The organism is Cellulomonas gilvus ATCC 13127 (assembly GCF_000218545.1).
In the GTDB taxonomy this organism is placed as follows: domain Bacteria; phylum Actinomycetota; class Actinomycetes; order Actinomycetales; family Cellulomonadaceae; genus Cellulomonas; species Cellulomonas gilvus.
Window position 1 is genome coordinate 1,195,343 of record NC_015671.1, and the last position, 57,671, is coordinate 1,253,013.

Sequence of the window (57,671 nt, forward strand, 5' to 3'; positions counted from 1 at the left end):
GAGACCAGGCTCGACGCGGACCACCCGCTCGCGCTGATCGGCCACGCGGGCGCGGTACCCGGTGCACCCGCGGCGGCGGTCGCCCCGCCGGGATCCGGTACCGGTTCGTCGGGGAGCGTCCCGGCGGACGGGCCCGCCGCCCGGGCCGAGGCGCTCGCGGCCGCCTCGACACGTGACCTGGCGCGTGCGGTCGCGCGGCGCGCGACGCGGGCACCACGCCGCGCGGCACGTCGTGTGCGGCGCAGGCTGCGGCGGGAGCCGTGACGTGCCGGACGACGAGACGCCCGAACGGACGGACCTCCAGGAAGCAGGTGCCATGACGACCACGGACCACGAGCTCGCGGCGCAGCTCGCCGTGAGCGCGGGACGCGTGCTCCTCGCGCTGCGCGAGCAGATCGCGGACGTGCCCCCGGCCGAGCTCAAGGACCGCGGCGACGCGGCTGCGCACGAGCATCTCCTCGCCGAGCTCGCACGCCTGCGGCCCGCCGACGCCGTGCTGTCCGAGGAGGGCGCGGACGACCCGGTCCGGCTCTCGAGCGACCGCGTCTGGATCGTCGACCCGCTCGACGGGACCCGGGAGTTCTCGGAGCGGGACCCCGACGGTGCGTGGCGGACGGACTGGGCCGTGCACGTGGCCCTGTGGGAGCGCGGCGCGGGCCTCACGGCGGGCGCGGTGGCCCTGCCCGGGCGCGACGAGGTGTTCTCGACCGGCGAGCCGAGCCGCCGGCCCGTGTCCGGGCCCGGGCCGCTCCGCCTCGCGGTGAGCCGCAGCCGCCCGCCCACGCTCATCGCGCAGCTCGCGGCGCTCGCGGACGTCGAGCTCGTGCCCATGGGCTCGGCGGGCGTGAAGGCGATGTCCGTGCTCACCGGCCAGTGCGACGCGTACGTGCACGGCGGCGGCCAGTACGAGTGGGACTCGGCGGCGCCCGTGGCCGTCGCGACCGCCGCCGGACTGTTCTGCTCGCGGCTGGACGGCTCCGACCTGGAGTACAACCGCGAGAACCCGTGGCTGCCCGATCTCGTCGTGTGCGAGACGCACCGGTCGGCCGACCTGCTCGACCTCATCGCCCGCGCCACCGGTACCGGTGACGCGGGCCCCGCACCGGCGAAGGAGAACGCTGCGCCGTGACCACCACCCGCTCCACCTACCAGCTGAGCAACCTCAAGGCGCTCGAGGCGGAGAGCATCTACGTCTTCCGCGAGGTCGCCGCCGAGATGCGCAAGCCGTGCCTGTTGTTCTCGGGCGGCAAGGACTCGATCGTCATGCTGCACCTGGCGATGAAGGCGTTCGCGCCCGCGCGCATCCCGTTCCCGGTGATGCACGTGGACACGGGGCTGAACTTCCCCGAGGTGCTGCAGTTCCGCGACGAGGCCGCGCAGGCCCTGGGCGTGCGGCTGATCGTCGCGTCGGTCCAGGAGGCCATCGACCGGGGCCTGGTCCGCGAGGAGAAGAACGGCTCGCGCAACCGCATCCAGACGCCGGTGCTCCTCGAGGCCGCCGAGGCCCACGGCTTCGACGCGCTGTTCGGCGGCGCGCGTCGCGACGAGGAGAAGGCGCGCGCCAAGGAGCGCGTGTTCTCCTTCCGCGACGAGTTCGGCCAGTGGGACCCGAAGAACCAGCGCCCCGAGCTGTGGAGCCTGTACAACGGCCGCGTCCACCAGGGCGAGTCCATCCGGGTGTTCCCGCTGTCCAACTGGACCGAGCTGGACATCTGGTCCTACATCGGTGCCGAGGACATCGCGATCCCGGACCTGTACCTGGCCGCCGAGCGTGACGTCGTCGAGCGCGACGGCATGCTCTACGCGGTGAACGAGTTCATCGAGCCGCGCCCGGGGGAGACCGTCTCCACCCGGATGGTGCGCTACCGCACGATGGGCGACGCCAACCTCACCGCCGCGGTCGAGTCGGACGCCACGACCGTCGAGGACATCATCACCGAGATCGCCGCCGCCCGGCTGACCGAGCGCGGGGCCACCCGCGGGGACGACCGGGTCAGCGAGGCCGCGATGGAGGACCGCAAGCGCGAGGGGTACTTCTAGACATGAGTGATCTGCTGAGGTTCGCGACCGCCGGTTCGGTCGACGACGGCAAGTCCACGCTGATCGGCCGCCTGCTGTACGACAGCAAGTCGCTGTTCAGCGACCAGGTCGAGGCCGTGGAGCGGGTGAGCGCCGACCGTGGCGACGACTACACCGACCTGGCGCTGCTCACCGACGGCCTGCGGGCCGAGCGCGAGCAGGGCATCACGATCGACGTGGCGTACCGCTACTTCCAGACCCCGCGGCGCAAGTTCATCATCGCCGACACCCCGGGGCACATCCAGTACACCCGGAACATGGTGACGGGTGCCTCGACCGCGGACGTCGCGCTCATCCTCGTCGACGCGCGCAAGGGCATGACCGAGCAGAGCCGCCGCCACGCGTTCCTGGCGACGCTGCTGGGCGTCCCGCACCTGGTGGTCTGCGTCAACAAGATGGACCTGGTCGACTGGTCGGAGGACGCGTTCGAGTCCATCCGCGCCGACTTCACGGACTTCGCGGCGCGCCTGCGCACGCATGACATCTCGTTCATCCCGGTCTCGGCGCTGCTCGGGGACAACGTGGTGGACCGCAGCACCCACATGCCGTGGTTCGACGGGTCGACGCTGCTCGGCCACCTCGAGCGGCTGCACCTGGCGGGTGACCGCAACCTGATCGACGCGCGCTTCCCGGTGCAGTACGTGATCCGTCCGCAGTCGGAGTCCTCGCGCGACTACCGCGGGTACGCGGGCCGCGTCGCGAGCGGCGTCATGCGTGCGGGCGACCCCGTGGTCGTGCTGCCGTCGGGCTTCGAGTCGACGATCGCGTCGATCGAGGAGGCCGGCGAGCCGGTCGACGTCGCCTACCCGCCCATGTCCGTGGTGGTGCGGCTGGCCGACGAGATCGACATCAGCCGGGGCGACATGATCTGCCGCCCGGCGAACATGCCGACCGCCACGCAGGACCTGGACGTGCAGGTGTGCTGGATGGACGAGACCGCGCCGCTGCGCAAGGGCGTCGTCTACGGGCTCAAGCACACCACGCGCACCACGCGGGCGAAGGTCACCGAGGTCGAGTACCGGATCGACATCAACACGCTGCACCGGGACCAGTCGACGGACGTGCTCGAGCTCAACGACATCGGCCGCGTGCGCCTGCGGACCAGCACCCCGGTGTTCGTCGACCAGTACGAGCTCAACCGCGAGACGGGCTCGTTCATCCTGATCGACGAGTCGACCAACCGCACCGTCGGCGCGGGCATCGTCACCACGACGCGGCAGGACTGACCGCCGCGGTCCGCCGTCGCGCGCCCAGGCGCCGACGGCGGACCGTCGCGGTGTCAGTCGAGCCCGCCGACCTTGCCCGGCGGCAGCTTGCCGTCGCGGATCTGGCGGAAGAACGTGGGCGTCTCCTCGGGGTCGAGCAGCACCGTCGAGCCGACACCGCCCGGGCGGTAGTCGAGGTCCGCGATGGGCGGGGTGCCCGTGATGCCGTCCTTGCCGTTGGCGGCCTTGAACGCGAGCGCGAGCCGGCCGAGGTCGAGCACGCCGGCCGACTCGTCGACCGTGAGCGACCCCGTGGCCGCCGTGATCAGCGAGACCTGCTGCGACGGGTGGAGCACCAGGCTCTTCGGGTCGACCTTGCCGAGCACGGCACCGACGACCTGCCGCTGGCGCTTGGCGCGGCCGATGTCACCCTGCGGGTCGGCCTTGCGCATGCGCGCGAACTGCAGCGCGACGGTCCCGTCGGCGACGTGGCAGCCGGCCTTCCACTTGAGGTGCGAGTCACGGTCGTTCACGTCGTCGTCGTAGCACAGGCGCACACCGCCCACCGCGTCCACGACGTCCTTGACGCCCGCCATGCCGATCTGCGCGTAGTGGTCCACCGTGAGGCCGGTGAACTTCTCGACCGTCTTGACCAGCAGGGGAGCGCCACCATACGCGAACGCGGCGTTGATCTTGCCGGGCCCGTGCCCCGGGATCTCGACGTAGGTGTCGCGCGGCAGCGAGATGAGCGCCGTGGGTCCGCTCTCGGGGACGTGCAGCAGCAGGATCGTGTCGCTGCGCTCGCCCGTGGTGCCGTCGTCCTTGACCCCGCCGTCCTTGCGCGAGTCCGAGCCGGTGAGCAGGTAGGTCGTGCCGACGGTGCCCGGTGCGCCGGACAGCGCCTCGGTGCGCTGGATCTTGCCGTCGGCCCACATCACGAGCCCGATGGGCCACGCGAGCATGAGCACCAGGACGAGCGCGACCACGACGAGCGTCCAGCGCAGACGCCGCCGGGGCCGCGGTGCGGCCGGTCCGGCCACGGGCTGCCCTCCGGAGCCGGGGCCGCGACCGCCGGGTCCCGACGAGGCGGCCGCGCCGGCGGGACGACGCGCTGCGGGCCGTGCCGTGCCGGACCGTGCACCCGAGGCCGCGGACCGCGGTGCGCCGGACCGGGCGGCGGGAGCGCCCGCGGGCGGTGTCGAGCCGGGGGTGATCGACGGCGCCCGGCCGGAGCCCGCGGATCCCACGGGCCGCGCGGGGCGTGCGGGAGGCGGCGTCCGGCCGGCGGTGCGCGGCGAGCCGCCCGCGGACGCGTCGGCGTGGGGCCGCGGCGGCACGGAACGCTGCCGGCCGACGGGCACCGCGCCACTCGCGTCCGGGCGCGAGCCGCCCGCTCCGGGGCTGAAGCTGGGCGGGACGTCCGGACCGTCGTGCGGTCGTTCGGGCCGCATCGTCAGCAGGAGCCGGTGTTGTCGTCGAGCGTGAACGAGTCGCGCCCGGCCTTCTTCGTGGCCTGCGGCTTGGGTGTCTTCCCCGGGTTCTGCGTGGCCTTCGTGCCGCCCGAGGGGTTCTTCGTCGGCGCGGTGGTCTCGGCGGTGCCCGGGTCGTTCTGGGTGCCCGTGAGCATGGGGGTGTCGGACGCGAGGTTCGCCCACACGATGTCGGCCTCGGGGGTCCACTCGACGCGGTTCTTGTCGGTCGGCGCCGCGCCCCACGGGATCGTCATGAAGGCGATGTTGCCAGTGCGGATGCTCCGCGCGCTGTAGGCGAGCCCGGCGAGGTCAGAAGTCTGCATCGACGTGGTGAGCGACTTGGTGGCGGCGTTGAGCACGCCCAGCAGGTCGGTCCAGTCGGTCAGCACGTTCTTCGACAGCGTCTGGGACGCGATGGCGGCCAGCAGGCGCTGCTGGTTGCCGATGCGGCCGATGTCCGAGCCGTCGCTCGTCTGGCTGTGCCGCGATCGCGCGAACGCGAGCGCGGTCCTGCCGTCGAGCGTGTGCATGCCCGCGTCGATGTGCAGCTTGGCCTTCTCGTCGTCCATGTCCGCGGGGATGCAGATCTTCACGCCACCGATCGCGTCGACCATGTTCTGGAAGCCCGCGAAGTCGACCAGCAGGAAGTCGTCGATCCGGACCCCGGTGTTCGCCTCGACGGTCTTCCACGTGCACGCCGCGGCGGACGCGAGGTCCAGGCCCGTGTCCCAGCCGCGTGCGAAGGCCTCGTTGAACATCGCGTAGTCGCTCGCGCCCGTGGTCTGCCCGTCCGTCGTGGTGCAGGACGGGATGGCCACCATCGAGTCGCGCGGGATCGAGACGAGCTCGACGCGCGACCGGTCGGCGGAGATGTGCAGCACGATCGTCGTGTCCGAGCGCATGCCGCCCGCGACGCGCCCGCCGATGTCGCCGTTCTCGCCCTCGCGCGAGTCCGAGCCGAGCAGCAGCAGGTTGACGGGCTTGCCCGCGTCGGGGTCGGCGCCGGGCTTGACCGCGGCCCGCTCGGGGCGGTCGCCGAGCAGGTCGTCGACCTCGACGTGGTTGATGTTGCCGTTGAGCCGCTCGTACGTGGCGTACACCGCGGTGCCGCCGAACGCGAGGAGGGCGACGGTCACGAGTGCGGTGCCGCGCATGACCCGACCGCTGCGGTGCGTGCGGGCGTGACGCGCGGTCGTGGGGCGCTCGGCAGAGGCATGGCGGGCTGGCACGCGCTCGATCGTATGGAAACGGCCGTCGGGAGCGGCGGAGCCGCCGCAGGAACGCGGTGGAGAACTTGTGCAGATGCCTGCCGCGCACTGCCCGCGCGGCGTCCCAGGTCAGCGCGGTGCCGCGGCGGATCGGACGTTCCGGACGGCACGGACGCGAGGCGGGGCGGCGCGCCCGGGTGGAGTCATCGTGGTGAGTCGTGTCACTCTCTTGGTCATGTCGCTCGGAACCCACCGTCCCGCAGATGCCCTCACGACCCCCTCGGCGCGTCCGCGGCGGACGGTCCGACGCGCGCTCGCGCTCGTGCTGACCGCGGCGCTCGCGCTGCTCGTGGTCCCGCCCGCGCACGCCGCGACGACGACGTCGCTCACGCTGACGATGGACAAGACGCCGCGCTCGGGGGAGTCGATCTGGTTCTCGGGCACGTGGAAGGTCAACGGCAAGGGCACCTCGAACAAGACGATCTCGCTCGACTACCGCAGGAAGGGGTCCACGCGGTGGACGTCGGCCGGCACCACGCGCTCGCGTGCCGGCGGCGCATGGGCGCTGCGGTACAAGCCCGCCGCGAGCTACGAGTACCGCGCCCGCGCGGAGGCGTGGGGCTCCACGCCGGGAGCCCTGAGCCCCTACCGCCAGGCGAGGTTCGTCTCGAACAAGCGCTCCATCGAGAGCCGCGTCAACGTCCTCGGCTGGCGTGCGGGCACGAGCAACGGGCTGCGCACCGTGGACGTGCCGGGCACCCAGAAGGTCCGCTACGACTCACGCACGACCATGCTCCTGGTGGAGGTCACCACGTCCGAGCGGGTGCGCACGTGGACGGTCGAGGGGGAGATCCGCAAGGCGTACACCGCCAAGGGCAGCGCGACGGGTGAGCTGGGCTACCCGCTGGGCGACGCACGCTGCCGGCTGCTCGACAACGGCTGCCTGCAGCGGTTCCGCAACGGCGTGATCTACGACAACGCCTTCGAGAGCCCCGTGGTCCTGCTGGGCAAGAAGCACTCGGTGCTCGAGGTGATCGCGGTCGCGCGCTCGCAGGTCGGGTACGCGGCGCCCGCGAGCAACATCTCGCGCTACAACACCTGGGTGGGCACGACGAACGCGTGGTGCAGCATCTTCCAGTCGTGGGTGGGTGCGGCGTCCGGGCACGAGTCCACGATCCGCACCTACGGCAACTTCCCCGACTTCCACTCGTGGGCGGTGCGTTCGCTGGGCCGCAAGTCCGCGCCGACGATCGGCGCGATCGCGTTCTTCGACACGCACACGAGCGACGGCGTCTCCGCGGCGACGCACGCCGGCCTGGTCATCGGGTACTCGAGCAACGCGATCTACACGATCGAGGGCAACACCTCGAACCCGGCGACGGGCACCGGCCGTGGCGTGTACTACAAGACGCGGCCGCGCTCGATGCCGATGTACTACGTCTACCCGCAGTACTGAGGGGCACGGTGACCGACGGGTCCGCGGCGGGGCGTGACGGGCGTGCGCGCGCGCACGTCGTCGTGCTCGCCGCGGGCCTGGGCTCACGGCTGGGCACCGGCGCGCCCAAGGCCCTGACGACGCTGCGTGACGGGCGCACGATCCTGCGTCAGCAGCTCGACGTGCTGAGCCGCCACGCGGTGGTCGAGCCCGCGGTGGTCGTCGTGGGCTTCCGGGCCGACGAGGTGCGCGCGGCCGAGCCCGCCGTGCGTGCCGTGCCGAACGACCGCTACGCGAGCACCAACACGGCTCGCAGTCTCGCGATCGGGCTCGACGCGTGCCCGCCCGGCGACGTGCTCTGGCTCAACGGCGACGTCGTGTGCCACCCCGAGGTCGTCGGCCGCGTGCTGGCCGCGCGGACGACCGCGGTCGCGGTGGACACCGCGGCCGTGGGGGAGGAGGAGGTCAAGTACGACCTCGACGACGAGGGCTGGGTGCGGCACCTGAGCAAGCAGGTGACGCCCGCGCTCGGCGAGGCGGTGGGCGTGAACCTGGTGGCCGCCGCCGACCGTGCGGTGCTGCGCCGCCGCCTCGACGACGTCGCCGACGGCGACTACTTCGAGCGCGCGCTCGAGCTCGCGATCGCGCGGGACGGGCTGCGCGTGCGCCCCGTCGACGTGAGCGACCTGTTCGCGGTCGAGGTCGACTTCCCCGCGGACCTGCGGCGTGCCGACGACGCGCTCGCCGCGGCGTCGACCCCGACCCCCTGACGTCAGGCCGGCCCGTCCCCCGAGCCGAGGGCCGCCGCGCGCTCGTCGCGCTGCGCGACGAGCGCCGTGACGGCGTCGAGGAACCGGGTCAGCGATGCACCCGGAGCCATGTCGCCGTAGTGGTGCGCCACGAGGCGCGCCCGGACCGCGGCCGCCTGCGGTGCGGCGGCGTCCGCGAGGCGCCCGAGGACGAGGTGCGCGTCGGCGGCCGCCAGGAGCGGCAGCGCACCGGGCAGGCCCGCGGGGTCGACGATCGCCTCGGGTGCGGCGGGGCGCGTGAGGACCAGCGGCTTGCCGGTCGCGAGCCAGTCGTACGCGACCGCGGAGATGTCCGTCACGCACGCGTCGCACGCGGCCAGGTGCCACCCGAACGACGTGCGCGTGTCCCACAGGTGCCCGGCCCCCGGGTCACGACGGGCCGCCGATCGCACGCGTCGCCTCAGCTGCCGCAGCGCGGTGCGCGTCGCGGGGTCGGACGTGCCCGAGCGCGGGTGGGGCCGGACCACCACGCGCACCGTCGGGTCCGCGAGCAGCGCGTCGAGCAGCGCGGGTCCGTGCGAGGCGAGCGACCCGTATGCCATCGACGGGCGGTCGCCCTCCCACGTGGGGGCGTACAGCACCGTGCGTCGCGTGGTGGGCGCCAGCCCCGGCCCGGGCGGGGGCGCGTCCACCTGGGGCCGGCCGATCGGCACCGTGCGGGCCGCGACGTCGTACTCCGCGAGCGCCGCGAGCCGCACGCGGGCCGCGTCACCCGCGACGAGCACGCGGTCGTAGGCCTTGGCCTGGTTCGAGGCCATGTAGTCCTTGTCGCTCTCGCCGTGCGAGACGAACACGTGCGCGGGGTCGCGGTACCGCAGCACCGAGAAGTTGCGGACGTTCTGGTTGACGTAGAGCACCACGCGCACGGGGTGGTCGGTGAGCAGCTCCTCGACCTGGGCGACCGACCGCGCGAGGCGCACGGGCAGTCCCGACTCGGCGGCGACGGTGCGCGCGGTCGTGCCCTGCCGCACCAGCAGCACCACCGGCAGGCGGGCGTGCAGCGCCTGCAGCGGGCTGTACCACTGGCGCAGCTGGTAGAGGTTGACCGGCGCGTCGGGGAAGTGGACGGCCACGCGGAACGTCCCCGCTAGGACGGCCGGGCGCAGCGCCTGCTCGCGCTCGAACGCGCGACGCGCGACCGCACCCCGCGCGCGGCCCACCGCGAGCCGCGCGAGCGAGACGACCGCGCGCACGGCTCCCATCGGCACTGTCCCTCCCGGCTCCTGCGGCGCAGGCGCGCCGGGGGCACGCTAGCAAGGTCCGCACGTGGTGCGGACTACCCTGCCGGGACGGGTCGCAGCGCCGGGTCGGGTGGCGGCACGGTGCGGTCAGGTGGCCGTCAGGAGGCGGCTGGGAGGCGGACACGATGCGGGGTGCGGCACGGGTGCCGACGGTCGACGCGCTGCGTCCGATCGTCCAGCCGCCCGCCGTGCGGAGCCGACGTGCCGAGCACTGGACCGCGCACGTGTACCTGCGCCGCGTCTCGCCGCACCTGACCCGCCGCCTCCTGCTGTGGGGTGCGGACGCCGACACGGTCACGTGGCTCATGGTCGCGGCCGGTGTCCTGGCGGGTCCCGCGCTGCTGCTGCCCGGCCTGGCGGGCGCGCTGCTGGCCGTGGGGCTGGGCCAGCTGCAGATGCTGCTGGACTGCTGCGACGGCGAGGTCGCGCGGTACCGCGGCACCGCGAGCGCACGCGGCGTCTTCCTCGACAAGATCGGTCACTACGGTGCGGAGACGTCGATCGCGCTCGCGCTCGGCGTCCGGGCCGCGTGGCACGACGACGCGTCGTGGGCGGTCACGTGCGGTGCGCTGCTCGCGCTCGGCGTGGTCGCGAACCGTGCCGTGAACGACATGGTGCACGCGTCCCGCGCGGTCGCCGGGCTGGCCCCCGTCACGCCCGACGTCAGCCACCGGCCCGCCGCTCGCGGGTGGTCGGGGGCGTGGTCCGCGGCGCGCCTGCTGCCCGCGCACCGGCTCCTGCACTCGGTCGAGCTCACGCTGCTCGCGCTCGTCGCCGCTCTGGTGACGACCGCGGCGGGGGTCCCGGCCACCGCCTGGCTCGTCGGTGCCGCCGCGCCCGTGGTCGCGTTCGTCGTCGTGGGGCACGTCGCGGCGGTCCTGACGTCGCGCCGCCTGCGGTGACGCCGCCCCCCGGGCAGGGCAGCGCGCACGGCGGGCCGCTGCCCGCGGTCGCGGTCGTGGTGCTGACCCAGGGGCGCCGGCCCGCGAGCCTGGCCGCCGCGCTCGAGTCGGTGCTGGCGCAGCGGGGCGTGCACGTGGACGTCGTCGTGGTGGGGAACGGCTGGGAGCCGCACGGGCTGCCCCCGCGCGTGCGCACGCTCGCGCTGCCCGCCAACCGTGGCATCCCGGGCGGGCGCAACGCGGGCGTCGACCAGGTCCGTGGCGACGTGCTGTTCTTCCTCGACGACGACGCGCGCCTGCCCGCGCCGGACGTGGTCGCGCGCCTCGTCGCGCGGCTCGGCACGGGCGACGTGGGGCTGGTCCAGCCGCGCGTGCTCGACCCGGACGGCAGGCCCGCGCCACGCCGCTGGGTGCCCCGCATCCGCAAGGCCCACCCCGGGCGGCCCGGTCCGGTGTTCTCGGTCTGGGAGGGCGCGGTCGCGGTCCGCCGCGACGTGTTCGAGGCCGCCGGGCGGTGGCCGCACGCGTTCTTCTACGCGCACGAGGGCATCGAGCTCGCGTGGCGCGTCTGGGAGACCGGGCACGTCGTCTGGTACGCCGGGGACGTCGTCGTGCACCACCGCGCGCACGAGCAGGAGGCGCGGCACCCGTACCACCACCGCCTCAACGCACGGAACCGCGTGTGGCTCGCGCGGCGCAACCTGCCGGCCGTGCTGCGTCCCGTGTACGTCGGCTCGTGGACGCTCGTGCAGGTCCTGCGCACGTGGCGCCGGCCCGCGGTGCTGCGCGCGTGGTTCGCCGGCTGGTGGGAGGGCTGGCGGAGCACGCCGCCGGCGCTGCGTCCCATGCGCTGGTCCACGGTCGCGCGCATGACGCGGCACGGACGCCCCCCGGTGATCTGACGCACGGGCATTTACCATCGACCGATGTCCTCCCGCTCCGCCCTCCTGGCTCTCCTGTGCGTGAGCGTCGCCGCGCTCGCCGCGTGCACGTCCGAGCCGGGCGACCTGGCCGAACCGACGCCCTCGGGCGTCGCGCGTGCCGCAGAGCCGGCGCCGACCCGCGTGGACGCGACGCCGAGCCCGGCCCCCAGCCCCGAGCCGACCGCACCCTCCGTCGAGGACGTCCTCGCGGCGCTCGCGCCGTCGCTGGGACCCAGCGTCGCCGTGGACACCTACGTGCCGGACCCCGCGCACGCGCGCGACTCCTACCCCGTGCACTACGACCAGAAGTGCCACCAGGACATCGACGGCGACTCGCCGTGGCGCTGCACGTTCGGCGACGAGGACTCGGCCACGCAGATCCTGCTGGTCGGCGACTCGCACGCGGCGCACTGGTCCTCGGGCCTCGCGCAGGCGGCGACCGACGAGGGCTGGCAGCTGCAGGTCTCGTCGAAGACCGCGTGCCCCGTGCTCGACCAGCTGGTCTGGATCCGGGCGCGGGACGGCGCCTACGAGAGCTGCCTCGCGTGGGGCGAGGCCGTGGTCGAGCGCATCCTGGCCGACCCGCCGGACCTCGTCGTGACGTCGCTCAGCGGCGAGTACGACGTGGTGACCGACGGCGTCAAGGTGCCCGCGGGTGACGAGGCCGACGCGGCGCTCCGGTCGGCGCTCGAGCGCACGTGGGGACGCCTGCGGGATGCGGGCGTGCCGCTCGTGGTCGTCCAGGACACGCCGTGGCTCGCGCAGGAGCTCGGTGACTGCCTCGAGGACCACCTGACGGACCCGGCGGCGTGCGACAGCCCCGCCGACGAGGCGCTCGCGGCCTCGGGCCAGGCGAACATCGCCGCGGCCGCGCAGGAGACGGGCACGCCCGTGATCGACCTGACGCCGTGGCTGTGCACCGACGAGATCTGCCCCGCGGTGGTCGACGGCATGCTCGTCATGCGCGACGAGCACCACGTGACGGCCGAGTACTCGCGCAGCCTCGCACCCGTGCTGGGCGCCGCGATCGAGGCCGTCCTGGCTGCCGACCTGGGATAGCATCCGGCCGGTGATCCCCGAGCCCGCGCCCGCCGTGCCCGACCAGGGCGAGGCCGCCCTGCCGCCCGTCAGCGTGATCATGCCGGTGCGGGACGAGGAGCCGTACCTCGCGGACTCCGTGCACCGCATCCTCGACGACGGCTACGCGGGCGAGATCGAGATCGTGCTGGCCGTCGGGCCCTCGCAGGACCGCACCGCGCAGATCGCCGACGAGCTCGCCGCGCGCGACCCGCGCGTCGTCGTCGTCGAGAACCCCACCGGACGGACGCCCGCGGGCCTGAACGCCGCCATCCGCGCGTCGCGGCACGCGATCCTCGTGCGCGTCGACGGGCACGGCTTCCTGCCGCCCCGCTACATCGAGACCGCGGTCGACGCGCTCGCTCGCACGGGCGCGGCCAACGTCGGGGGCGTGATGGTGCCCGAGGGCCGCACGCCGTTCGAGCAGGCGGTCGCGCGCGCCATGAGCAGCCGCGTGGGGATCGGCGGCGCACCGTTCCACGTCGGGGGCCAGGCCGGACCCACGCAGAGCGTGTACCTGGGCGTGTTCCGGCGCGACGTGCTCGAGGAGCTCGGCGGGTTCGACGAGCACTTCACGCGCGCGCAGGACTGGGAGCTCAACCACCGCATCCGCGCCGCGGGCCACACCGTGTGGTTCGAGCCGGGCATGCGCGTGGCGTACCGGCCGCGCTCGGGCCTGCGCGCGCTGGTCACGCAGTTCCGCGGCTCGGGTCGCTGGCGGCGCGAGGTCGTGCGGACCTACCCCGAGACCGCGTCGATGCGGTACCTCGCCGCGCCCGTCGCGGTCGTCGGCCTCGCGGGCGGCACGCTCGCGGGCGTGGCAGGCCTCGTGGGCGGGCCGGCGTGGCTGCGGCTCGGGTTCGCGGCGCCGGTCGGCTACGCCGCGATCCTCGCGGCCGCCACGGTGGTCGAGGGCAAGGGCCTGGCGCCGCGCGCCCGCGCGTGGTTCCCCGGCGTCGTCGCGACCATGCACCTGGCGTGGGGTGCGGGCTTCCTCGCGGGTGTCCGCGCCGAGCACGCCGACCGCGCGCCTCGCTGACCGCGCGCCCCGCTGACCGCGTGCCTCGCTGACCGCCCCGCGCGGGCAGCCCGGGCAGCGGACTCAGGACCGCGCGGCCCAGCCCTCGAGCGTCGCGACGAAGCGGCGGCCGTCGGCGGCCCAGTCCAGCTCGGCCAGCGCCGCGGCGCGCCCGGACGTGGCCATCCGCGCGCGCAGCTCGTCGTCCTCGACCAGGCGCCGCACGGCGTCGGCCACCGCCGACGCGTCGTCGAACGGCACCAGGACGCCGGCCTGCGTGCGCTCGACGAGCTCGCGCGACGCGGGGTTGGGCGTGCTGATCACGGCGACGCCGTGCGCCATGTACTCCATGAGCTTGGTCGGACGCGAGTGCGCGTAGTTCGGCTCGGCGCGCAGCAGCGAGAGCCCGGCCAGCGCACCGTCCAGGCGGTGCAGCGCCTCGTCGTTCGGGACGAACCCGCGCCACACCAGCGCGCCGTCGCCGCGCGCGGCCTCGAGCGCGGTCCGCAGGTCGTCGTCGGCGGGTCCGATGACCTCGAGCACGACGTCGCGGGGGAGCAGCGGCGCCAGGTCGAGCAGCACGCGGGCACCGCGCGCGTACGTCACGCGACCCAGGTAGACCACGCGCAGGCGTCCCGACTCGTCGCGCTGGGTGGTCGTCGTGACGTGGTCGGGCACGACGACCGAGTTGGGCACCACGGGGTGCGGGCGCGCGAACCGCTCGGCGTAGGCGTGCTCGGCGAGCAGCAGCCGCACGTGCTTCTCGGCCCACGTCTCGAGCACCCGGACCCCGGCGCGCGCGATCCGGCGCAGCAGGCGGGGGACCCACGCACGCATGCCGACCGCAGCGGCGGTGTCCTCGTGCACGTCCCACACGACGACCGTGCGGCGCAGCGTGGCCGAGCGCATGACGGCCAGCAGGAGCTCGGGGTCGTGCAGCAGGACCACGTCGTGCGAGCCCGCGAGGCCGGCGAGCGTGCGCCGCGCGGCGAGCACCGCGCGGAGCCGGTGGCGGCCCGTGGCGCGCGCGAGGTCGACCGCCCGTACGCCGTCGGGCGCCGTGCGCCCGTACGCCGTGAACGGTGCGGCGTACGTGACCTCGTGGCCCGCGGCGAGCAGCGCCTCGATCTGACGGAACCTGATCCGGGCGTCCTGCGGGTCGTGGACGACGGTGCACACCAGGACGCGCACGCGCTACCTCTTGAGCGACTTGGCGTAGGCGGCGACGACCTCGTCCGACGGACCGTCCATGATGATCTCGCCCTGCTCGATCCACAGCGCTCGGTCGCACATCTGCGTGATCGCCTTGTTCGAGTGGCTCACCAGGAACACCGTGCCGGCGTGGTCCTTGACCTCGCGGATCTTCTCGCTGCTGCGTGCGCGGAACTCGGCGTCACCGGTCGCGAGCGCCTCGTCGATCATGAGCACGTCGGGGATCGCCGCGGTCGAGATGGCGAACCGCAGGCGCGCGGCCATGCCCGAGGAGTACGCCTTCATCGGCATGTAGACGAACTCGCCGATGCCGGCGAACTCGACGATGTCGTCGAACCGCTCGCGCACCTGCTGCGGCGTCAGGCCCAGTGCGAGCCCGCCGAGCATGATGTTCCGCTCGCCCGTGAGCGAGCTCATGAGCGCCGCGTTGACGCCCAGCAGCGAGCTGGTCCCGCCCACGTACACGGCACCCTGGCTCGGCGGGATGAGGCCCGCGATGGCGCGCAGCAGCGTGCTCTTGCCGGCGCCGTTGCGCCCGACGATCCCGATCGACTCGCCCGTGTGCGCGACGAACGACACCCCGCGCACCGCGTGCACCTCGGTGGCCCCGACGTGCTGGCCGCCGCGGTTCAGCAGGCGCCGCACGCGCCCGGGCGCCGGCCCGTCCGTGACGGCCTGCCGCTTGCCCGCACCCACGATGCGGTACCGGATGTGCAGGTCGTCGACGATGAGCGACGGTGGGCCGAGGGGCGACTCGTGCGCTTCTGACCCGGGTGCGGCGCCCTCGGGCACGTCGGTGGCGTCGGCCTCGAAGTCGATCTCCTCGAACCGGCGGGGGTCAGTCCCGGCCATAGCGTTCCTCCGCCCGCCAGAACATGATGAAGCCGACCACGCTGAACAGCACGGCCCAGCCGGCGCCCAACCACCACAGGTGGGCCTGCAGGGGTGTCTCCACGAGCACGCACGAGCGGACGATGTCGATGTACAGCGCGACGGGTTGGTAGGCCAGCACGAGCGACGCGAGCGAGTCGGTCGCGTAGTAGTCGATCGAGTAGAACACGCCCGAGAAGTAGCGCAGCAGTCGCGTGCCGACGGGGATCAGGTTGCGCACGTCGCGTGCGGTCGCCACGATGCGCGCGGTGATGAGCGCGCAGCCCGCGTTGAACAGCGTGATCATCGCGACGGCCGGGACCAGCAGGAGCCACGTCCACGTGATCGGCTCACCCGACAGCGCGATGATCAGCAGCATCACGACGATCGTCGGGATCAGGTTGATGAGCTCGGCGACCGCGATGGACAGTGGCAGCAGCGCGCGCGGGAAGTGCAGCGCGCGCACCAGCGACAGGTTGCCCGTGATCGCGCTCGCACCGGAGGAGATCGCCGTGGAGATGAAGCTGAAGATGAAGATGCCGGTGGTGAGGAACGCGACGTAGTTCTGGGTGCCGCCCCGCGTGGTCAGCAGCACGCCGAACACCAGGTAGTACGTGCCCGCGAGCAGCAGCGGGTTGAGGATCGACCAGACCTGGCCCAGGTAGTTGTCGGTGTTGCGCGTGTACGCGCGGCCCGAGGCGAGCGTCCACAGGAAGTGCCGCCGCTGCCAGATGTCCCGGACGTACGGGATCAGCGCGGGCCGGGCGCCGATGCGCTCGAGCCCGTAACGCTCGGCGAGCGCGGCGGCGTCCAGCTCGTCGTCCGGCGGCCCGGACACGGGCGCACCCGAGCCCGGGTGTCGCGACCTCACAGGCGGTGCGCGCGGGGGTCGGTCGTCGCGCCCTTGGTGTCCAGCAGCCGCTGCGCGGCGCCGACGATCGCGTCGACGTCGTACGCGCGGTGGTTCTGCACGAGGATCACCAGGTCGGCGTCGGCCACCGCGGCGTCCAGGTCCGCCTCGCGCTCGAGCACGCGGCCGTCGACGCGCCACTGCTCGACCGCGGGGTCGTGGAAGCGCACGTCGGCGCCGAGCGTCGTGAGCTGCTTGGCGAGCGGCACGGCGGGCGACTCGCGCTGGTCGGCGATGTCGGGCTTGTACGTCACACCCAGCAGCAGCACGCGCGAGCCCTTGATGGCGCGGCCCGCGTCGTTGAGCAGGTCCTGCGCGCGGCGCGCGACGTACGCGGGCATCGTCGAGTTGATCTCCTGCGCCAGCTCGACGAACCGGAACGGGTAGCCCAGCCGGCTGCGCACGCGGTAGCTCAGGTAGTTCGGGTCGATCGGGATGCAGTGCCCGCCGACGCCCGGACCGGGGTAGAACGCCTGGAAGCCGAACGGCTTGGTCTTCGCGAGGTCGATGACGTCCCACAGGTCGACGCCGAGCTCGTGGCAGAACCGCGCCATCTCGTTGACCAGCGCGATGTTGATGTGCCGGTACGTGTTCTCGAGCAGCTTGGCCATCTCGGCCTCGCGCGTGCCCTTCGCGGGCACCACCTGGTCGACGAACCGCCCGTAGAACTCGGCCGCACGCGCCGTCGAGGTCTCGTCGATGCCGCCGACGACCTTGGGCGTGTTCTTCATGCCGTACACCGCGTTGCCCGGGTCGATGCGCTCGGGGGAGAACGCCAGGAAGAAGTCGGTGCCCGCCACGAGCCCGCTCTCGGCGAGCATCGGCAGCAGGACCTCCTCGGTGGTGCCCGGGTACGTCGTGGACTCGAGGACCACGAGCGCGCCCGCCCGCATCGCGGGCGTGACGGTGCGGGTCGCGGACAGCACGGCACCCAGGTCGGGTCCGCCGTCCTCGGCCAGCGGCGTGGGCACGCAGATGACGTACGTCGCGGCGCCGACGATCTGCTCGGGGTCGGTCGTGGCGCGGAAGCCGCTCGTGAGCATCTCCGCGATGTCGTCGTCCGAGAGGTCGTCGACGTGCGAGCGACCCGCGTTCAGGCCGTCGACGACAGCGGTGCTGACATCGAAGCCGACGACGGAGAGACCTGACCGCGCGGCCTCCTGCGCGAGCGGGAGGCCCACGTAGCCGAGCCCGATGATGACGACGTCGATGGACACAGACGAGACTCCCAGGTCGGGGATGGACCGCGCGGAAGCATATCGCGCGTGAGGTGGGCATCCTCTGCGATGCGGGGCGCCCGTTACAAACCGGTGTACAGCGCGCGGTACTGCTCGGCGGCGCGGCGCCACGTGCGCTCGGCCAGGATCCAGGCCCGGCCCGCGGAGCCCGCGTCGTGCCGCGCGACCGGGTCGGTGACGAACGTCTCGAGCGCCGTCGCGAGTGCGGCGGGGTCGTCGGCCGCGGCGAGCGCACCCCACGCCGGCGTCACGAGCTCGCGCAGCGCGGGCAGGTCGCTCGCCACCACGGGTCGTGCGCTCGCGAGCGCCTCGAGCGGCTTGATCGGCGTGACCGCGGCGGTCACGGGCAGGTCCCGGCGCGGGACCGCGAACACGTCGATCGCGCGGTGCCACGCGGGCACCTGGGCGAACGGCACCCGCCCGGGCAGGTGCGCCGCGTCACCCAGGGCGCGGGCCGCACGCGCGCGCACGCCCGCCAGAGCGGGACCCGAGCCGACGACGAGCAGGCGCACGGGCAGGCCCCGGGCCCGCAGCAGCGCGACCGCATCCACCAGGACGTCGACGCCCTCGTAGTCGTTGACGGTCGTGACGGTGCCGACCACGACGTCACCGTCCGGGATGCCGAGCCGGGCGCGCACGTCCGTGGGGTCGGCGAGCGGACCGGTGAACCGGTCGTCGACCGCGTTCGCCACGACGTGCACGTGGGCCGCGGGCACGCCACGCGCGACGATCGCGTCCCGCATGCCCTGCGAGATCGTCACGACGCGGTCGGCGGCGAGCATGACCTCGGTCTCGCGCTCGCGTGCGCCGCGGTACAGGTCGGCGGCCGGGTCGCCGCCGCGGCTGCGCCACGTCTCCTCGAGGAACCCGCGCACCTCGTAGACGACCGGGAGGTCGAGGCGTGCGGCGACGCGCAGCGCGACGTCCGCGTTGACGAACTTGCTGTGCGCGTGCAGCACGTCGGGTGCCAGCGCGCGCGCGAGCGCGGTCGTCGCGGCGACGTCGTGCGCGAGCCGGTCGTCGGCGCGCCGGGGGAGCGGGCGGGCCGTCAGCAGCCGGTGGTAGCCGACGCCGTCGCGCACGACCGTGCGCGGCGCCCCCAGGCTGCCCGCCGTGACCGGGAACCCCAGACGTGTGCCCACGTGCACGTCGAGCCCGAGCGCGTGCTGGGCCGCGGCCAGGCCGTGCGTGCGGGTCGTGTAGCCGGCCTGCACCTCGGGCAGCGCGTTCGTCACCTGGTGCAGCACGCGCGCGGGTGCGCGGCCGGACGGGACGTGCGTGCGTCCGGGCAGCCGGCCGGGGGTGAGCACCGCCACCTCGCCCTGCAGGTCCGCGCGCAGACGTCGCTCCGCGGGCCCGCGCGCGTCGGCGAGCGCGGCCACCGCGCGCGTCAGGTGGCCCTCCTCGGCCGCGACGAGCGCCTCGGCGCGCCTGCGTCCCGGAGCCGTCCCGGGTACGGCGTCGAGCGCCGCGCGGGCGAGCGCCCCGCGGTGCAGCGCGACGGCCGCGATCGCGGCCGCAGACGCACGGCGCGGCGCGCGCGTGGCGGCGAGTGCGCGCAGCGTCGCGTCGGCCGCGTCGGAACGACCGTCCGCACCCAGCGCGAGCGCTCCGGCCACCGTCCGGGTGCGCCCCAGCGTGTCGGCGAGTGCGCGCCGCACCGGAGCGGGCAGCGCGCGCAGCGCGCGCGTCGCCGCGACGACCGGGTGGCGACCGAGGTGTCCGCGCGCGACGCTCGCGGCCGGCAGCGCGTCGCGGACCAGGGCGCGTGCACGGCGTCCGACGGCCCCGCCGCGCGGCGCCGTGACGCGTGGGACGTCGTCGTCGCGCCGCACGGCCGTGGCCCGGTCCGACGCGCTCGCGGGACCGCTGGAGGGGGCGCCGCCGGGGGCGCTGTCGGGTGACACGGCCCCCGAGTCTGGCATGATGCGACGTGCTCCGGGCGCGTCCGCTCCCGTGCGCGGCCCGTCCCGCGCGGGGCACGGCCGGCGCCCGTCGGGCGCCGACGCGGAGCCCGAAGCGACCCGTCCCGCCCCTCGAGGAGCTCGCCCCCGGATGTCTGACGCCGTCCTGCACATCACCGGTGCCCGTCCCAACTTCCCCAAGGCGGCACCCGTCGTCGCCGCCCTCGGGGGGCGTGGCGTCGAGCAGGTGCTCGTCCACACGGGTCAGCACTACGACGACCGCATGTCGGAGGTGTTCTTCCGCGAGCTGCGGCTGCCCCGGCCGGACATCAACCTGGGCGTCGGCTCGGGCACGCAGGCGGGTCAGACCGCGGCGATCATGGTCGCGCTCGAGGAGGTCATGCTCGAGCGCCGGCCCGCGATGGTCGTGGTGTACGGCGACGTGAACTCGACCGTCGCCGCGGCGCTCGTGGCCGCCAAGCTCATGATCCCCGTCGCGCACGTCGAGGCGGGTCTGCGCAGCTTCGACCCCTCGATGCCCGAGGAGGTCAACCGCGTCGTCACGGACCGGCTCTCGGACGTGCTGCTCGCCACCAGCCCGGACGCGATCGCGCACCTCGCGCACGAGGGCGTGCCCGCCGACCGCATCCACCTGGTCGGCAACCCGATGATCGACACGCTCCTGTCCGCGCGCGACCGGTTCACGCCCGACGCGGCGGCCACGCTCGGCCTGCCCGACGAGCCGTACGCGGTCGGCACGCTGCACCGCCCGGGCAACGTCGACGACCCCGCGGACGTCGCGGCGCTCGTGGCGGCGGTGCACGCCGTCGCCGACCAGGTGCGCGTGGTGCTCCCGCTGCACCCGCGCGGCCGCGGCCGGCTCGAGGCCGCGGGGCTGCTCGACCACCCCGGCGTCTCGGTCACAGACCCGCTGGGGTACCTCGACTTCATGGGGCTCGTGGACGGTGCGCGCCTGGTCGTGACGGACTCGGGCGGCGTGCAGGAGGAGACGACCGTGCTCGGGGTGCCGTGCCTCACGCTGCGTCCCAACACCGAGCGTCCCGTCACGATCACGCATGGCACCAACCGGCTGGTGACCCGCGAGGGCCTGGCCGACGAGGTGGCGGCCGCGCTCGCGGCCGGCCGCCCGCAGACGTGGTCCGTGCCCCCGCTGTGGGACGGGCACGCGGGCGAGCGCATCGCCGACGTCCTGGTCGCCGAGCTGCGGGCGCGCGGGTGACCGACGCCGCCCGCGGCGGTGCGCGCACCCTCGCCCCGGCCCGGCCGGCGCGACGGTGGCTCGCCGCCGCCGCGCGCGTCGCGGGTGAGCAGCGCGCGGGCCGCGACGTCGCCGTGCCCGGACCCGACGTCCGGCGCGGCGGTCCGCCGCGCCCGGAGGTCGTCGTGGTGGTCGCGTCCGACCGGCTCGCGGACCTGCTGGAGCCCGAGTGGGCGCAGCGCCGGGCGGCCGCGCAGGACGCCACGGTGCTGGGCACGCACCTGTCCGGGGCCGACGCCCTGGTGCTCGAGTGGTCCGGCGGGCCGGGCTCGGCGCACGACGTCACCGCCGACGAGGCGGCCGCCGTGCTCGCCGCGGCCCGGGCGCTGCGCGTCCCCGCGCTCGTCTGGGACACCGTCCGCGCGGCCGGTGACCGCCCGCTCGCCCCGGCGGGTGCGACCGTCGTCGGCGCCGACGACGCCGCACGCGTCGCGGCGTACGGCGCACGGGGCGACGCGACGGTCGAGCTCGGCAGCACGTTCTCCGCGCGCCGGGACGGCGCCCGCGTGCGGCTGCGCCCCGGCGCCGCGCACCGGCACGAGGGCGCGCAGGCCGAGGCGGACGCCGCGCTGGTCGCGGCGCTCGACGCTCACCATGCGGCCCGTCCGCGTCCGAGCGACGGACGCACGTGGCGCGCGACCGTGCTCACGGGTGACGCGTCGCGCGACGTCGTCACGCCCGGGCTGCTGCGCAGCGCCGCGGCCGGGAGCGTCGTCGTCACGACGAGCGCCGCGGTCGCCGGACGCGTGCCGGGCGTCCTCGCGGTCGACGGCGCGGACGACGCGCGCTGGACGCTCGCGGCGCTCGACCGGCACGCCGAGCTGCGGGACCGTCATGCGCACCGCGCCCGCCGGGCGGCGCTCGCGGGGTGGAGCGCGACGGTGCGCGCGGGCCAGCTGCTGGACGCCGCCGGTCTCGGGGCCACGACGGTGCCGTCGGTGTCGGCGGTGGTCGCGACCATGCGGCCCGACCGGCTCGACGACGTGCTCGACGCGATCGCGCGTCAGCGGCACCCCGCGGTCGAGCTCGTGCTGGTGACGCACGGCTTCGAGGTCGGTCGCGAGGACCTCGCGGCGCGCGCGGCCGCGCGGGGCCTCGAGCACGTGCGTGCGGTGGCCGCGGACGCCTCCCTGACGCTCGGGGCGTGCATGAACCTCGGTGTGGACGCGGCCGACGGCACGTACGTCGCGAAGATGGACGACGACAACTACTACGGGCAGCACTATCTCGCCGACCTGGTCGCGACGTTCGGGTGCACCGCGGCCCAGGTGGTCGGCAAGTGGGCGCACCTGACCTACCTCGAGTCGACGCGTGCCGCGCTGCTGCGGTTCCCGGCCGTCGAGCACCGCTACACGCGCCTGGTCCAGGGCGGGACGATCGTCGTCGAGCGCGAGCTCGCGCGCGCCGTGCGGTTCGAGGACCTGCCGCGCCGCGTGGACACGACGTTCCTCGACAAGGTGCGCGACCGCGGGGGACGCGTGTACGCCGCCGACCGGTTCGGGTTCGTGTCGGTCCGCACGGCGCGCACGGCCGAGCACACGTGGCGCGTCACGGACGCCGAGCTGCTCGCCAAGCCGTCGCGGCTGCTGTTCTACGGCGAGCCCTGGGAGTACGCGGATGTGTGACGCGATGGTCGAGGCAGCACGGGTGACCGAGGAGCGACGTGGCCGGAACTGACACGGTGCTGGCGCAGCACACGCCGACGCGCGGCCGCCAGGGTGCGGGCTTCCGGCCCGACATCGAGGGTCTGCGCGCGATCGCGGTCGGCCTGGTGCTCGTCTACCACGCGGGCGTCGACCAGCTCTCGGGCGGGTTCGTCGGCGTGGACATCTTCTTCGTGCTGTCGGGCTTCCTGATCACGGGCCTGCTGGTGCGCGAGCTCGAACGCTCCGGCCGGGTCTCGCTGTCCCGCTTCTACGCGCGCCGCGCCAAGCGGCTGCTGCCGGCGACCGCGCTCACCCTCATCGCCAGCGCGCTGCTGACCTGGGCCTTCATCCCCGTGACGCAGTGGCGCGCGTTCGGCGGGGACATCGTCTCGGCCGCGCTGTACGTCGTGAACTGGCGGCTGGCGGACCGGTCCGTCGACTACCTGGCCGAGGGCACGGGCGCCTCGCCCGTGCAGCACTTCTGGTCGCTCGCGGTCGAGGAGCAGTACTACATCGTCTGGCCGCTGCTGCTGGTGCTCGTGGGCCTCGTCGTGCGCCGGACGCGCCTGCGGGTCCGGCCGACCATGGCGGTCGCGCTCGCGCTCATCGTGGTGCCGTCGCTCGTGTGGTCGGTGCACCTGACCTCGACGCAGCCCGCGGTCGCGTTCTTCGTCACGACCACGCGCCTGTGGGAGCTGGGGATCGGGGCCGCGGTCGCGATCGGCGCCGCGTGGTGGGTGCGGGTGCCCGCACGTGTCGCGGCGCTGGCCGGCTGGGCCGGTCTCGCGGCGATCCTGGCGAGCGCGCTCCTGTTCTCCTCGGCCACGCCGTGGCCGGGGTCCGCCGCGCTCGTGCCGACGCTCGGCACCGCGGCGGTGATCGTCGCGGGGTTCCGCGCGGCCGGCCCGGCGCGGCTGCTGGCCCTGCGTCCGCTGGTCTGGATCGGCGGCATGTCCTACTCGCTGTACCTGTGGCACTGGCCGCTCGTGGTGGCGGCGACGTTCGCCGCGGGTGGCGAGCTGGGCGCCAAGGTCGGGCTGCTGGTCACGGCGGCGTCGGTCGTGCCCGCGTGGCTCTCGCTCCGGCTGGTCGAGAACCCCGTGCGGTTCTCGACCTGGGTCGCGGCCAAGGCGCGGCGCGCCCTGACCGTGGGCCTGGCGTGCACCCTCGTCGGCGTGCTCGCGGGCGTGGCGCTCCTGCTCGCGGTGCCGCAGGGGCCGCCGCCTCCGCCCGACACGCGCCCCGAGGACCCGCGCACGCTCGTCGGCGCCGAGGTGATCCAGGACGGCGGGCCGCAGGCGGGGGCACCGCGGGACACCGTGCGGTTCATGACGCCCGCACCGACCGACGCGGTCGACGACGTCCCCGAGGCGTACGACCGCGAGTGCCAGGTCGACTCCGACGGGTCGGAGCCGCGCGCATGCGCGTGGGGCGACCCCGACGGCACGCTCGACGTCGCCGTCGTGGGCGACTCGAAGATGCTGCAGTGGACGTCGGCGCTCGACGAGATCGGCCGGTCCGAGGGCTGGCGCGTGACCACGTGGACCAAGTCCGCGTGCGCGTTCGCCGACGTGGTCCAGACGCAGGGCGGCAAGCCGTACGAGTCGTGCGTGGCCTGGAACGACGCCGTGCTCGCCGAGCTCACGGCCGCTCCGCCCGACGTGCTCGTCACGTCCCAGCGTGCGACGAGCGCGATGCCTCCGGACGGCGGCGACTCCTCGAGCGAGGCGATGTCCGCGGGCATCGAGCGCCGGTGGCAGGAGGTCGCCGCGCTCGGGACGCGCGTGGTCGTGCTGCTCGACAACCCGGCGCCGCCGGACGAGGTGTACGAGTGCGTGGCCGAGCACCTCGAGACGCTCACGGCCTGCGCGTTCGACCGCGACGACGCGGTGCGCTCGAGCGCGGCGTCCGAGCAGCTCGCGGCGGCGACCGCGCTGGGCGACGCGGTCGGCGTCGTCGACATGACGCCATGGGTATGCCCGACCACACGCTGCGCCCCGGTGATCGGGGACGTGCTGGTCTACCGGCAGGGCTCGCACCTCACCGACACCTACGTGCGCTCGACCGTCGCGATGCTCCGCAGCGAGCTGATCGACGCGATCGGCGCGACCGCCCCCACCGAGGAGAGCTGAGTGGTCAACGCACGACTGCGCCGCGTCGCCGAGCGACTGCGTCCGAACCCCGCGAGCGGTCCCGCACCCGTGGCCACCCCGGCCGATCCCGGCCCGGCGACGCCCGCCGTCCGCCCCGCCCCCGCGTGCGCGTCCGTGCGCGCGTGGGTCGTCGCGGGGGACCGCACGGCCACCGGTCTGGCTGGCCAGTGGACGCAGGAGCGCGTGAGCGCGGACGTCCCGGCGGGTGACCTCCCGCAGGTCGTGGTCGTCGAGCTCGTCGACGGGCGGCCGGCGGGCTGGACCGGCGACGACGAGGCGTTCGCGGCGTTCGTCGCGCACGTGGTCTCCGGCGGCGTCCCGGTGCTCGTCTGGGCGACGTCGGGCGGCCCGGGCGCCGCGGCCTGGCTCGACGTGGCGAGCCAGGTGCTCGTGGCCGACGAGTCCCAGGTGGCGTCGTGGGCGCCGCGCGCCGTGCAGGTCCTGCCGCTCGCCGCGGCCTGGTCGGCCCGCGCCGGTGGGCCGCGCGGGGAGCGCGCGCTGGTCGTCGCGCCCGCGGGCCTGGTGGGCCGCAAGGATCTCGCGCCGGTGGCGACCGACCGCGCGGAACCCGGTGCCACAGCGGCGCAGACGCTGACCCGGTACGCGGCCGTGGTCCTCGACGCGACCGCGCCCGACGCGGCGCACCTGATCCTCGACGCGGCCGGGGCCGGGGTCACGCCGTACTGCGTGGGCCCGCTGCCCGCGGGGCTGCCGCCCACGGTCGCCGCGCGCGTCGTGGTGGTCGAGCAGGACGTGCGCGACGCGCGGCACTCGGTGCGCGCACGGGCCGCGCAGCCCGAGCTGCGCGACCGTGACGCGGTGCTGCTGCGCCGCGCGAGCGCGGGGCACGGGTTCGACGACCGCGCGCTCGCGCTCGCGTCCGCCGCGGGTCTCGACCTGCCGCACCGCGGACGGACCGTGTCCGCGGTGGTCCCGACGAACCGGCCCGACCAGCTCGAGCACGTCCTGGTGCAGCTCGCGGCGCAGCGGGACGTGGACGTCGAGCTCGTCCTGGTGCTGCACGGCATCACGGGCCGGACGGCCGAGCTCGAGGGGCGCGCACGTGAGCTGGGCCTGCGTCTGGTGGTCGTCGAGGCGCCCGCCGAGGCCACGCTGGGGCGGTGCATGAACCTGGGCGTCGACGCCGCGAGCGGCGACCTGGTCGCCAAGATGGACGACGACAACCACTACGGCCCGCACTACCTGGCGGACCTGGCGCAGGCGCTGCGCTCGAGCGGCGCGGGCCTGGCGGGCAAGTGGGCGCACTACGTGTGGCTGCGCTCCACGGACGCCGTGGTGCTGCGGTACCCGGACCACGAGAACACGTTCGGCACGCGCGTGCAGGGCGGCTCGATGCTGTTCGAGGGCGACGTGGTCCGTGACCTGCGGTTCGGCGACCACCTGCCGCGCGCGGTCGACACCGACATCCTCGACCGGGCCGCCGCGGCCGGCGTGCCCATCTTCTCGGCGGACAGGTTCGGGTACGTCAGCGTGCGCGGCACCGACCGCATGGGCCACACCTGGACGGTCACCGACGAGACGTTCCTGACCGCGGCGGGCAGGCTGGAGTTCTTCGGCGACCCCCGCACGCACGTCGACGTGTGAGGGTCGGGCCCGCCGCCCACCCCCTTCGACGACCCCGACGGGCGCGTGCGCCCCGACGACCAGCCGTACCCGACGAGAGAGCGACACCGTGGCACCCCAGCTGAGACGACAGGCCGAGCTCATGGCACGACGCGTGCTCGCCCGCATGCCCGCGGGCGTGGGCCCGACGCGCGTGCAGGACGCGGTGGACCGCGTGCACAGCGGACGCGTCCGCGCGCAGCTGCGCGCCGGACGGATCCCGGCCGTGAAGGGCCTGGGGCCGCAGGCCGCGCTCGTCGAGCAGCTCGGCGACGCGGGACGCCGGGCCGAGCAGCTGACCGCGCTCGACCGCCTGCTGGCCGCCCCGGCCTCGAGGGTCGCGGCGCGGCGCGAGCGCGTCGCCGAGCTGCTGGTCGAGGCGGGCGACCTCGAGCGCGCGCGGGCCTACGCCGACCGGCAGACCGCGTCGCGGCGGGCCGAGGCCGACCGTGCGGTCCAGGTGCTCGCGCGCGTGGCCGCCTGGCCCGCCGACGACGCGGCGCGCCAGGAGGAGCTGCTCGCCGACCTGCGCGGGGGACCCGACGCGCCGCAGCTGTTGACGAGCGTGCTCGTCGCGGTGGACCGGCCGGACCTGCTCGCGTCCGAGCTCGCCGCGCTCGCGCACCGCACCGACCTGCGCTGGCCCAGCGCGCACACGCTCGCGCAGTCCGCGACGCACCAGATGTCGGACGGGCACCTCGCGGCGGCGCTGAGCCTCGCGGACCTCGCGGTGCGCGCCGGTGCGTCCGGCGGCGGGCTGACGCGCGTGCGCGTCGAGGCCGGTGACCGGCTCGCGCAGCTGGACCAGCCCTGGCGTGCACCCGAGCGGGCCGCGGTCCCGAGCGTCGAGACCCGTCCCGACGCGCTGCTCGCGGTGCTCTCGCAGTCGCTGCCGCTGCGGTCGGGCGGGTACGCGACACGGTCTCACGGCATCCTCACGGGTCTGGCCGGCCAGGGCTGGCACATCGAGGCGCTGACGCGGCTGGGCTTCCCGTACGACCGCTGGCCCGCGTCGGACACCCGGACGGTGCCGACGGTCGACGTCGTCGACGGCATCCCGTACCACCGTGCGCTCGACGACCGGCGCCGCTACCCGCAGCACCCGTTCGCGACGTACACCGAGCAGCAGGCGGCGCACGTGACGCGTGCGATCGAGCGCCACCGGCCCGCGCTCGTGCAGGCCTCGTCGTTCTACTCGGCGGGCGCGGGCGCGGCCGTCGCAGCCCGGCGCGCGGGCCTGCCGTTCGTCTACGAGATGCGTGGGCTCGGCGACCTCATGGTCACCGCGAACCGGCCGCAGCTGCACGGCACGCAGGGCTGGCGCTACCTGGTCGAGATGGAGACCGCGGTGTGCCTCGCGGCCGATGGCGTGCTCACGCTCACCGGTGCGCTGCGCGAGGAGATGATCCGGCGCGGTGTGCCGGCCGAGCGCATCGGGGTGCTGCCGAACGGCGTGCACGCCGACCAGTTCGCGCCGCTCGAGCGGGACACCGAGCTCGCCGCGGAGCTGGGTGTCACGGACAAGGTCGTGCTCGGCTACGCGGGCACGCTCGTCGAGTACGAGGGGCTGGACCTGCTGCTCGGGGCGCTCGCCCGGATGCGGCGCCGCTCGGACGTCGCGCTCGTGATCGTGGGCGACGGGCCGGCCGAGGCCGCGCTGCGCACGCTGTCGTCGAGCCTCGGGCTCGACGACCAGGTGACGTTCGTCGGCCGCGTCCCGCACACGCAGGTGCCGCGCTACCTCTCGCTGACCGACATCGCGCCGTTCCCGCGCCTGCCGCTCGACGTGTGCCGCCTGATCTCGCCCATGAAGCCGTTCGAGTCGATGGCCATGGGCCGGGCCGTGGTGTCCTCCGACGTCGCGGCGCTCGCCGAGATCGTCGACGACGGGCGCACGGGCCGCACGTTCACCGCGGGGGACGCGGGTGCGCTCGCGGACGTGCTCGACGAGCTCGTCGACGACGCCGCGCAGCGCGACCGGCTCGGCGCGGCCGCACGCGAGTGGGTGCGCGTCGAGCGGGACTGGTCGGTGCTCGCGGCCGGTGCGGACCGTGCCTACCGCGCGGTGCTCGCGGGGGAGCCGCTCGCGCCGTGACGCGAGGCGCCCGACCGGTCGATCTCACACGTGTCCAGGGCCGTTCGGGCGCGGGATGCCCGGTCGGGTCCACTATCGTCGGCACCGATCCCGACGTGCGCCGCTGCCGCGCGCATGCGCGTCGTGCCCAGGGGAGGGCCATCCACGGCCTGCGCCCCGTCTGCTCGTCCGAGAGGAACCCCTGATGGCCACGTCCCGGCCCGCGCCCGGTGCGCGCACGATCGTCCGGTCGGTGCTCGACCGCCTGCCCTTCGAGGTGAGCCGGCGTCGTCCGACCCGGTCGGCGAGCTCGCCGAGCGACGCGAGCGCGGCGCGTCTGGACCAGACGCGTGCCGAGCTGCGTCAGATGGTGCACGCCTACCGCGGCCTGGTCGCGGCGAGCCAGGGCGTGCAGGCCTCCGACCTGGGCCCGGTGCCGCTCGCGGCACCCGACGCCTCGACGCGCCTGGCCAACCGTCGCGCGGTCCAGGCGCTGCGTCGCGACGCCGAGCTCGTGCGGGCGATCGAGCGGGGCTCGGACCTCCCGGAGGCTGCCGTCGCGTACGTGCGGGCGCTCCTCAAGCGCCCCGAGGCCGAGCACGCGCAGGTGCGCTCGTTCGCGCACGCGCTGCAGCGCGACGAGGCCACGGCCGTCGTCGGGCGGCTGTGCGAGGCGGTCGTCGCGAGCGCCAAGGGTCTCGAGGAGCTCGCGCGGACGCGGTTCGCCCAGGTCCCCGCCGAGCTGTGGGGCCGGCACGCGCTGGTCGAGCACGTCTCGGTCGCCGGGCGGCTGGGCGACGACGCGATGATCGACGACGCGGTCGCGGCGGCCCGCGTCCCGGGCGCGCCGGTGCACGGCGTGCTGCACGTGGCCGAGGTGTGCCTGGCCACCGGGCGGCTCGACGTCGCGCGCGAGCTGCTCGACGTCGTGGCCGCGCACGAGGTCGGCGACGAGGAGGTCGACCGCCGCGTGCGCTGGCTGCGGCCGTGGCTCGCGACGGTCGCGACCCCGGAGCCGTCGCCCGAAGGCGTGATCGCGCTCGGTGTCATCGACTACAAGCAGCCCGACCTGCGCAACACGTCCAGCAACCTGGGCGACTACGTGCAGACCGCCGCCGCGTTCGGCCACTGGCTGCGCCACAGCAACCTGACGATCACCGGTGACGAGCCCGACCTGGTCGACGCCGTCACGCAGATGCACGGCCGCGTGCGTGCGGACCTGCGCCTGGACACCCCGGCGCGCACGGTGCGCCTGGTCCGGGTGGACCGCGACGCCTCGCACCACAACCCGATCCCCGACGCGACGTGGACGATCGCGTTCGGCTGGTACATGCACGGGCAGTTCGGCACGGGCTACGACTTCCCGTTCCACGAGAACGTCCGCCCGATCTTCGTCTCGTTCCACTGCAACCGGCGCGACATGCTCACGCCCGAGGCCGTCGAGTACCTCAAGGCGCACGGCCCGATCGGCTGCCGCGACTGGAACACCGTCTACCTGCTGCTGAGCATGGGCGTGCCCGCGTTCTTCTCGGGCTGCCTGACCACGACGATCGACGCCTACTACGAGCCGGTCACGGCCCCGCCGGCGGCGTCGCGTCCGCCCGTCTGGGTCGACGTGCCGGCACCCGCGGGCGGTGCGTACATCACGCAGGCGAGCGACGACGTGCGCTGGACCGCGGCGGGCCCGAACCTGATCGATGCGCTCGACCTGCTCGAGCGCTACCGCAGCGAGTTCGGCACCGTCGTGACGTCGCGCCTGCACTGCTTCCTGCCGGCGTGGGCGATCGGCGCCGACGTCGACTTCCAGCCGCACAACCGCGCCGACGTGCGGTTCGCGGGTCTGCTCGACGCCGACGAGGACGGCCGCAAGGCCATCCAGTCGCGCATCCGCCGGCTGCTCGAGGCCGTGACCACGCGCATCCTCGCGGGCGACGACGAGGCGACGGTCCGCGCGGCGTGGGCCGAGCTGTGCGCGCCCGAGATCGAGATCGCGCGCGCCCGGCTGGCCGAGCCCGCCGCGGCGCACGCGCTGTCGTTCGACCTGGCCGCGGCGTGCGCCACGGTCCGCTCGGAGCAGCGCGACGTCCCCGCGAGCGCACCGCGCGACGGCGAGGTCGTCGACCTCGCGCTCGCGCTGGACGGCAACCTCAAGGAGGAGTTCGCGGTCGTCGTGACCGGGCTCGTCGAGGGCACGCAGGCGCCGCTGCGCCTGTGGGTGCTGTGCCGCGACCACGACCAGGAGGACTTCGACCGCGTCGCGCGGCAGTTCCCCGAGGTGCACGTGACGTGGCTGCCGTGCGACCACGTCGACTACGGGCCGGTCCTGGGCATGCTGCGGCACATCACGGTCGCGACCATGGACCGCCTGCTCCTGCCGGACCTGCTGCCCGAGCTCACGCGCATCACGTACGTCGACATCGACACGCTGCCGATCGGCGACGTCGCGCAGCTCGCGGCGTGGGACCTCGCGGGTGCGCCCCTGGCGGCCCGTGACGCGGTGGCTCGCGGCGCGTCGTCGGGCTTCGGCAACCTGCACTCGACCGCGCGGCGCCTGCGCACGTCGCCGACGGCCGCGAACGAGCTGCTGCGGCTGGCCTACCAGCGGCACGCGTTCGACTTCGACGCGTTCAACGCGGGGATCCTGGTGCTCGACCTCGAGCGCATGCGGGCCGACGACTTCGGCCCGACGTTCCTGCCGTGGGTCGAGCAGTTCGGGATGAACGACCAGGAGCTGCTCAACGCGTACGCGGGCGCCGACCGCGCGGTGCTGCCCGGCAGCTGGAACGCGCTGCCGACGCAGGAGGTCCTGACCGACCCGCAGCTGATCCACTGGGCCGGCTGGCTCAAGCCGTGGCGCGCGGAGTACGTCGCGCACCAGGACCTGTGGCTGGCCGCGCGCGAGCGCACGCGGGCCCGTCTGGCGGACTGAACCGCCCCCGGAACCGTCCCCGACGGCGCGCCCCGGCCCCCCGGGGCGTGCCGTCACGCGTGTCACACTGGTGGACATGCGCCCCAGGATCAGCGCCCTCGTCGCGCTCGTGACCCTCGTCCTCGCCGGGTTCGCGGCACCCGCCGCGGCGGCCACGACGACGGGCGTCTACGCCTCGGCGGTCGCCACGACGACCGCGGGCGCCCGCGTCCCCGTCGCGGTGAGCTGGGTCAGCAAGGACGCGCCCGTGACGGGCCGCGCCAACCTGCAGAAGCGGTCGGGCTCGTCGTGGGTGCACGTGCGGCAGTTCGCCGTCGTCGACGGGGTCGCCCGGACCTGGGTGGACCCGAGCGTCACGACGACGTACCGGATCCGTGCGAGCTCGGCCAGCGCGCCCTCGGGGACGGTGACGACGGGCGCCGCGGGCACCAGCCGGTCGGTCACGGTCACGGTCGTGACGTCGGCCCTCAAGGCCGGTGCCCCGCACCTGGCGCAGACCTCGGCGGTGCTGGACGGCACGCGCGCCCCGCTCACGGTCGCGTGGACGTACCGCGGTGCGAAGGTCACGGGCGCGGTGAACCTGCAGCGCAGCTCGGGCTCGGGCTGGGTCCACGTGCGGCGGGTCTCGGTGGTCGACGGCGTCGCGTCCGTCACGGGGACGGCCACGGGCACGTCGCTGTTCCGGCTGCGCGCCGTGTCGAGCGACGTCCCGGGTCTGGTGACCGCCCACCCGTACGGCACCAGCGAGGAGGTGCGGCTCGTCCCGGGCGGTGCCGTGGCCCCCGCGAGCTTCACGGTGGTCGGCGCGGGCTACGGGCACGGCGTGGGCATGTCGCAGTACGGCGCGTACGGGATGGCGCTCGACGGCGCGGGGCCCACCACGATCCTGCAGCACTACTACACCGGCGCGACGCTGGCGCGGACGGCCACGAAGCAGCTGGTGCGGGTGCAGGTGCGCACGGGGACGTCGGCGACCACGATCACGTCCGCCTCCGGCAAGGCGCGCATCCGGGTCAACGGCACGGTCGCGACCGAGGTCGCCGCGGGGACGCCCGTCACGATCGCGCCCGTCTCAGGCAAGCTGCGGGTCACGGTCGGTGCGCGGACGTGGACCACGAGCTCCACGACGAGCCGGGTGCACGTCGAGTGGCAGAACACGCGCTACTGGACGGGCTCGACCAGCGCGGACGTCACGGTCAAGGTCAGCGGCGCGGACGCCGACGCCTACCGCTGGGGCCGGCTCGAGGTGAGCAACCTGAGCGGCAGCGTGAACGTCGTCGACGTGGTGCAGCTCGGGGACGAGTACCTGTACGGGCTCGCGGAGGTGCCGTCCTCCTGGCCCGCCAACGCGCTGCGTGCCCAGGTGGTCGCCGCACGGTCCTACGCGTGGGCGGACCTGGGCTCCGTGAGCTCGGGCTGCGACTGCCACCTGTACGACGACACGCGTGACCAGGTCTTCCGCGGCTGGGACAAGGTCGCCGAGCCGTACTACGGCGCGCGCTGGAAGTCCGCGGTGGACGCGACGATCTCGGCCGAGGGGTCGAGCGTCCTCACCACCGCCGGGGGCACGCGCATCAAGGCGTTCTTCTTCTCGTCGTCCGGCGGGCGCACCGAGAACAGCGAGGACGTCTGGTCCGCGGCGCTGCCGTACGCGCGCAGCGTCGACGACCGGTGGAGCAAGGACCCGGACGTCAACCCCAACTGGCGGTGGACCGCGACCGTGAGCCAGGCGTCGATGCGTTCGGCGTTCGGGCTGCCCGACGTCGCCACGGTCGCCGTGGTCTCCCGGACGGCCGGTGGTTCGGCGGACGTGGTGCGCGCGACCTCCACGTCGGGGGCGACCGCGTCGATGAGCGGGCAGTCGTTCCGGAGCCGGTTCGGTCTCCGGGGTGCGTGGATCTCGTCCGTCAGCGGCTGACGTCCGGCCCCGCCACCCGGGCCGGGCGGCCCGTCAGCGGCCGACGAACGGCGCCGAGTCGCGCGGGTACGCGGTCACCGCGTACGTGTTCGACGTGCCGAGCGGATCGGTGAGCGGAACCCCGGGCGGCGTGCTGGCGCGCGAGGCCCGCAGCCGGTAGGAGTTGGACGCGCCAGGGGTCAGCGTCGTGGTCGCCGTGCCGTCCTGCACCGTGATCTGGCGGACGTGCACCCAGGACGAGCCCGAGCGGCGCTGCAGGTTGACCGCGCCGTCGACCGGGCCGCCCGCCCACCAGCGGATGGTGAGCGAGGCCTTGTCGCCGATGCGCAGCACGGCCGGTCCGTCCAGCTCGAGCGAGGGCGGCGTGCGGGCGACGGTCGTCGTGAGCGTGTTGGACGTCCCGGCGGTGCCCGAGGTCGCGACGTTGACGGGCAGCGTCGCCGACGACGCCCGCAGCCGGAAGGAGCGCGTCGCCGACGGCGTGACCCACGTCGAGACGACGCCGTCCACCACGGTCAGCTGCCGGACGTGCTCCCAGGTGCGGCCGGTCCAGCGCTGCAGGTTGACCTTGCCGTCCACGGGGACGTCACCGCGCGCCCACTGGGCCGTGACGAGCGAGCGCTCGCCCGCGCCCGAGACCGCGGGGCCGTCGAGCGTGAGCCGCGCGGGCACGGCCGCCATGCGTCGCTCGACGCCCGAGCGGATGGTGCCGATCCGGTCGTACAGCCGCTGGCCCGGGCAGGCCGTCGCCTTGGCGTCGCGGTGACCGGAGATCGTGCGCTGGTCACGTGAGCCGGGGTAGGTGTAGTCCGTCGTCCCCTGCGGGTCCCACACGCCCGCGAGGCCGAGCTTCCACGCGAACAGGCTCGAGTACGCGTCGAGCACGGCCTGCGACGGCGTCACGCTGGTGAAGTCGCCGATCGCGGACATCGCGAACGACGACGAGTTGTAGTACTTCGTGTGCGCGCCCACCACGGGCTTGTCGATGCCCCCGTACGCGCCCTCCCAGACGCGCCCGAACCGGTCGACGAGGAAGTTGTAGCCGATGTCGTCCCAGCCGCGGCTCAGCACGTGGTAGCGGTAGATCGACCGGATGATCGCGGGGACCTCCGAGGCCGCGTACCCGTTCGCGCTCGCGGTGTGGTGCACGAACGCACCCTTGATCTGGCCGTACCAGATGTCCTCGCCGTAGTTGCCGCGCAGCTTCTCGTCGGCACCCCACGCGGCGCGCGAGAGGATCGTCGGCTGCGTGGGGACCAGACGCGTCGGCTGCGTGACCGCGTCGGCGGCGGCGTCCGTAGGGGTGGCGGGCGTGGCCGGGGCCGCGGCGAGCGTCGTCGCCGCGGAGGGCGCGGGTGCGGTGCCCGGGTCGATCGTCTCCAGGCGCAGCCCCGCGGGCAGCTCGTCGGCGGACCGCACGCGCACCTGGACGGCATCCGCGGCCGCGGTGACGTACGGCGCGGTGCCCGCGCGGCGCGCGGTCGTGCGCGCGCCGGGGTCCGGCGCGTGGTCGTCGTCGGACGCGAGCTCGGTCCACGCGGACCAGCCCGTCGCGGTGCGGACGCGGATCGTGACGTCGACCGAGGCCTTCTGACCCGCGGGCCACGTGACCGCGGCCAGGTGGAACGGGCCGCCCGTGCTGGTGCGCGTCACCTCGTGCACGTCCGGTGCGGCGGGCGTCAGCGCGAGCGTGCGCGTGCGTGCGGGGCGCGGCGCGGCCGCCGGCTCGGCGACGAACCCCGGCACGGCGCCGGCCGGGTCGCCCGTGGCGCCGGACCCGGGCTGTGCGGCCCCGGCGGCCGGCGCCGCGGTGACGGTGGGCGCGGCCACCGCGGGGGACGGCGCGACCAGCGCGGTCGCCAGGACGGCGGCCGGCAGGGCGGCCACCCATGCACGCCGCACGCGGGTCCTCGTGCGGCCGGGGAGCGGGGGGCGTGCGGTCGTGGGGGTCATGCGGGCCACCTCGTGGAGCGGGTCGGGACCCCGACAGTGTCACCCGCGCACGGGCCGTCGGCGCTCCGCGGCCCCGGCGTGTTCGCGCGGGCGCGCCGTCACGCGTGCGCGGTCGGAGCGGTCCCGAGGTCCTGCGCGGTGATGCGCTCGCTCTGCGTCAGACGCTCGAGCGCGTCACGGTCGCCGTGCAGCCGGCCGGCCTCGTCGGCGTCGACGAGCACGAGCGAACCACCCGCGGCGAGCGTGCCCGCAACCGAGCGCAGCCAGTCCGCGGACGGCTGCGGGCCGAGCAGCAGGCGCTCCGGACGGGCCCCCGACCACCAGCCGGCGAGCTCGCCGTGGGGCACCGGGCCGTCGGCCGTCCCGACGAGCGCGGTGCGCTGCGGCTCGGTCGGCGGCACCCAGCCGATCGTGTCCCCGTAGGTCATGACGGCCGCCGCGGCGTCGACCGCACCCGCGGGCAGGTCGACCACGGCGCGGCGTGCGAGCGCGGGCAGCGCGACCACGACGAGCTGCGCGTGCGCCGCGGCCGGGGGAGCCGCGGTGACCAGGACGTCGGCACCCGGGTCCGCGCCCCACGCGAGCGTGGCGCCCGTGCGCCAGGTCGCGAGCGCCCACAGCGCCGTGCGCCAGTGCGGGGGAAGGTCGAGCGCCACCACCGTCCCCGGGCCCGCGTCGAGCTCCTCGACGAGCAGGTTCGTGGTCTTGCTGACCCAGTTGTCCAGCACGGCGCCGGACAGCTCGACGCGTTCGCCGCCGGCGGCGTACCACGTGAGCCGCGGACGGCCGGGGTCGAGCAGGAGCCCGCGCAGCAGGGCCGCGGCATCGACGGGGACGGCGGGCGGGTTCGGGCTGTCGGCTCCGGTCATGGGGCCACCCTAGGGAGCCCGCCCGTGGTGCGTGATCGAGCGCGCGACGCCCGTCCGGCCGCGCCGGGACGCGGCGCCGGACCGATTTGAACAAGTTCACCCGACAAATCGGGACAACTACCACGCCCCGGCTTGACGGTCGGAAACGACACGCGTGTAATTCAGTTTGTCCGTCAGGTCCTCTGGCGCGAGCACAGCAACCGAGCGTCGTTCACCGTGAGATCACCGCTGGATCACAGCGCGATCGCAGCGAGATCGTCGCCCGCACCGGACCGAACCGCACACCGGCGGGTCGACCGCGAAGACCAGCACCGACCGGAGGCTCCCATGTGGCACCTGCTCGACGATGACGGGACCACCACCTCGCGCTCGGCCGACGGCTCGACGCCCGACCACGGCGCGACCGTCCTCGGCTTCCCGTCCGACGTGCACGCGCCCGCGCAGGCGCCCACGTCCAACGTGCTGTCGCTGTTCGGCACCCCCGACGACGACGGCCCGATGGGGTGGCAGGAGCGCGCGCTGTGCGCGCAGACCGACCCCGAGGCGTTCTTCCCCGAGAAGGGCGGCTCGACCCGTGAGGCCAAGAAGGTCTGCACGGGCTGCGACGTGCGCGCCGAGTGCCTCGAGTACGCGCTCGCCAACGACGAGCGGTTCGGCATCTGGGGCGGCCTGTCCGAGCGTGAGCGTCGCAAGCTCAAGCGTCGCGTCGTCTGACCGGTCGGCCCCGCCGCTGCGTGCCGCCCGGTGAGTGTCGTTCGGCACAGCTGCCAGGCGCCCCGTGCATCATGGCCCGAGCATGACTGACACCCCGACCACCGAGCCGCCGCGCGCCGCGCCGACCACGGCGACCCTGCCGACGACCTCGTCGGTGACCGCTGTGCTGGTGACCCGTGGCCGCACCGCCTACCTGCCGACGACGCTCGCCGCGCTCGCGGGCCAGGCGCGCCGACCCGTGCGCGTGCTGCTGGTCGACGTCTCGCCGACGTCCTCCGCACAGGACCACGTGGCGCTGCGGCTCGACGCGGAGCGCGCGTTGGCGGCGGCCGGGGGAGCCGGGCAGCCCGCGCTGCACCTGGTGCACGTGCCGCGCGCGCGCACGTTCGGTGATGCGGTGCGTGCCGCGCTGACGGCCGACGACGGTGCGCGCACCACCTGGCTGTGGCTCCTGCACGACGACAGCGCGCCCGCGCCGACCGCGCTCGCGGAGCTCGCACGCGCGGTCGGGCGAGCGCCCTCGGTCGCGGTCGCGGGCGTCAAGCAGCGCACGTGGACCGACCCGGAGCGCCTGCTCGAGGTGGGCCTGCGCACCGCGCGCTCGGGCCGGCGGATGACCGACGTCGAGGCCGGTGAGCTCGACCAGGGGCAGCACGACGCACGTGACGACGTGCTCGGCGTCGGGCTCGCGGGCGCGCTCGTGCGACGCGACGTGTGGGAGGACCTCGGCGGTCCCGACCCGGCGCTCGGCGCGTTCGGCGACGGCCTGGACCTGTCGCGGCGCGCGCGCCTCGCGGGGCACCGCGTCGTGGTGGTCCCCGCGGCGGTCGTGCGGCACGCGCAGGCGACCTACCTGGGCCTGCGGGACGTCGCCCCGGGGCGGGACGACCCGGTCGACGCGGACGGCGACGGCGAGGACGACCGCGCGGACCCGGCGCGCTCGTTCCGTGCGCGTCGGCGCTCGGTGACGCACCAGCGGCTCGTGAGCGGCCCGCTGCCGTTGCTGCCGGTCGTGGTGCTCCTGGTGCTGGCCTCGTCGCTCGTGCGCGCGCTGGTGCAGGTCGCGGCCAAGCAGCCCGGCCTCGCGGTCGACGAGCTGCGCGGACCGCTCACGGCGCTCGCGCGGCCCCGTGCGGTCTACCGTGCGCGACGTCAGGCGACCCGGACCCGCCGGCTGCCGCGCCGCGCGCTGCGCCCCCTGCAGGCCCGGTGGCGCGACGTGTGGGCGCAGGAGCGTGACCGGCGCCTCGCGCGAGCGGAGCAGCGTCGCGTCGTGCAGGCGCCCTCGGAGCTCGAGCTCGCCGAGCTCGCCGCTCTGGCCACGCGCCGGCGCGCGACGCTCGCGACCGTGACCGTCGGGCTCGTCGCGGTCGTCGCGGTGGCGTTCGGTCCGCTGGTCGGTGCCGTCGCGGGCGGTGGACGGCTCGTCGGCGGTGCTCTGCTCCCGCTCGCGGACGGGCTCGGCGACCTGTGGTCCGCCGCGAACGCGTGGTGGGTGTCGGGTGAGCTGGGCGCGCCGGGTCCCGCGGACGCGCTGCTGCGCGTGCTCGCGGCGCCGACCGCGGTGCTCGGGGGCGACCCGCGGCTCGCGGTCGCCGCGGTGCTGCTCGGCGCCGTGCTGCTGGCCGGGCTGGGCGCGTGGGCGGCGGCGGGCGCACTCACGCGCTCGGTCGTGCTGCGCGCGTGGGCCGCGCTCGTGTGGGCCGGTGCGCCCGCGCTGCTGCTCGGTGTCGGCGACGGCCGGCTGGGCCCGGTCCTCGCGCACGTGCTCCTGCCGTGGGCGGCGCTCGGCCTGGTCCGGGCCGTCGGTGTGCAGCGGGTGGACCAGGTGGTCTCGGGCGTCCTGACGGCGCAGCGCACTCCCGAGCAGGAGCACCTGCGTCACGCGGCGCCGGACGCCGCCGAGCACGACGCGACGGACGGTGAGCGGGGGACGGCGCCGCTCGACGAGGCCGGCATGGATCCGACCGGCGTGCTGCCGGTCGAGGCCACGGCCGACCCCGACGCGGTCCGCGAGGCGGTCGAGGCCGTCGCGGCCGACGAGGAGGTCGCGCAGTGGGTGGGCGCTCCGGCGCCGACCGGCTCCGTCACCGCGGCCGCCGCGGCCTCCCTCGTGCTCGCCGCCGTCGTCGGGGCCTCGCCCGGCCTGCTCGTCCCCGTGGTGCTCGCGGTCCTGGCCGCGGCGGCCTGCGCGCGGCGCTTCCGCCGCCGGCTCGTCGTCGCGCTGCTGCCCGCTCTCGTCGTGAGCGCGCCCCTGCTGGTGGAGGTCGCGAGCCGCGGCGCTGACCGCGTGCGGCTGCTCGCTGCGGACGCCGGGCTGCCGTGGGCGGTCGCGCCCGCCGGGGCCCTCGAACGTCTCCTCGGGGTGCCCGCCGACGCGGCGGCCCTCGTGCCCGAGTCGGTCCCGGACGGCCTCGCACGGCTGTGGCCGTACGGGGCGGGTGCGGTCGTCGTGCTGCTCGCCGTGCTCGCGCTGCTGCGCGGCCCGGTCGCGCGCGGCGTCCGCCTCGCGTGGGTCCTGGCGACGCTGGGTCTGGCGACCGCGACCACGGTCGCGCTCGTGCCCGTCGGCCTGCAGGACGGGGTCGTCGCGTACGGCTGGACCGGTCCCGGGCTCTCGTTCGCGCTGCTCGGCCTGCTCGCCGCGGCCGTGCTCGGCGCCGACGGCGTGCGGGGTGCGCTCGCCGGGTACTCGTTCGGCTGGCGCCAGCCGCTGGTCGGGATCGTCGCGTGCGGTGCGGTGCTGGTGCCCGTGCTGTGGCTCGGTGGCTGGAGCGTGCAGGCACGTGACGGCACCGCGCTGACGGTCACGGCGCTCGAGCGTGCGGTGGTCCCCGCGGTCGGCCGGCAGACCCAGGAGTCCGCCGACGCCGCACGCGTGCTCGCGGTCGTCGCGGGTGCGGGTGCACCCGACGAGGACGTGAGCTGGGCGCTGCTGCGCGCCGACGGCCCGCAGCTGGTCGAGCACGGCGCGACGGTCGCGACCACGTCCGTGCGGCCCGTGCGCGGCGTCGTCGGCGACGCGCGCGTCGTCGCGCCCGACGAGGCGACCGCCGAGGTCGCGGCGGTCGTCGCGCGCCTGGCGCAGGGTGCCACGGGCGATGTCGCGGGACCGCTCGCGGCCCTGGGCGTCGGGGACGTGCTCGTCCCGGCGCTCGACACCCGCGGCGCGGATGCCAACCGGGCGGGTGCGCTGCGCCGTGCGCGTGAGGCGCTGGTCGCCGAGCTCGACTCGACCGCGGGTCTCGAACGCGTGACGCAGAGCGGCGCGGGCATCCTGTGGCGCGTGTCGGCCGCACCCGCGGCGGCCCAGGACGGCGCGGACCCCGACGGTGCCGAGACCGCTGCGGACGCCGGCACCGTGGTCACCGCATGGGCGCGACTGGTCGCCGCCGGCGACTCCCTGACCGACCCCACGACGGCCGCGGTCCCGGTCGCGGCGACGGGCCGCGGAGCGGACACCCGGATCGAGGCGGGCACGCCGGGGCGGCTGGTGGTGCTCGCCGAGCGTGCGGACCCGTCCTGGCGCGCGACGCTGGACGGCCGCGCGTTGCGTGCGGTCGACAACGGCTGGCGGCAGACGTTCGAGGTCGGTGCGCAGGCCGGCCACCTGGAGATCACGTACGACCCGCCCGCGCGCGTGCCCCTCGCGGCCGTGCAGGGGGTCGTGCTGGCGGTCGCGCTGCTGCTCGCGCTGCCCGTGCGCCGCAGGAGGCCGGGACGATGAGCCGACGGGACCGGGCTGTCCGGATCGCCTCGGGCGTGCTGGTGCTGGGCGTCGCCGCCGGGGCGGTGGCGGCGGGCACGCGCCTGCCGTCGTCGGCGACGGGGGAGCGCGTGGACGTGGGCGTCGCGGTGGACGTGCCGCCGTCGCCGGCCCGTCTGGTGTGCCCCGGGCCGCTGGTGCTCCCGGAGGGCGAGGCGGGTGACGACCAGTTCGACCCGGTCCCCGTACCACCGGTCACGTCGCTCGTGGTCGCGGCGCCGTCGTCGGACGGCGGTGCGGTCACGGCGTTCGACGGCAGCACGGTCGCGCCGCTCGCGGCGGGTCAGGACGCGATGACGCTGGACCGCGTGCGTCGCCCGCTCGTCGTGCAGGCCGACCCGACGGACGTCCCCGCGCAGGTGGCCGCCGCGGCGTCCGCGCTCGTCACGCGCGGCGACCTGCGCGGCCTCGCGGCCGCGTCGTGCCAGGTCCCGACGACCGACGCGTGGCTGGTCGGCGGCTCGACCGAGCTCGGCGCGACCGCGCTCCTGGTGCTGCAGAACGCGGGTGCCACGCCCGCGGTGGTGCACCTGGACGTGCTCGGACCGACGGGCCGTGTCGACCTCGACACCGAGCAGTACCTGGTGGCTCCGGGTGAGGAGCGCGTGGTCGTGCTGGGCGGGCTCGCGCCCCAGGAGCGGCGCGTCGCGGTGCACGTGACCGCGACGGGTGGCCGGGTGGCCGCGCACGTGCAGGACTCGACGCTCGAGGGCTTCACGCCCACGGGCACGGACCTCGTCGTGCCGGGCGCGGCGCCCGCGCGGCGTCAGGTGGTGCCCGCTGTGCCGCTGCGCGCGACCGAGGTGGACGACGCGTCGGCCGGTGTGCTGCGGCTCGTGGCGACGGGAGCGCAGACGACGACCGCACGCGTCCGCGTGCTGGGCCCCGACGGCGTGCAGGACCTGCCCGGCGCCGAGGCGCTCGAGCTCGACCCCGGTGCCGTGACGGACGTCCCGCTGGGGGGCCTGGCCGAGGGCTCCTACACGTTCGTCGTGGACGCCGACCGGGCGGTGGTCGCCGCCGCGATGGTGGCGCGGTCGGGCGACCCCACGGCCCAGGAGCCCACGGTGCCGACGCAGGAGCGCGCATGGGTGCCGTCGGTGTCGACCGACGGCGGGTTCGTCGCCCTGCCCGCCGGCACGACCGGGGCCGTGGTGCTCGGCGCGGTCGCGACCGGCGGAGAGCTCGACGCACGCGGCACGGTCGGGGCGACCCTGCAGGTCGTCGGTGCGGACGGCCGGACGGCCGCACGCCGGCACGTCGAGCTCGAGGTCGGCCGCTCGGCGCGCTGGCAGGTCGCCGACCTGGTCCCGGCGGGCACGGCCGTGCTCGGCGTCCGGGTCGTGCCGGACGAGGCGACGTCGGCCGACGCGTGGCTCGCGACCGGACTGCTCGCGGCCGTCGCGCAGGCCGACGGCCCGTTGCTCTCGGTCCTGGTCCCGGCGCAGGAGGCGGCCGCCACGTCGGCGGCGCTCGTGCGGCAGGACCCGCGCACCGGCACCCGCTGACGCGGCGCGCGCGTGCGCGCGCTCAGGACTCGTCGCGGTACGTCGGGTCCACGTCCTGCGGGTCGCGGCCCAGCAGGTGCGCGACCTGCTCGACGACCACGTCACGCACCAGGTCCGCCAGGTCGGCGGGATCGGCCGCCCGCGCCTCGACCGGGCGGCGGTACACCACGATCCGTGCGGGCAGCCCCGCGTCGGCCGGGAAGTAGCGGCCCAGCGGGACGCCGCCGCGCTCCCACGGTGCGGGGTGGGACGGCGGGACGTCCTCGACCGCGAACTCGGTGCCCTCGAGCTGCCGGGCCCACCGGCGCTCGAGCTGGTCCACCGCATCCAGGACCAGGTCGTCGAACCGCTGCGCGCGCGTGCGGAACGCCGGCATCGTGCTGGGCATGAGCGGTCCGCGCAGGCCCCGACCGCGCCGGTCGCGACGGCGCACGGGCTGCACGGGCTGGGACGGACGCACGCCAGCACTGTAGTGCGGAGGCCGCCGGCCGACCCGCGAGCCGACCCGGTGCGGGTGGGACTCGGCGTGGGAAGGACGACGCGGTCCGCGCGCGGGGGTAGGTTCACCCCGTGAGATCCGTCCGGCAGTGCTCGCGCACCGCGTGCGACCGCCCCGCGGTCGCGACGCTCACCTACGTGTACGCCGACTCGACGGCCGTGCTCGGCCCGTTGGCGCAGCACGCCGAGCCGCACTCGTACGACCTGTGCGTCCAGCACGCCGAACGCCTCACGGCGCCGCGCGGCTGGGAGGTCGTGCGGCTGCTCCCGGAGTTCGAGCCGCCCGCACCGAGCCGCGACGACCTGCTGGCCCTGGCCGACGCGGTCCGTGAGGCGGGGCGCCCGCCCCAGCCGGTCGCGGCCGCCGCGGTCGCGGAGCCCGCGGCGCTGGCCGAGGCACCCCGCCGGGGCCACCTGCGCGTGCTGCGGGGGACCGGACCCGACCTGCAGCCGGGCGGACCGGTCTGACATGGCGCGTCGACGGGGGGACGCCGCACGTGCGCGCGCGGCGGCCGCGAGCGAGCCGCTCGGGTCGATCAGCCGACCGCAGGGCCCACAGCCGCCCGGCACCGACGCGTGCGTGGCGTGCGGCGAGACCCAGCTGACGCGCATCCGGATGGCGCTGCCGGACGGCCGGCAGGCGACGTTCGTGTCCTGCCCGGCGTGCGAGCGGACCAACTGGTTCGCGCTCGACGGGGACGGCACGCCGCTGACCCGGGACGAGGTCACGGGCACCTCCTGACCGTGCCGATGCGGTGCCGCCCCGGCTGGTCCGTCGGGGCCGTCAGGCCGTCGGGACACGTGGGGCGGGTCGGTACGATGCGCCGGTGAGCCCTTCCGAACGAGTCGACCTGTCCGCGTTCATCAAGGCGTACGACGTCCGGGGGCTCGTCCCCTCGGAGCTGAGCCCGGAGGTCACGCGTGCGATCGGCGCGGCCTTCGCCGACGTCGTCGTCGTGCCCGAGGCCGCCGCCGGCTCGCGGCCCGTCGTCGTCGTGGGCAACGACATGCGTCCGTCGGGTCCCGAGCTGGTCGACGGCTTCGCCCAGGGGCTGACTGCGCGCGGCGTGGACGTCGTGCGCATCGGGCTCGCGTCGACCGACGGCCTGTACTTCGCGTCGGGCTCGCTGGGCGTGCCGGGGGCCATGTTCACCGCGAGCCACAACCCGGCGCAGTACAACGGCATCAAGCTGTGCCGCGCGGGTGCGCGGCCCGTGGGTCAGGACTCCGGCCTGGCCGCGGTCCGCGACCTCGCGGGTGACTACCTGGCCTCGGGCGTGCCGCAGGTCGACGACGCCGCGCGCGGCACCGTGAGCGACCGCGAGATGCTCGCGGAGTACGCCGCGTTCCTGCGCTCGCTCGTGGACCTCGCGGACATCCGCCCGCTCAAGGTCGTGGTTGACGCGGGCAACGGCATGGGCGGCTACACGGCACCGGCCGTGCTCGGCACGCATGCGGGCCTGCCCGCGCTCCCGCTCGAGGTGGTGCCGCTGTACTTCGAGCTCGACGGCACGTTCCCGAACCACGAGGCGAACCCGCTCGAGCCCGAGAACCTGCGCGACCTGCAGCGCGCGGTCGTCGAGCACGGCGCGGACCTCGGCCTGGCGTTCGACGGCGACGCCGACCGCTGCTTCGTCGTCGACGAGAACGGTGACCCGGTCTCGCCGTCGGCCGTCACGGCCCTCGTCGGGCTGCGCGAGGTCGAGCGCGAGAAGGCCGCGGGGCGCACGCCGACGGTGATCCACAACCTCATCACGTCCCGCGTGGTGCCCGACCTGCTGACCGCGGCGGGCGCACGCACGGTGCGCACGCGCGTGGGTCACTCGTTCATCAAGGCGCAGATGGCCGAGCACGACGCGGTGTTCGGCGGCGAGCACAGCGCGCACTACTACTTCCGCGACTTCTTCTTCGCGGACACCGGCATGCTCGCGGCGCTGCACGTCCTGGCGGCGCTCGGCGGCCAGCCCCACCCGCTGTCGGCGCTCGCCGACCAGTACCAGCCGTACGTCGCCTCGGGGGAGATCAACTCGCGCGTCGCATCGGTGGCCGACGCGCGGGCACGCGTGGTCGACGCGTACGTGACGCGTCAGGGCGCGGGACCGGTGCAGGTCGACGAGCTCGACGGGCTGACCGTCTCGCACTGGGACGCGCACCCGCAGTGGTGGTTCAACCTGCGCGCGTCCAACACCGAGCCGCTGCTGCGGCTCAACGTCGAGGCGGCCGACGAGGACATCATGGAGAAGGTGCGCGACGACGTGCTCGCGCTGGTGCGGCAGGAGGCCGACGCATGACGAACGACGCCGTCCCGTTCGAGCCCTGGGCCCGGGACCTGCTGCGGTGCCCCGTGACCGGCGCGACGCTCCTGGATGCGACGGGGCCGGACGGCGAGCCGTGCCTGGTCTCGACCGACCCGGAGCGGCCCCTGCGCTACCCCGTGCGCGGCGGCATCCCGGTGCTGCTCGCCTCCGAGGCCGTCCCGGCCTGAGCGCGACCGCGGGCGGTCCCGGCTAGGGTGTCGGCCGGACTTCTCGACGACCGCTGACCAGGAGGGTGCGACCATGGCGCACGAGGGTGGGACCAAGGCGATCGTCGCCGCGCTGACGGCGAACCTCGGCATCGCCGTGACCAAGTTCGTGGCGTACCTGCTCACGCACTCGAGCTCGATGCTCGCCGAGTCGGTGCACTCGCTCGCCGACTCGGGCAACCAGGTGCTGCTGCTCGTCGGCGGCAAGCGCGCCCGCCGCGCGGCGGACGAGGAGCACCCGTTCGGCTACGGCCGCGAGCGGTACCTGTACGCGTTCATCGTCTCGATCGTGCTGTTCTCGCTCGGCGGGCTGTTCGCGCTGTACGAGGCGTGGCACAAGTGGTCCGACCCGCACCCGATCGAGTCCTGGCACTGGGTGCCGATCGTGGTCCTGGTGGTCGCGATCGGGCTCGAGTCGTACTCGTTCCGCACCGCGATCCACGAGTCCAACCAGGTGCGCGGTTCGCAGTCCTGGGTGTCGTTCGTCCGCACCGCCAAGGCCCCGGAGCTGCCCGTGGTGCTGCTCGAGGACCTGGGCGCGCTCGTGGGCCTGGTCCTCGCGCTGCTGGGCGTCTCGCTCACGCTCGTGACCGAGGACGGCCGGTGGGACGCCGCGGGCACCGCGGGCATCGGCGTGCTGCTCGTCCTGATCGCGGTCGTGCTGGCGATGGAGACGCGCTCGCTGCTGCTGGGGGAGTCCGCCACCAAGGACGCCGTGCAGCGCATCCGTCAGGCGCTCGTCGGCGAGGGTGTCGCGTCGGTCATCCACCTCAAGACGCTGCACCTGGGTCCCGACGAGGTGCTGGTCGCCGCGAAGATCGAGGTGCCGGCCGCGAGCTCCGCGGCCGACGTCGCCGCCGCGATCGACGCCGCCGAGGCGCGCGTGCGCGCGGCCGTGCCCATCGCGCGCGTCATCTACCTCGAGCCCGACCTGCGCACGCCGTGAGCCTGTGGGCCGCGGTGCGGCGGGTCCGGACGCGCCGCGCGGCGGCCGTCGTGCTGGCCGTCGTCGTCCCGCTGGTCGTGTCCGCACCGGCCGTCCCGTCGGGTGCCGCGTCCACGACGCTCGACGACGGCGTGACCGGCCAGGGCGCGGCGGCAGCGCGCCGCGTCGTCGACGTGGTGGTGACCGGACGCGGTGCGCCCGGCAGCACGCGCACGTTCACGGGCCGCGTCGACGGGGCCGCCACCGGCAGCCCGGTGGTGGTGCAGCGGCGCACCGAGACCGGGTGGACCGCGGCGGTGCGGGGCACCACGCGGGCACAGGGTGCGTTCGCGCTCGAGGTCCGGACCGCCCGCTTCGGGAACGCGCAGTACCGCGTGCACGCACCCGCGTGGCGCGGCCTGCCGGCCGTGTCGGGCCGCGTGCGTGACGTCGGCGCGTACGGCGACCTGCGGACCGCGCTCGCGGGGCCCGTGCGGTGCCTGGGCGCGCAGGCGCTCGACCCCGCGCTCGCGCCCTGCGACAACCCCGCGCTCGACGGGACGGTGACCCCGGACCCCCGCCGCGCGGGCTGGGACCAGGACAACCAGGGCGCGTACGCGTGCTACACGGCTGACCCCGCGCAGCCGGTCAAGTCGTGCGCGTACGGGTCCCGGGCGAAGGACGCGCTCCAGGTCGCGGTGGTCGGTGACTCGCACGGCGCGATGCTGCTGCCCGGCGTCAAGGACGTGGCCGCACGCCTGAACTGGCGGGTCCACACGTACGTCGCCCGGGGCTGCGTGCTCGCCGACCCTGGTCCGCGCGAGGACGGCTGCCACGCGCGCCGCTCGGACCTGCTCACGCGGCTCGTCGCGGAGCGCTACGACGTGGTGATCGTGACGGGGTACCGCAACGCGTCGGCGCGGCCGGAGGCGATGGCGGCCGCGTGGCGTCGGCTGCAGGCGGTCGGTTCGACCGTCGCCGTCGTCGCGGACAACCCCCGCCTGAGCGAGACGGTGCTGGCCTGCGTCACGTCCGCCCGCACGGTCGCGGCGGCCGAGCGCTGCTCCATGGACCGCGCCGCCGCGCTGGCCGTCCCCGACGACCTCGTGGTGGCGCAGCGGGCGACGCCGGGGTCGATCCTCGTGGACAGCACGGACCTGCTCTGCGGGCCTGCGCGGTGCCGGCCGGTCGTCGGGCACGTCATGGCGTACCGGGACCAGCACCACCTGTCCGCGACGTACTCGCGCACGCTCACGCCGTACCGGTTGCAGGCGGTCGTCGCGGGGCTGTGACGCCCGGGGTCGGGCGGGCCCCCCGGACGAGGGTCAGCGCGCGGGGTCGGGCACGCCGTGGGGGAGCCGGTGCAGCGCCGCGGCCTCGCGCTCGCGTCGCGCCTCGGCCACCTGCTCGCTGCGCAGCTCGCGCGTGCGGCGCTCGGCGAGCACGGCCGCCAGGAACGACTCGGGGTGCGTCCCCGCGGGCGGCAGCGGCCGGACGTACCGCCCGACCTCCTGCGTGAGCTGCGTGCCGAGCTCGACCCGGGACGCGTGGTGCAGCCGCGGCGCGCGGGCCAGGAACTGCCGCACCGCGAGCGCGAGTCCGTCGGGCAGGCGGGCGACGTCCGCGTGCTGCGCCCACGCGCCGAGCTCGTACGGCATCAGCACGGGCGTCCGGACCGTCGTCGCACCGCGCACGCGCACCGCGTACGTGCCGGCGAGGATGTCGCCCACGCGCTTGCCCTGCGGGTGGACCATCGAGCAGATCACCGCGACCGTGCCGAACGTGACCCACAGCTCGAGCAGGCCCGTGAGCGCCCGGACGAACGCCTGACGGAACGTGATCGGGCCGCCGTCGTCGCGCACCACCCGGATGCCGACCGCGAGGCGGCCCAGCGAGCGGCCGCGCGTGAGCGTGTCGACGGCCGTGGGGGCCGCGAGCGTGACGGTCACGACCGTGACGATCACGCCGATGCGGGCCGCCGCCTCCGACGAGCTCGACGCGACCACGTTGACCAGCAGCACGATCGCCCCGACGAGCAGCGCGACCGAGATGATCAGGTCGATCAGCGCGCCGAGCAGCCGGGACGCGACCGAGGCGGCCCGGGCGTCGAGCTCGACGCCCTCGCCCGTGATGATCGTGTCCACCGTCGCCGTCCTCCCGTCGCGTCGAGCGCGGACGCCACCGGCGGTGCGTCCGTGCTCGCGAAGACCCTAACGGCTCGCGCATCCGACGGACGTCGCTCGGGCCGACCTGCCCGGACGGCACGTGCGCAGGTGGCAGGCTGTGCGCATGGACCTCGACGCCTACCAGGCGGTGCACGAGCCGGCGTGGCAGCGCCTCGACGAGCTGGTGCGGACGCGCCGCCGTACGGGCGCGCAGGCCGACGAGCTGGTCCGCCTCTACCAGGCGACCGCGACCGACCTGTCCGCGATCCGGTCGGCCGCACCCGACCCGGAGATGGTGACCCGGCTCTCGCAGCTGGTCGCCCGTGCCCGCGCGGCGATCGCGGGCGCGCACGAGCCGTCGTGGCGCGACGCGCTGAGGTTCGTCGTCGTGACCGTCCCCGCGGTGCTGTACCGCCTGCGGTGGTGGACGGTCGCGGTGATGGTCGCGTTCCTGGCGGTGGGCTGCGTCGCGGGGGTGTGGGTCGCGACGAACCCGGACGCGCTCGCCGCCATGGGCACGCCGGCCGAGCGCCAGCACTACGTCGACGAGGCGTTCGCGCAGTACTACGACCCGGGCGCCGGGTTCGCCGCGACGGTGTGGACCAACAACGCGTTCCTCACGGCCGTGTGCATCGCCACCGGGATCTCGGGGTTCGGCCCGCTGTACTTCCTGTACTCGAACGCGGTCGCGGTGGGGAACATCGGCGGCATGATGGCGGCGCACGACGCGCTGGACGTGTTCCTGTCGCTCATCGCCCCGCACGGCCTGCTCGAGCTCACGGCCGTGTTCGTCTCGGGGGCCGCCGGGCTCAAGCTGTTCTGGGCGTGGGTCGCGCCGGGTCCGAGGACGCGCGGGACGGCTCTCGCGCAGGAGGGCCGCGCCCTGTTCACGGCCGCGATCGGGCTCGTGGGCGTGCTCGCGGTCTCGGGCGTCATCGAGGGGTTCGTCACGGGTTCCGGGCTGCTGTGGTGGGTCAAGATCGCGATCGGCGCGCTGGCGCTCGCGGCGTTCTGGGCGTACACGATCGTCCTGGGCGGACGTGCGGTCCGCCGGGGCGAGACGGGTGACCTCGACGAGGACCGCGCGGGCTACGCCGTCGCGACCGTGGGCTGAACCGCCGGGCGGGTGCCACCGGCGGGCTGCGCCGCCCGGGCGGCTAGAGGCGACCGGCCGCCTTGAGCGCGAGGTACGTGTCGGCCAGCTTCGGGGCCAGGTCGCCCGGCAGCGCGTCGACCACCTCGACACCCTGCTGCCGCAGGCGCATCGCGACCGCGGCGCGCTCGAGCCCCACGCGCTCGGCCGCCGCCGCGTCGAAGATCGTCGCGGCGTCGTCCCGCGCACGCGCGAGCTCGGGGACCTCGGGGTCCGCGACCGACGCGAGCACCACCTGGTGCCGCTGCGCGAGACCGCCGACGACGTCGAGCAGACCGTGCTCGACGACCGCGGGCTCGAGCGACGTGAGCAGCACCACGAGCGCGCGCTGCGACATCCGCTGCCGCACCTGCGCGACGACGCCGGGCCAGTGGGTCTCGATCAGCTCGGGTGCGACCCCGGCGAGCTGGTCGGCCATGGACGGCATGAGGCGCGGACCCGCCGAACCCACCACGCGGGCCCGCACGCGCCGGTCGTACGCGAGCAGCTCCACGCGGTCACCCGCGTGGTTCGCGAGCGCCGCGAGCAGCAGCGCTGCCTCGACCGATGCGTCGAGCCGGGGCTCGTCGAGCACGCGCACGGCCGACGTGCGGCCCGTGTCCAGCACGATCATCACGCGCCGGTCGCGTTCGGGTCGCCACGTGCGCACGACGACGTCGGCGCGCCGCGCGGAGGCCCGCCAGTCGATCGAGCGCACGTCGTCGCCGATCACGTACTCCCGGAGCGAGTCGAACTCGGTCCCCGCCCCGCGCACCTGGACCGCCGCGCGGCCGTCCATCTCGCGCAGCCTCGCCAGCCGGCTCGGCAGGTGGCGCCGCGAGTGGAACGCCGGCAGGACACGCACGCGGCCGCTCACGGGCACCGACGCCTGCCTCGCGGCCACCTGCAGCGGCCCGTACGAGCGGATGGTCACGCGATCGGCGTGCACGTCCCCGCGTCGCGTCGGGCGCAGCGTGGTCCGCACGCGCCGTCCCTCGCCCGCCGGGACGTCGACCGTGTGCCGGTCGCGCACCGCGCCGGCCGAGGGTGCCCACGCGTCCCGCACGAGCGCGCGCAGCCGCCGCCGGCCGACGTTCGAGAGCGTCAGCACGGACTCGACGGACTCCGTGAGGCGCGTCGAGTCCGGCACGGTGCGCTGCACCGCCACCTGGCGCGGTGACGCGGCCGCGGCGGCGTCCACCGCGCACACGGTGAGCACCAGCAGCGCCCAGAGCACGACGGTCAGCGGCAGGGGCAGCACCAGCACGACGGGCACGCCGAGCGCGGCGAGCACGACCGCGCGCCAGGTCAGGGCCACGCGCGCCTCAGCGGGGGACCGGCACGGACGCGAGGACCGTGTCGAGCACCGACTCCGTGCTCACGCCCTCGAGCTCGGCCTCGGCGCGCAGCTGCACGCGGTGCCGCAGCGTCGGGTGCGCGAGCGCCTTGACGTCGTCGGGGGTGACGTAGCCGCGGCCCGAGAGCCAGGCCCACGCGCGCGCGGTGGCCAGCAGCGCGGTCGCACCTCGCGGCGAGACGCCGAGCGAGAGCGACGGCGACTGCCGCGTCGCGCGGCACACGTCGACCGCGTACCCGAGCACCTCGCGCGCGACCTGCACCTGGGCGACCTCGGCCCGGGCACGCGCGAGCGTCTCCACGCCCGCGACCGGGCGGATGCCGGCGGCGACCAGGTCACGCGGGTCGAACCCGGCCGCATGCCGCGCGAGCACCTCGACCTCGTCGTCGCGCTCCGGGACGGGCAGCGTGAGCTTGAGCAGGAAGCGGTCGAGCTGCGCCTCGGGCAGCGCGTACGTGCCCTCGTACTCCACGGGGTTCTGCGTCGCGATCACCAGGAACGGGTCGGGCAGCGCACGCGGCTCGCCGTCGACCGACACCTGACGCTCCTCCATCGCCTCGAGCAGCGATGCCTGCGTCTTGGGGGGCGTGCGGTTGATCTCGTCCGCGAGCAGCAGGTTCGTGAAAACCGGACCCGGCCGGAACGAGAACTCCGCGGTACGCGCGTCGTAGACCAGCGAGCCCGTGACGTCGCCCGGCATGAGGTCGGGCGTGAACTGCACGCGCTTGGTGGACAGCTCGAGCGCGTGCGCGAGCGACCGCACCAGGAGCGTCTTGGCGACGCCGGGGACTCCCTCCAGCAGCACGTGCCCACGGCACAGCAGCGCGACGACGAGCCCCGAGACGGCGGCGTCCTGCCCGACGACGGACTTGCCGACCTCGGTGCGCACGGCCGCGAGCGCGAGCCGCAGGTCCTGCGAGGGCGTGGGCGCGTCCACGGCGGCGGGCTTGGTCACCACGACGGGCGCGACGGGTGCGGGTGCCGCCGCGTGAGTCGGCGGCTCGGGTGCGGCCGTCGGGGCCGGGGGCTCGGGCGCGTACGCCTGGACCGAGGGCTCGGGTGCGGTCGGGGCAGGGGGAGGCGGTGCGGGCGGGCCGTCGTGCGGTGCCGTCGGCACGGGGCCGGGTGCCGCCGCGGGGACGGGCGTCGTGGCGTCGTCGGTCACGTTCGGTGAACCTCGCTCTCCAGGTGGTCCAGGTCGCGGGCCAGCCGTGCCAGCCCGGCGTCGTCGGTGGGTGGTGGTCCGTACAGCAGCTGCTCGACCGCCGTGCCGGGCCGTCCGCTCGCGCGTGCGACGGCCTCGATCACGGCGGGTGCCGCGGCCGAGCGCGGGAGCCCGAGCCGGGCCGCGCACCGCGCAGCCGCGGCGGCGCGCAGCGCCGCGGCCGCGTGGCCGTGCGCGCGACCGTGCCGGTAGAGGCGGCCGCGGCCGCGCGTCGTCTCGCCGCCGCGCACGACGACGGGCAGCCGCTCCGTGACGAGCGGACCCGTGCGGCGGCCCCGCCACACGGCGGCCACGACGGCGACCAGCAGGAGCTGCAGCATGAGCGGGCCGGTCCAGGGCGGCATGGTCGAGCCGAGCTGCTCGTCGTCGGCGGTGCGCCCGTAGGGGTCGTCCATGGCCGGCACGTACCAGACCACGTCGGGGTTGCGGCCGAACGTGCTGAGCGCGAGCGAGGCGTTGCCCTCGGCGGCGAGCCCGGAGTTCGTCACCATGGCGGCGTCCGCGAGCACGTCGACGTGGCGTCCGCCCGCGAGCGTGATGCTGACGTAGGCACCCGCGCGCACGTCGTCGTCGGGGCCCGGGAAGCACGCGACGCCGTTCGACGGCGCGCGTGCGGACGCCGTCGCGCGCACGGTCCCGGCGGCGGCGGCACGCGTGTCGCGGCAGCGGGCGTCGCGCGTCGTCGGCTCGCCGAACGAGTACGCGTCCTGCACCTGCACCAGGGTCGAGGCCGCCCACGGCGCGCCGACGACCACGAGGTCGCCGCCCACGTCCTCGAGCGCCTGCATCGTCTCGTCGGTGAGGCCCGAGTCGCCCAGCACCGCGACGGTGACGCCGGGGCCGTCGGAGGCCAGCACGTCGGCCATGCGGCGCGTGTACTGCACGCGCACGCCGTGGTCGTCGAGGATCTGCGCGAGCGCACGCGCGCCCAGGGGCTGGGCGTTGTCGGGTGCGAGCGGCACCTGCGACGTGCGGGGCTCGGGCAGCGCCGCGAGCAGCCCCACGAGCGCGAGCGTGCCGAGGATGGCGAGCGGTGCCCGCGCGCGGCGCCACCGCGAGCGGGCGCGCGTGCGCGCGGTCGTGCCGTCGCCGATCACGAACCCGGGCTCACCGACCGGGTGCGCGGGGGCGTCGCCCACCGTCGTGGACCCCGGCGCGCCGCTCATCGGGGGGCCACCAGCGTGGTCCGCGCGGCGTCCGCGGTCGGACGCGCGGCGGCGACGTCCGTCACGAGCTGCCGCAGCGCGGCGTCGTCCTGCGGCCCGGCCGCGCGGCCGCCGTACGCGACGTCGTCGAACAGGCGCCCGCCCGCGACGAGTCCGCCCGCGACGCCGGGCAGGCGCGCGCCGGCCTCGAGCGTCGCCTCGTGCGCGGTGCGTCCGGGCCGTTCGTCGAGCACGGTCCGCTCCTCGAGGTCGCGCACCACCGAGCGGAACCGCTCGATCACCGCGGTGCCCCAGTCGCCCGCAGCGGCGGCGCGGTCGGCCGCGTCCCGCATCTGCGCCGCGGTCCGGGCGTCGTCGGCGGACAGCACGCCCCGTCCGGCGGACGCGCGGCCCGAGCGCACGGGACCCGCGACCCACCAGGCGATCAGCACGACCAGCACGACGGCCACGACGATCACGAGCCATGACGTGCCCCCGCCGACCTGCACGTCCTGGAGCTTGTTCAGCTGTTCGAGCACCCAGTCCAGCAGCTGCTGCAGCAGCGAGCGCTGACGGTGGTACTCGGGCCGGGCGAGCTCGTCGACCGCCCACTGCCGGGCCGTGGGCCCGTCGGGTGTCAGGGGCGGCCCGTCGGTGCCGGCACGCACGAGCAGCGCGGGGACGTTCACGCGCCCTTCTCCGCGGCGCGCGCGAGCTCGATGTCGAGGCCCTCACGCCGCATGCGTGTGTCGATGTAGAGGAGCGCGACGACCGAGGCGGTGAACACGGTCGAGATGGTGTTCGCGAGGACCTGGCCGATCGACGTCGCCACGATCGCCCAGAAGCTCGTCGGGAACGGCTCGCCGAACGCGAACGCGACGACCATCGTCACCGGGAACTGGATCAGCTGGACGATCACGTACACGATGATCGAGATCAGCAGGTAGATGCCGAGCAGGCGCCAGAAGCTGCCCCGGGTGAGCCGCCAGCCGCGTGCGACCGTGGGCCAGAACGCGCGCCCCTCCAGCATGAGCGCGGGCGTGACCAGCAGCGTCCGGACGCTGACCCACACGCCGGCGACGACGAGCGCGAGCCCGCCGAGCAGGCCGATCGCGAGCGCGCCGCCCCAGGAGTCGGCGTTCGCGGCCAGCACGAGCGGGACCACGACGAGGGCCGCCGCGAGCACCGTGACGAGTCCGACGAGCAGCGTGAACCCCAGGACCTTCCACACCTGCCGCGAGCGCAGGACCTCGCCGATCGTGACCTTGCGGCCCAGCACCGAGCGGCTCACCGAGACGATGAGCAGGCCGGTCAGGAGCGTGGTGGCGAGCGCCAGGAGCGGCGTGCCCGCCACCGAGGCGACGCTCGCGCCGAGCATGGAGCTGTCGGTCCCGGTGAGCTCGGCTGTGGTCAGGTCGGACCCGTTGAGCGACGCGCCGAACGCGTCGTCGATCACGGGCGTGAGCTGCCCGCCGACATACCAGGTCAGGACCGCCTGCAGGATCGCGGTGACGGTCATGACGATCGCCGAGAGGCCGAACATCACGGCGGGGTTGGCGCGCACGGCGCGGAACGAGCCGTCGAGGATCTCGCCGACGTTGAGCGGACGCAGCGGGATGATCCCCGGCTGGAGCGCCGGCGGGCGCCACGGCGTCGCACCCGCGGGCCCGTAGCCGTATCCCGCACCGGGCGGCATCGGGTACGGGCCGGGCGCAGCGGGGTGGGGCCCGGGCGGCGGTGGCGCGCTCGGCGGTCCCGCGGGGGCCGCGCCGGGTGCCGGGGGTGCGCCGGGGGGTGTGCCCCACCCGGGTGCGGCGGACCAGCCCGCCGGGGCCGCGGCGCCCGGGACCGACGGCGCGTCCGGCTGCGCAGGGGGCTGCGGGGGCGCCGGAGCGGGCGCCGGACCGGGCTGCGAACCGGGCTTCGAACCGGGGGTCGCCCACGTCGGCGGCTGCGGTGCGTCCTGCGGGCCCGTCATCGAGCGTCGCCCCCTCGTGGGTCGTCGGACCGGTGTCCGTGCTGGTCGCGCGGGCGCGGGGCCCGATGCGGCCCTCATCGTGCCACGTCGACCCCGTGCGGGGTGCGCGGTCGCCCGGCACACGCCGTGCGGCGGCGGCCGGCGCGACGCGCGCGGGAGCCCGTTCACGCACATGCGGCGGGATGCCGGGCGCGCGGTGCGATGATGCGCGCATGAAGGGACGCGTGCTGGTGGTCGACGACGACACCGCGCTGGCCGAGATGATCGGCATCGTGCTGCGCTCGGAGGGTTTCGACCCGGTCTTCTGCGAGGACGGTGACCAGGCGCTCGGCATCTTCCGGCAGACGCAGCCGGACCTGGTGCTCCTGGACCTCATGCTGCCGGGAAAGGACGGCAACGAGGTGTGCCGCCAGATCCGCGCCGAGTCCGGAGTGCCGATCGTCATGCTCACGGCCAAGAGCGACACGGTCGACGTGGTGCTGGGCTTGGAGTCGGGAGCCGACGACTACATCTCGAAGCCGTTCAAGCCCAAGGAGCTCGTGGCACGCGTGCGCGCCCGGCTGCGCCGCTCCGACGAGCCCGCACCCGAGCACCTGACGATCGGGGACGTGACGATCGACGTGCCGGGCCACCGCGTCGAGCGCGGCGGTCGGCCGGTCTCGCTCACGCCGCTGGAGTTCGACCTGCTCGTCGCGCTCGCGCGCAAGCCGTGGCAGGTGTTCACGCGTGAGGTCCTGCTGGAGAAGGTGTGGGGCTACCGGCACGCCGCGGACACGCGACTGGTCAACGTGCACGTGCAGCGCCTGCGCTCGAAGATCGAGAACGACCCCGAGCAGCCCGAGATCGTCGTGACCGTGCGCGGCGTGGGCTACAAGGCGGGCGTGACGCCCACGTGACCGCGGTGAGCGCGCGATGCCGCGGCTGAGCGGGACCGGGCGCCTCCTGAGGGCCCGGCTCGGCCGCCGCGCACGACGCTGGGTGCACGCGTGGCGTTCGTCGCTGCAGGTCCGGGTCATCACCTCGACGCTCGCGATCGGGCTCGTGGCGCTCGTCGCGATCGGCGCGTACGTGGGCGAGCGGATGATGGACGGGCTGTTCTCGGGCCGCGTCGAGCAGCTCGTCGAGGAGAGCGCACGCAGCACGCAGCAGGCGCAGGACACGTTCGAGTCCTCGACCGCGAGCTCGGGCGTCGAGGTGCAGCGGTTGCTCACGGACGTCGCGACGGCCCAGGCCAAGGGCGGCTCGGGCGACCGTGAGGTGTTCCTCATGCGCTCGCCCCGGCAGGAGTCCCCGCTGCCCGTCGGGCTCGCGGCCTCGGACCTGTCGCTCGTCGCGATCGTGGGCGACGACCTGCGCGCCGCGACCGCGACCGGGGGCCAGCACTGGCAGTCGGTCGCGTGGGAGCGCGGCGGGCGGGTCGAGCCCGCGATCGTCGTCGGGCAGGACGTCACGGTGCCCGTCGTCGGCACGTACCAGCTGTTCTTCCTCTACAGCCTGCAGGCCGAGCAGGACCGGCTGGACTTCCTGCTGCGCACGCTCGCGCTCGCGGCCGCCGCGCTCGTCGCGCTGCTGGGCGTCATGACCTGGATGGTGACGCGCCAGACCGTGCTGCCGGTCCGCCGGGCCGCGCAGGTCGCCGAACGGCTCGCCGACGGCCACCTCGAGGAGCGCATGCCGGTGCGGGGGGACGACGAGATGGCGACGCTGGCCCGGTCGTTCAACGAGATGGCCGCGGGCCTGCAGGACCAGATCGAACGCATGGAGGAGCTGTCCGCGCTGCAGCGGCGGTTCGTCTCCGACGTGTCGCACGAGCTGCGGACGCCCCTCACGACGATCCGCATGGCGGGTGAGGTGATCCACTCCTCGCGCGAGGACTTCGACCCCGCGGTCAAGCGCTCGGCCGAGCTGCTGTCCACGCAGCTCGACCGGTTCGAGGACCTGCTGGCCGACCTGCTGGAGATCAGCCGGTTCGACGCGGGCGCGGCCGTGCTGGACGCCGAGAGCCGCGACGTGCGCGACGTGGTCGTGGCGGCGGTCGAGCACACGTTCCCGCTCGCGGGCAGGCGCGGCTCGTGGCTGCACGTCGACATCGACGACGACGTCGCGGTCGCCGACATCGACCCGCGCCGCGTCGAGCGCGTGCTGCGCAACCTGCTGGTCAACGCGGTCGAGCATGCCGAGGGCAGCACGGTCGAGGTGACGGTGCGCGCGGACGCGTACGCGGTCGCCGTCACGGTGCGCGACCACGGCGTCGGCATGACGGCCGAGGAGGCGACGCACGTGTTCGACCGGTTCTGGCGCGCGGACCCGGCCCGGGCGCGCACGTCGGGCGGCACCGGTCTGGGGCTGGCGATCTCGCTCGAGGACGCGCACCTGCACGGCGGGTGGCTCGAGGCGTGGGGCCGGCCGGGCCGGGGTGCCTCGTTCCGGCTCACGCTGCCGCGCCGTGCGGGCATCCGGCTGACCGACTCACCGCTGCCCCTGGTCCCGGACGACGCGGTCCCGCCCGACCCCGTGACGTCGTTCACGGGTCGGTCGCGCACCGACCCCGCCGCGCTGCCGGACCTGACCGACGCGCACGAGCAGCAGGAGGTCCGATGACCGCGCGACGCACGCCCGCCCCGGTGCGCACGTGGGCCACCGCGCTGGTCGCGGCGCTCGTCACGTCGCTCACGCTCGTGGGGTGCGTCGCGATGCCGACGAGCGGCCCGGTCCGGCAGGGCGACGGCACGGTGCCCGAGGAGGGACGCGTCGATCTGCTGGCCGAGGGTCCGCAGCGCGGCGCGA

At 75.4% G+C, this 57,671-nt stretch carries 47 protein-coding genes (2 of these 47 running past the window's edge); 30 read left to right on the plus strand and 17 right to left on the minus strand.

Features of this window, described 5'->3' with window-relative positions; all coding sequences use genetic code 11:
• The 4 genes in view from CELGI_RS05525 to CELGI_RS05540 are tightly spaced (at most 52 nt apart) and all read left to right on the plus strand, a layout consistent with a single transcriptional unit that may run on beyond the window.
• Nucleotides 1–264, plus strand: partial view of a hypothetical protein gene (locus CELGI_RS05525; RefSeq protein WP_013883126.1) — the final stretch only. Its footprint begins 1,098 nt before the window's first position; 264 of the gene's 1,362 nt are visible here — the last part of the coding sequence; its start codon lies beyond the left edge, outside the window; the stop codon is at nucleotides 262–264.
• A 52-nt stretch (nucleotides 265–316) separates the two neighbouring features.
• Nucleotides 317–1,129: a 3'(2'),5'-bisphosphate nucleotidase CysQ gene (locus CELGI_RS05530; protein WP_013883127.1), complete on the plus strand. Its 813-nt coding sequence runs from the start codon at nucleotides 317–319 to the stop codon at nucleotides 1,127–1,129.
• Nucleotides 1,126–2,040: a sulfate adenylyltransferase subunit CysD gene (gene cysD, locus CELGI_RS05535; RefSeq protein ID WP_013883128.1), complete on the plus strand. Its 915-nt coding sequence runs from the start codon at nucleotides 1,126–1,128 to the stop codon at nucleotides 2,038–2,040. Before CELGI_RS05530 ends, cysD begins: the two co-directional genes overlap by 4 nt.
• Nucleotides 2,041–2,042: 2 nt before the next feature.
• Entirely contained in the window at nucleotides 2,043–3,305 is a 1,263-nt protein-coding gene (locus CELGI_RS05540) for a sulfate adenylyltransferase subunit 1 (RefSeq protein WP_013883129.1), read from the plus strand.
• A gap of 53 nt (nucleotides 3,306–3,358) precedes the next feature.
• Here the strand turns inward: CELGI_RS05540 and CELGI_RS05545 are convergent, their stop codons facing one another.
• The gene (locus tag CELGI_RS05545) at nucleotides 3,359–4,324 is read right to left on the minus strand and encodes an LCP family protein (RefSeq protein ID WP_013883130.1); all 966 of its coding nucleotides are present in this window, start codon (nucleotides 4,322–4,324) and stop codon (nucleotides 3,359–3,361) included.
• A 413-nt stretch (nucleotides 4,325–4,737) separates the two neighbouring features.
• Entirely contained in the window at nucleotides 4,738–5,910 is a 1,173-nt protein-coding gene (locus CELGI_RS05550) for an LCP family protein (RefSeq protein ID WP_013883131.1), read from the minus strand.
• Nucleotides 5,911–6,199: 289 nt separating this feature from the next.
• Here CELGI_RS05550 and CELGI_RS05555 point away from each other — a divergent pair, with 289 nt between their 5' ends.
• A complete protein-coding gene (locus tag CELGI_RS05555; protein WP_041574117.1) occupies nucleotides 6,200–7,420 on the plus strand; it encodes an LGFP repeat-containing protein in 1,221 nt (406 codons plus the stop codon).
• Nucleotides 7,421–7,428: 8 nt separating this feature from the next.
• Nucleotides 7,429–8,169, plus strand: a complete 741-nt coding sequence (locus CELGI_RS05560; protein WP_013883133.1) for a phosphocholine cytidylyltransferase family protein — start codon at nucleotides 7,429–7,431, stop codon at nucleotides 8,167–8,169.
• Nucleotides 8,170–8,171: 2 nt separating this feature from the next.
• On the opposite strand, the gene CELGI_RS05565 is transcribed toward CELGI_RS05560, so the two are convergent.
• Complete coding sequence (locus tag CELGI_RS05565; protein ID WP_041574118.1) at nucleotides 8,172–9,410, minus strand: CDP-glycerol glycerophosphotransferase family protein; 1,239 nt, start codon at nucleotides 9,408–9,410, stop codon at nucleotides 8,172–8,174.
• A 182-nt stretch (nucleotides 9,411–9,592) separates the two neighbouring features.
• Between CELGI_RS05565 and CELGI_RS05570 the strand changes: the two genes are divergently transcribed.
• From CELGI_RS05570 to CELGI_RS05585, 4 genes are read left to right on the plus strand one after another with little or no spacing between them, the layout of a single operon-like run.
• A complete protein-coding gene (locus CELGI_RS05570) occupies nucleotides 9,593–10,351 on the plus strand; it encodes a CDP-alcohol phosphatidyltransferase family protein (RefSeq protein ID WP_245528179.1) in 759 nt (252 codons plus the stop codon).
• On the plus strand, nucleotides 10,348–11,253 hold the full coding sequence (locus tag CELGI_RS05575; RefSeq protein WP_013883136.1) for a glycosyltransferase family 2 protein: 906 nt from the start codon (nucleotides 10,348–10,350) through the stop codon (nucleotides 11,251–11,253). Before CELGI_RS05570 ends, CELGI_RS05575 begins: the two co-directional genes overlap by 4 nt.
• A gap of 24 nt (nucleotides 11,254–11,277) precedes the next feature.
• Nucleotides 11,278–12,333, plus strand: coding sequence for an SGNH hydrolase domain-containing protein (locus CELGI_RS05580; protein WP_013883137.1), 1,056 nt, complete (start codon nucleotides 11,278–11,280; stop codon nucleotides 12,331–12,333).
• Between the two features lie 10 nt (nucleotides 12,334–12,343).
• Nucleotides 12,344–13,390 (plus strand): glycosyltransferase family 2 protein, encoded by a 1,047-nt coding sequence (locus CELGI_RS05585; RefSeq protein WP_013883138.1) that lies wholly within the window; start codon nucleotides 12,344–12,346, stop codon nucleotides 13,388–13,390.
• Nucleotides 13,391–13,453: 63 nt separating this feature from the next.
• On the opposite strand, the gene CELGI_RS05590 is transcribed toward CELGI_RS05585, so the two are convergent.
• The 5 genes from CELGI_RS05590 to CELGI_RS05610 form a co-directional block, all read right to left on the minus strand.
• Nucleotides 13,454–14,560 carry a glycosyltransferase family 4 protein gene (locus tag CELGI_RS05590; protein WP_013883139.1) on the minus strand — a complete coding sequence of 369 codons (1,107 nt, stop codon included), beginning with the start codon at nucleotides 14,558–14,560 and terminating at the stop codon, nucleotides 13,454–13,456.
• 3 nt (nucleotides 14,561–14,563) lie between these two features.
• Entirely contained in the window at nucleotides 14,564–15,433 is an 870-nt protein-coding gene (locus CELGI_RS05595; protein ID WP_013883140.1) for an ABC transporter ATP-binding protein, read from the minus strand.
• Nucleotides 15,420–16,289 carry an ABC transporter permease gene (locus tag CELGI_RS05600; RefSeq protein WP_013883141.1) on the minus strand — a complete coding sequence of 290 codons (870 nt, stop codon included), beginning with the start codon at nucleotides 16,287–16,289 and terminating at the stop codon, nucleotides 15,420–15,422. Before CELGI_RS05600 ends, CELGI_RS05595 begins: the two co-directional genes overlap by 14 nt.
• A 29-nt stretch (nucleotides 16,290–16,318) precedes the next feature.
• Entirely contained in the window at nucleotides 16,319–17,578 is a 1,260-nt protein-coding gene (locus tag CELGI_RS05605; RefSeq protein ID WP_013883142.1) for a nucleotide sugar dehydrogenase, read from the minus strand.
• 83 nt (nucleotides 17,579–17,661) lie between these two features.
• The gene (locus CELGI_RS05610; protein ID WP_169315135.1) at nucleotides 17,662–19,506 is read right to left on the minus strand and encodes a glycosyltransferase; all 1,845 of its coding nucleotides are present in this window, start codon (nucleotides 19,504–19,506) and stop codon (nucleotides 17,662–17,664) included.
• A gap of 148 nt (nucleotides 19,507–19,654) precedes the next feature.
• Between CELGI_RS05610 and wecB the strand changes: the two genes are divergently transcribed.
• The 7 genes from wecB to CELGI_RS16360 all read left to right on the plus strand — a co-directional run bounded on the left by wecB (nucleotide 19,655) and on the right by CELGI_RS16360 (nucleotide 33,125).
• Nucleotides 19,655–20,743: a non-hydrolyzing UDP-N-acetylglucosamine 2-epimerase gene (gene wecB, locus CELGI_RS05615; protein WP_013883144.1), complete on the plus strand. Its 1,089-nt coding sequence runs from the start codon at nucleotides 19,655–19,657 to the stop codon at nucleotides 20,741–20,743.
• A complete protein-coding gene (locus CELGI_RS17535; RefSeq protein WP_013883145.1) occupies nucleotides 20,740–22,407 on the plus strand; it encodes a glycosyltransferase family 2 protein in 1,668 nt (555 codons plus the stop codon). The genes wecB and CELGI_RS17535 overlap by 4 nt, the downstream gene beginning before the upstream one ends.
• A gap of 38 nt (nucleotides 22,408–22,445) precedes the next feature.
• On the plus strand, nucleotides 22,446–24,560 hold the full coding sequence (locus tag CELGI_RS05625; RefSeq protein WP_013883146.1) for an acyltransferase family protein: 2,115 nt from the start codon (nucleotides 22,446–22,448) through the stop codon (nucleotides 24,558–24,560).
• Complete coding sequence (locus tag CELGI_RS16355) at nucleotides 24,561–26,186, plus strand: glycosyltransferase family A protein (protein WP_013883147.1); 1,626 nt, start codon at nucleotides 24,561–24,563, stop codon at nucleotides 26,184–26,186. It abuts the gene before it with no gap.
• Between the two features lie 88 nt (nucleotides 26,187–26,274).
• Nucleotides 26,275–28,299, plus strand: a complete 2,025-nt coding sequence (locus CELGI_RS05635; RefSeq protein ID WP_150104673.1) for a glycosyltransferase family 4 protein — start codon at nucleotides 26,275–26,277, stop codon at nucleotides 28,297–28,299.
• A gap of 184 nt (nucleotides 28,300–28,483) precedes the next feature.
• Entirely contained in the window at nucleotides 28,484–31,207 is a 2,724-nt protein-coding gene (locus CELGI_RS05640) for a glycosyltransferase family 8 protein (RefSeq protein ID WP_013883149.1), read from the plus strand.
• Nucleotides 31,208–31,283: 76 nt separating this feature from the next.
• Complete coding sequence (locus tag CELGI_RS16360) at nucleotides 31,284–33,125, plus strand: SpoIID/LytB domain-containing protein (RefSeq protein WP_013883150.1); 1,842 nt, start codon at nucleotides 31,284–31,286, stop codon at nucleotides 33,123–33,125.
• 33 nt (nucleotides 33,126–33,158) lie between these two features.
• Here the strand turns inward: CELGI_RS16360 and CELGI_RS16365 are convergent, their stop codons facing one another.
• A complete protein-coding gene (locus CELGI_RS16365) occupies nucleotides 33,159–35,012 on the minus strand; it encodes an N-acetylmuramoyl-L-alanine amidase (RefSeq protein ID WP_049785526.1) in 1,854 nt (617 codons plus the stop codon).
• A 164-nt stretch (nucleotides 35,013–35,176) separates the two neighbouring features.
• A complete protein-coding gene (locus CELGI_RS05655) occupies nucleotides 35,177–35,947 on the minus strand; it encodes a TIGR03089 family protein (protein ID WP_013883152.1) in 771 nt (256 codons plus the stop codon).
• 459 nt (nucleotides 35,948–36,406) lie between these two features.
• On the opposite strand from CELGI_RS05655, the gene CELGI_RS16370 reads away from it, so the two are divergent.
• The 3 genes from CELGI_RS16370 (at nucleotide 36,407) to CELGI_RS05670 (ending at nucleotide 41,935) form a co-directional block, all read left to right on the plus strand.
• Nucleotides 36,407–36,661, plus strand: a complete 255-nt coding sequence (locus CELGI_RS16370; RefSeq protein ID WP_407636816.1) for a WhiB family transcriptional regulator — start codon at nucleotides 36,407–36,409, stop codon at nucleotides 36,659–36,661.
• A gap of 82 nt (nucleotides 36,662–36,743) precedes the next feature.
• Nucleotides 36,744–40,388: a glycosyltransferase gene (locus CELGI_RS16375; protein ID WP_013883154.1), complete on the plus strand. Its 3,645-nt coding sequence runs from the start codon at nucleotides 36,744–36,746 to the stop codon at nucleotides 40,386–40,388.
• Nucleotides 40,385–41,935 carry a DUF5719 family protein gene (locus CELGI_RS05670; RefSeq protein ID WP_013883155.1) on the plus strand — a complete coding sequence of 517 codons (1,551 nt, stop codon included), beginning with the start codon at nucleotides 40,385–40,387 and terminating at the stop codon, nucleotides 41,933–41,935. Before CELGI_RS16375 ends, CELGI_RS05670 begins: the two co-directional genes overlap by 4 nt.
• A 22-nt stretch (nucleotides 41,936–41,957) precedes the next feature.
• On the opposite strand, the gene CELGI_RS05675 is transcribed toward CELGI_RS05670, so the two are convergent.
• A complete protein-coding gene (locus tag CELGI_RS05675; protein WP_013883156.1) occupies nucleotides 41,958–42,323 on the minus strand; it encodes a metallopeptidase family protein in 366 nt (121 codons plus the stop codon).
• 182 nt (nucleotides 42,324–42,505) lie between these two features.
• Between CELGI_RS05675 and CELGI_RS05680 the strand changes: the two genes are divergently transcribed.
• The 6 genes from CELGI_RS05680 (at nucleotide 42,506) to CELGI_RS05705 (ending at nucleotide 47,174) form a co-directional block, all read left to right on the plus strand.
• On the plus strand, nucleotides 42,506–42,901 hold the full coding sequence (locus CELGI_RS05680) for a DUF3499 domain-containing protein (RefSeq protein WP_013883157.1): 396 nt from the start codon (nucleotides 42,506–42,508) through the stop codon (nucleotides 42,899–42,901).
• Between the two features lies 1 nt (nucleotide 42,902).
• Nucleotides 42,903–43,175, plus strand: coding sequence for a hypothetical protein (locus CELGI_RS05685; protein ID WP_013883158.1), 273 nt, complete (start codon nucleotides 42,903–42,905; stop codon nucleotides 43,173–43,175).
• An 85-nt stretch (nucleotides 43,176–43,260) separates the two neighbouring features.
• Nucleotides 43,261–44,724, plus strand: a complete 1,464-nt coding sequence (locus CELGI_RS05690; protein WP_013883159.1) for a phosphomannomutase/phosphoglucomutase — start codon at nucleotides 43,261–43,263, stop codon at nucleotides 44,722–44,724.
• A complete protein-coding gene (locus CELGI_RS05695) occupies nucleotides 44,721–44,918 on the plus strand; it encodes a Trm112 family protein (RefSeq protein WP_013883160.1) in 198 nt (65 codons plus the stop codon). Before CELGI_RS05690 ends, CELGI_RS05695 begins: the two co-directional genes overlap by 4 nt.
• Nucleotides 44,919–44,991: 73 nt before the next feature.
• On the plus strand, nucleotides 44,992–45,903 hold the full coding sequence (locus tag CELGI_RS05700; protein WP_013883161.1) for a cation diffusion facilitator family transporter: 912 nt from the start codon (nucleotides 44,992–44,994) through the stop codon (nucleotides 45,901–45,903).
• Entirely contained in the window at nucleotides 45,900–47,174 is a 1,275-nt protein-coding gene (locus CELGI_RS05705; RefSeq protein ID WP_013883162.1) for an SGNH hydrolase domain-containing protein, read from the plus strand. The genes CELGI_RS05700 and CELGI_RS05705 overlap by 4 nt, the downstream gene beginning before the upstream one ends.
• A 33-nt stretch (nucleotides 47,175–47,207) precedes the next feature.
• Here the strand turns inward: CELGI_RS05705 and CELGI_RS05710 are convergent, their stop codons facing one another.
• Nucleotides 47,208–48,026 carry an RDD family protein gene (locus CELGI_RS05710; protein ID WP_013883163.1) on the minus strand — a complete coding sequence of 273 codons (819 nt, stop codon included), beginning with the start codon at nucleotides 48,024–48,026 and terminating at the stop codon, nucleotides 47,208–47,210.
• Nucleotides 48,027–48,171: 145 nt separating this feature from the next.
• Here CELGI_RS05710 and CELGI_RS05715 point away from each other — a divergent pair, with 145 nt between their 5' ends.
• Nucleotides 48,172–49,161: a stage II sporulation protein M gene (locus tag CELGI_RS05715; protein ID WP_013883164.1), complete on the plus strand. Its 990-nt coding sequence runs from the start codon at nucleotides 48,172–48,174 to the stop codon at nucleotides 49,159–49,161.
• 43 nt (nucleotides 49,162–49,204) lie between these two features.
• Here the strand turns inward: CELGI_RS05715 and CELGI_RS05720 are convergent, their stop codons facing one another.
• The 5 genes from CELGI_RS05720 to CELGI_RS17755 all read right to left on the minus strand — a co-directional run bounded on the left by CELGI_RS05720 (nucleotide 49,205) and on the right by CELGI_RS17755 (nucleotide 54,884).
• Nucleotides 49,205–50,497, minus strand: coding sequence for a DUF58 domain-containing protein (locus CELGI_RS05720; protein WP_013883165.1), 1,293 nt, complete (start codon nucleotides 50,495–50,497; stop codon nucleotides 49,205–49,207).
• Between the two features lie 7 nt (nucleotides 50,498–50,504).
• Nucleotides 50,505–51,494, minus strand: coding sequence for an AAA family ATPase (locus CELGI_RS05725; RefSeq protein WP_049785608.1), 990 nt, complete (start codon nucleotides 51,492–51,494; stop codon nucleotides 50,505–50,507).
• 203 nt (nucleotides 51,495–51,697) lie between these two features.
• Nucleotides 51,698–52,927: a DUF4350 domain-containing protein gene (locus CELGI_RS05730; protein ID WP_013883167.1), complete on the minus strand. Its 1,230-nt coding sequence runs from the start codon at nucleotides 52,925–52,927 to the stop codon at nucleotides 51,698–51,700.
• Entirely contained in the window at nucleotides 52,924–53,595 is a 672-nt protein-coding gene (locus tag CELGI_RS05735) for a DUF4129 domain-containing protein (RefSeq protein WP_013883168.1), read from the minus strand. Before CELGI_RS05735 ends, CELGI_RS05730 begins: the two co-directional genes overlap by 4 nt.
• Nucleotides 53,592–54,884 carry a glycerophosphoryl diester phosphodiesterase membrane domain-containing protein gene (locus CELGI_RS17755; RefSeq protein ID WP_013883169.1) on the minus strand — a complete coding sequence of 431 codons (1,293 nt, stop codon included), beginning with the start codon at nucleotides 54,882–54,884 and terminating at the stop codon, nucleotides 53,592–53,594. Before CELGI_RS17755 ends, CELGI_RS05735 begins: the two co-directional genes overlap by 4 nt.
• A 212-nt stretch (nucleotides 54,885–55,096) precedes the next feature.
• Between CELGI_RS17755 and mtrA the strand changes: the two genes are divergently transcribed.
• The 3 genes in view from mtrA to CELGI_RS05755 are tightly spaced (at most 16 nt apart) and all read left to right on the plus strand, a layout consistent with a single transcriptional unit that may run on beyond the window.
• Nucleotides 55,097–55,780 carry an MtrAB system response regulator MtrA gene (gene mtrA, locus CELGI_RS05745; protein WP_013883170.1) on the plus strand — a complete coding sequence of 228 codons (684 nt, stop codon included), beginning with the start codon at nucleotides 55,097–55,099 and terminating at the stop codon, nucleotides 55,778–55,780.
• Between the two features lie 16 nt (nucleotides 55,781–55,796).
• Nucleotides 55,797–57,485, plus strand: a complete 1,689-nt coding sequence (gene mtrB, locus CELGI_RS05750; RefSeq protein WP_013883171.1) for an MtrAB system histidine kinase MtrB — start codon at nucleotides 55,797–55,799, stop codon at nucleotides 57,483–57,485.
• On the plus strand, nucleotides 57,482–57,671 hold the beginning of the coding sequence (locus CELGI_RS05755; RefSeq protein ID WP_013883172.1) for an LpqB family beta-propeller domain-containing protein. Its footprint extends 1,484 nt past the window's final position; 190 of the gene's 1,674 nt are visible here — the first part of the coding sequence; the start codon lies at nucleotides 57,482–57,484; the stop codon falls past the right edge of the window. Before mtrB ends, CELGI_RS05755 begins: the two co-directional genes overlap by 4 nt.

Bases quoted from the DNA above. Each gene is read 5' to 3' on its own strand.
- CELGI_RS05530 (WP_013883127.1), top strand. From the start codon at position 317: ATGACGACCACGGACCACGAGCTCGCGGCGCAGCTCGCCGTGAGCGCG.
- CELGI_RS05540 (WP_013883129.1), top strand. From the start codon at position 2,043: ATGAGTGATCTGCTGAGGTTCGCGACCGCCGGTTCGGTCGACGACGGC.
- CELGI_RS05550 (WP_013883131.1), bottom strand. From the start codon at position 5,910: ATGCGCGGCACCGCACTCGTGACCGTCGCCCTCCTCGCGTTCGGCGGC.
- CELGI_RS05555 (WP_041574117.1), top strand. From the start codon at position 6,200: ATGTCGCTCGGAACCCACCGTCCCGCAGATGCCCTCACGACCCCCTCG.
- CELGI_RS05565 (WP_041574118.1), bottom strand. From the start codon at position 9,410: ATGGGAGCCGTGCGCGCGGTCGTCTCGCTCGCGCGGCTCGCGGTGGGC.
- CELGI_RS05580 (WP_013883137.1), top strand. From the start codon at position 11,278: ATGTCCTCCCGCTCCGCCCTCCTGGCTCTCCTGTGCGTGAGCGTCGCC.
- CELGI_RS05595 (WP_013883140.1), bottom strand. From the start codon at position 15,433: ATGGCCGGGACTGACCCCCGCCGGTTCGAGGAGATCGACTTCGAGGCC.
- wecB (WP_013883144.1), top strand. From the start codon at position 19,655: ATGTCTGACGCCGTCCTGCACATCACCGGTGCCCGTCCCAACTTCCCC.
- CELGI_RS05640 (WP_013883149.1), top strand. From the start codon at position 28,484: ATGGCCACGTCCCGGCCCGCGCCCGGTGCGCGCACGATCGTCCGGTCG.
- CELGI_RS16360 (WP_013883150.1), top strand. From the start codon at position 31,284: ATGCGCCCCAGGATCAGCGCCCTCGTCGCGCTCGTGACCCTCGTCCTC.
- CELGI_RS05655 (WP_013883152.1), bottom strand. From the start codon at position 35,947: ATGACCGGAGCCGACAGCCCGAACCCGCCCGCCGTCCCCGTCGATGCC.
- CELGI_RS16375 (WP_013883154.1), top strand. From the start codon at position 36,744: ATGACTGACACCCCGACCACCGAGCCGCCGCGCGCCGCGCCGACCACG.
- CELGI_RS05670 (WP_013883155.1), top strand. From the start codon at position 40,385: ATGAGCCGACGGGACCGGGCTGTCCGGATCGCCTCGGGCGTGCTGGTG.
- CELGI_RS05675 (WP_013883156.1), bottom strand. From the start codon at position 42,323: ATGCCCAGCACGATGCCGGCGTTCCGCACGCGCGCGCAGCGGTTCGAC.
- CELGI_RS05685 (WP_013883158.1), top strand. From the start codon at position 42,903: ATGGCGCGTCGACGGGGGGACGCCGCACGTGCGCGCGCGGCGGCCGCG.
- CELGI_RS05695 (WP_013883160.1), top strand. From the start codon at position 44,721: ATGACGAACGACGCCGTCCCGTTCGAGCCCTGGGCCCGGGACCTGCTG.
- CELGI_RS05700 (WP_013883161.1), top strand. From the start codon at position 44,992: ATGGCGCACGAGGGTGGGACCAAGGCGATCGTCGCCGCGCTGACGGCG.
- CELGI_RS05715 (WP_013883164.1), top strand. From the start codon at position 48,172: ATGGACCTCGACGCCTACCAGGCGGTGCACGAGCCGGCGTGGCAGCGC.
- CELGI_RS05730 (WP_013883167.1), bottom strand. From the start codon at position 52,927: ATGAGCGGCGCGCCGGGGTCCACGACGGTGGGCGACGCCCCCGCGCAC.
- CELGI_RS17755 (WP_013883169.1), bottom strand. From the start codon at position 54,884: ATGACGGGCCCGCAGGACGCACCGCAGCCGCCGACGTGGGCGACCCCC.
- mtrA (WP_013883170.1), top strand. From the start codon at position 55,097: ATGAAGGGACGCGTGCTGGTGGTCGACGACGACACCGCGCTGGCCGAG.
- mtrB (WP_013883171.1), top strand. From the start codon at position 55,797: ATGCCGCGGCTGAGCGGGACCGGGCGCCTCCTGAGGGCCCGGCTCGGC.